Consider the following 55,690-nt stretch of genomic DNA (forward strand, 5'->3'; position numbering starts at 1 on the left):
CGACCGTGCTCCAGCCGCATCTGCGCAACGTCGCGTCGGCCCTGGCGCTCCTCACGATCCCCGGCATGGTGCGACTCTCCCGCGCCACCACCATGGCCTACGCCAACCGGGAGTTCGTCGTCGCGGCCCGGGCCATGGGCGCCACACGCTCCCGCATCCTTCTGCGCGAACTGCTGCCCAACGTCCTGCTGCCCGTCCTGTCCCTGGCCGTCGTGATGATCTCGGTCCTCATCGTCGCCGAGGCATCCCTCAGCTTCCTCGGACTCGGTATCCAGCCGCCGGAACCCACCTGGGGAAACATGATCGCCGAGGGGGAGGGCCGGGTCTTCGAGGAGCATCCGCACATCGTGCTCGTGCCCGGCGCCTTCCTCTTCCTCACCGTGTTCGCCTTCAACATCGTCGGCGAGAAGGCTCGCGGGCGCTGGGACACCCGGAGCGTGAAACTGTGACCACCGCACCGTCGCCCAAGGATCCGGCGCCCCCGGCCGTCACGCCACTGCTGATCGCCACCGATGTACGCACCGCCTTCCACACCGCCCGCGGCCCGGTGCAGGCCGTCGACGGCGTCTCCCTGACGCTGGGCGAGGGGGAGACCCTCGGCATCGTCGGCGAGTCCGGATCGGGGAAGTCCGTGCTCGGCCGCACCCTCATGGGCCTGATCACCGACGGCCCCGGCACCAGTGTGTCCGGTTCCGTCCTGCTCGGCGGCACGGACGTCCACGCGCTGACGCCCGCAGGCCGGCGGGCACTGTGGGGAACCGAGGTCGCCATGGTGTTCCAGGACCCGATGACCTCCCTGAACCCGGTGAAGAAGGTCGGCACGCATCTGTCCGAGAGCGTCCGGCTGCACCTCGGCCTGAGCCGCGCGGAGGCCCGGGAACGGGCCGTCGGCCTGCTCCGGCAGGTCGGTATCCCCGAACCCTCCCGACGTGCCGACCAGTACCCGCACGAACTCTCCGGCGGTATGCGGCAGCGCGTCGTCATCGCCATGGCCCTGGCCTGCGGCCCACGGCTCCTCATCGCCGACGAACCGACCACCGCGCTCGACGTGACGGTCCAGAAGCAGATACTGGACCTGCTGCGGTCGCTCTCCGAGGAACTGCGGATGGCAACCGTCCTCATCAGCCACGACCTCTCCACCGTCGCGGGCCGCACGGACCGGGTGGCGGTCATGTACGCGGGCCGGCTCGTCGAGTACGCGGACACCGCCGCCGTCTTCGACCGCCCCAGGCACCCCTACAGCAGTGCCCTGATCGCCTCCATCCCGCGTCTCGATCTGCCCCCGCACACCCTGCTGCCCGCCATCGAGGGCAGCCCGCCCGATCTGCTCCACCCGCCGCCCGGATGCCGGTTCGCCCCGCGCTGCGGCAGGGCGACGGACCGCTGCGTCACCCAAGCACCCCGACTCGCCGGACGCGCCGGTGACCGGGACACCGGTGTCGTCGCCTGCCACCACCCCCTGGGCGCCGACGAGGAGGCCACCGCATGACGACCACCGACGACGCCGTCGCCCGTCCGGACCGGCGGCCCGCACTGACCGCGGAGAACCTCGTCGTGGAGTTCCCGTCCGGGCGAGGCCGGAAGGTGCACGCCGTCTCCGGCGTCGGGCTGGAGGTCGCGGTGGGCGAGACCCTGGGCATCCTGGGCGAGTCGGGCTGCGGCAAGTCCACCGTCGGCCGTTCCCTGATCCAGCTGCCGCCCCCGGACTCGGGCACCGTCCGCCTCGGCGCGGTGACACTCACAGGCCTCGCCCCCGGAGAACTGCGCCGGGCACGGGCTCGGATGCAGATCATCATGCAGGATCCGGTCTCCGCCCTGAACCCGCGTCGCAGGGTCAAGGACCTGGTGTGGGAAGGTCCTTCGATCTGGGGGCCCGGCGGCGATGCCCGGGACAAGGACACCAGGATCGACGCGGCGCTGCGGGACGTCGGTCTCGACCCGGCGACCGTACGGGACCGCAGACCGCACGAACTCTCCGGCGGCCAGTGCCAGCGGGTGTGCATCGCCCGCGCGCTGCTGCTCGACCCCGAGGTGCTGATCTGCGACGAACCCGTGTCCAGCCTGGACGTGTCGGTGCAGGCCCAGATCCTCAACCTCCTGGAGGCGACGGCCCGGCGGCGCGCACTGAGCATGGTCTTCATCGCCCACGACGTGTCCGTGGTGAAGAACATCAGCGACCGCGTCATGGTGATGTACCTCGGCAAGGTCTGTGAGGAACTGCCCTCCGAGGGGATGCAGCACGAGGCCGCGCACCCCTACACCCGGCTGCTGCTCGCCTCCCTCCCCGAGGCCTCCGGCACCACGGACACCGCCGCCGGCGGCCCCGTCGCGGCCGCCGAACTCCCCTCACCACTGGACCCGCCGTCGGGCTGCCGCTTCCGCACCCGCTGCCCGCTGGCCACCGGACTGTGTTCCGGTGAGGAGCCCCCGCTGCGGGAGATCCGGCCCGGACACCGGGTCGCCTGCCACCATGTCGAACAGAGGAGCAACCACTCATGACCACCAGTCAGACGCCCGATGTCCTGGCCCCCGCCGTGCTGGGCCCCGTCAAGCTCCGCAACCGCGTCATCAAGGCCGCGACGTACGAAGGGCTCAGCCACAAGTCCCTGGTCACCAAGGACCTCGTCGACTTCCATGTCGCCTATGCGCGCGGCGGTGTCGGCATGACGACCGTCGCCTACTGCGCGGTCGCCAAGGAGGGCCGGACCGACCGGCACCAGATCCACTGGACCGACGAGGCGATGCCGGGTCTGCGCGTGCTCACCGACGCCGTGCACGCCGAGGGCGCCGCAGTCTCGGCGCAGCTCGGCCACGGCGGCCCCGTCGCCAACCCCAAGGGAAACGGCGCCCCCGCCCTCTCCTCGTCGAAGCACTTCCACGCCACCACCGTCAGCTGGGCCAAGGAGGCGACCCTCGCCGACATCCGGCGCATCACCGAGGCCCATGCCGAGGCCGCACGCCGCGCCGTCGAGGCGGGATTCGACGCCGTCGAGGTGCACCTGGGCCACAACTACCTGGCCAGTTCCTTTCTCAGCCCCCGGATCAACCACCGCACCGACGCCTACGGCGGCGGCCTCGACAACCGGGCCAGGTTCGCACGCGAGATCATGCGGGCCGTCCACGACGCGGTCGGCGGGCGGATCGCCGTCATCGCCAAGATGAACATGGACGACGGCGTCCCCGGCGGGTTCTGGCTCGACGAGGCCATCCCGGTCGTGCAGTGGCTCGAACAGGACGGCACCGTCGACGCGCTGGAGATGACCGCCGGCAGCTCCCTGCTGAACCCGATGTACCTCTTCAAGGGCGACGCCCCGCTCCGGGAGTTCTCCGCGATCATGCCGCAGCCGATCAAGCTGGGGGTGAAGGCGGTCGGCAAGCGGTTCCTGCGCAGCTACCCCTACCGGGACGCCTATCTCCTGGAGGACGCCCGGCAGATCCGCGCGGCGGTGAAGCTGCCGATGATCCTGCTCGGCGGTATCACCGACAAGCCCGTCATGGACCTCGCGATGCGCGAGGGCTTCGAGTTCGTGGCCATGGCACGGGCCCTGCTGCGCGAGCCCGACCTGGTCAACCGCCTGCGGGACGACGCCGGTACGCCGTCCCTGTGCATCCACTGCAACAAGTGCATGCCCACCAATTTCACCGGCACCCGCTGCGTCCTGGTGGACCGCGACACCACCCGCCGCGAATCCTGGGGCAAGCCCGCCGGATACGTGGCGTGAGGGGCCCCGACGCGGTCGCCGCGGCCGCGGCCGTCAGGGACGGTGAGACCGATGCCCGTACCCTCACCGAGCAGGCGATCGCCCGCATCGAAAGGCTCGACCCCACGCTCAACGCGGTGATCCACACCCGCTTCGAGGCCGCCCTCGCCGAGGTGGCCGCGGGCCTGCCGGACGGTCCGTTGCACGGCGTGCCCATGCTGGTCAAGGATCTCGGTACCGAGGTCGCGGGCCTGCCCGCGACGGGCGGCAGCCGTCTCTTCTCCACCCTGACGTCCCGGCGCGACAGCGAGCTGGTGGCCCGCTACCGGCGCGCGGGGGCGGTCGTCCTGGGCACCACCAACACCCCCGAACTGGGACTCAACGCCTCGACCGAACCGTTGCTGTTCGGCCCCACCCGCAATCCGTGGAGCACCGCGCACTCTCCGGGCGGTTCGAGCGGCGGCTCGGCGGCCGCGGTGGCGGCCGGGATGGTCCCGGTCGCGCACGCCAGCGACGGGGGCGGCTCCATTCGTATACCGGCGGCGGCCTGCGGACTGTTCGGCCTCAAGCCCAGCCGTGGCCGCGTCCCGCCGGCGCCCCGGCCCACCACTCTGTCGGGCCTCGTCTCCGGGCACCACGCCGTCACCGCGACCGTGCGGGACAGCGCCCTGCTCCTCGACGTCGCCGCGGGTCCGCTGCCCGGCGACGCGTATGCCGCTCCGGAGCCCGCGGCGCCCTTCGCCGAACTGGCCCGCCGTGACCCGGGGCCGTTGCGGATCGGCCTGCTCACCGGGCTGCCCGACGGTCCCGTCGTGCACCCGGAGTGCGCCGGGGCCGCACATGCCGCGGGCCTGCTGTGCGAACGCCTCGGCCACGCGGTCGTCGAGACCACCGCCCGCTACCGTCCCGAGGACGTCGGCCGGACCTCGGGAGTCCTCATGGGCGCCGACCTCGTCGCCCAGATCGAGGCGCGGCTCTCCCGGCTCGGCAGGCCCTTGGCCGACGACGACGTCGAGCCGTTCACCCGCGCCCTGTACGAGGCCTGCCGGGCCCTCCCCGCGGCCGACGTCAGCCGCGCACTGCGCAGAGCACAGGAGATCGGCTGGGAGGTCGGCGCCTCGTTCCACGAGTTCGACGTCCTGCTCAGTCCGACCCTCGCGCAGCCGACCCCGCCGCTCGGCACCCTCGACACGGCCGACCCGGAGTCGATCCACCGGCACGCTTCCGTCTACGCCGCCTTCACCAGCGTGTACAACGTGACCGGCATGCCGGCGATGTCCGTCCCCTTCGGGCACGATCGCCAAGGCCTGCCGCTCGGTGTCCAGTTCGCCGCTCCTCTCGGCGGCGAGGGCGTGCTGTTCGCCCTGGCGGCACAACTGGAACGGGCGGCTCCCTGGGGATGCCCGCCCGCCCCGTGACCGCGCGGTGCCCGGCGGACGGAATCGGGCGGGATCGGGCGGGATCGGGCGGGGCCGACCTCGCTGTGACGACTGCGACGCCCGCGCCGTCGGCACGCGCCGTTGCTGTCCAGGGTCTGCCGAGGCCGGTCGGGCGACGTCGTCGGCCAGGTGACCGGGTGCCGTCCGGGCGCCCCCCGGCCCGGCCGTTCACGAGGACTGCCGGACCCTGTTCGGCCTCCGTCCCGACTTCATCGAGGCCGACCGGATCAGGGACGGCAGTGGAATCAACCGAGACCTGAATCACCCGTCCAGAACCTCCCAGGACAGAACACCTGGCGGACCCGGGGCCCGCTCGGCGGGCGCCCTGCCGGGGAAGGACCGTTACGCGGGGGACTCGTACCGATGGGCCTCGGCGCCTGTCCACCGGACCACGGCGGGGTTGTCGAGGATCCGTTCCGGATCCGCCATTCCGGCATCGGCGAGAAAGACGACGAGGTCGTGGTCGCTGTGAGCGAGGCCGAGTCTCTCCTCACGGTTGTTGATGTGCACCGTCACGGGACGCCCGCCGGACGGGGTCGGCGCATGGACGGTGATGGGTGCTGTCGCCATTCCCCCATGGTGTCCCGCGCAGCCGACCGACGCATCCCGATGACGGGACGCGCGTGGACGGGACCGGCATGAGGTCCGGGTGGCCCAGTGGCCCGGTCCGGCCGCACCCGGCTCCTACGGGATCGCACTCCGTCCTCGGGCGCCCCGGCTCGCGTCCCGGCCGTGTGAGGTCCTCCCGGCCGCGACATCACGCACTGTTGCGACCTGCGGCGTCTCATCGGCGAAGGTTCCTCGGGCGTCGGAAGGGGCTCATGAAGGTCGCCACCTCTTCGGGGGAGACGCCCGATCACGAGCGTGACGGCGGCTCCCGTACCGAGCGTTCCGGGTCGCGAACGGCTCGCGCCCAAGGCCCCTCACCCGCCGGGTCCGTCCGGTCCGAAGGACGTCGGCTCTCCGGTGCGCAGCCGCCGCTCCTGGGCGTTCGTCCGGACGGTGAGTCCCAACCGGTCGAGGTACTCGAACAGCGGGACCGCGACTCGGCGGCTCGTACCGAGGCAGGCGCGCCCCTGGCTCACGGTGAAGGGCTGGGGCAGAGCCGCGAGGCGGCTCACCGCGGTCCGGGCAGCGTCGGGCAGCAGACACACGTCGTCGGTGATCCGCAGCAGGAGCCCGTGCCGCTCGGCCGCCGACAGGTGCTTCCGGGTGAGTCCGAGCGCCTTCAGTTCGGGAACGGACGGCGGGGCGAAGGGAGTGCTCTCCAGCCGCTCACGCACCTTTCCGACGGCGCCCAGCACGGCCTCGGGGAGAGCGCCGCCCGAATCCGGCCGCCGAACGCCCGTGGCGTCACTGACGAGGACCGTCGTGCCGATCAGCGGACCCAGCAGCCGCGAGTCGGGAAGACCTACCATGCGGGCGGCCGCCGCCCGTGGCATCCCGGGTGCGAGCGGATGACGCTCCGCCCATGCGTCGACGACCCGCGTCAGCTCCGTCCGCCACGATTCCCAGAGGCTGTTGTGGATCAACCAGTCCCCGACTTCCCTGGTCGTCGAGGGCGGCTCGGCACCGGGCCGCAGCAGACCGGCTTCCAGCAGGTCGGACCGTTTGGCGCAGCGGTGCAGCCGCATGTACCGCGCGCAGTCGGGGGCCTTTGGCAGTGACGAGAGTTCAACGGCACGTGTGGCTGCCGCGCCTCGGCGACGCAGGGGCGCGGGCCTCGTGTCGAGGATCGTCGCTCCGGCGACGATCCGGTGCATACCGGGGTCGCGCAGCAGGACACGCTCCCCGACATGCAGGGGAAGCGGCTGCGCCAGTGTGAGCCGGCCGGTGTCCCGGCCCAACGGGCGGAGCCGGGCGGGGACGGCCGCGGATCCCAGATGCAGCACCAGGTGGTGGGACCGGATCTCCCGCACGTGGTGGAGCAGCACGTCGATCCTGGACGCATGGGCCCACTCCCCGGGACCGACCAGGGCGTGCCCTCGGGCCACGTTCTCGAGCGCCGTGCCCCGGAGATTGACCGCCAGCCTGGAAACCGCCCCGGCGCCGGTCACGGTTTCCTTGAGACTTTGAAGGCCCCGTATCCGCACCTGTTCGCCGGAAGGTGCCAGCACGAGTTCGTCGCCGCGCTCGATCCGTCCGGTGGCGAGGGTTCCGGTCACGACCGTTCCTGCGCCGCGGACGGTGAAGGCACGGTCGATCCACAGCCGGGTCGGCCCTTCGGTGTCGGCTGCGGGAAGGGAGAGGACGAGGCGGTCCAGCGCGGCCCTGAGCCGGTCGACGCCACGGCCCGATGGAGCGTGGACGGCTACGGCCTCGATGTTCTCCAGCGGCGTACCTGCGAGCCGGTCGCGTGCTTCGGCGATGGCTGTTTCCGGGGCGGCGAGGTCGGTGCGGGTCACGGTGAGCAGACCGTGACGCACGTTCAGGGCCGACAGCGCCGCCACGTGCTCCTCGGTCTGCCTGCACCAGCCCTCGTCCGCCGCGATGACGAGGAGGACGGCGGGCACGGGGCCGATCCCGGCCAGCATGTTGGTGATGAAGCGGTGGTGACCGGGGACGTCGACGAAGGCCGCCGTCACTCCGGACGGAAGCTGTGTCCAGGCGAAACCGAGGTCGATGGTCATGCCGCGTCGCTGTTCCTCGGCCCATCGGTCCGGTTCCATGCCCGTCAATGCGCGTACCAGGGTGGATTTGCCGTGATCCACATGTCCTGCGGTGGCCATCACGTGCACGGTGAACCGTCCGGTCGGCGGGCCACCGCGAGAACGGCCGCCGCCACCGAGGGATCCGCGTCCGGCGGGACACAGCGCAGGTCGAGGAGGCAGAAGCCCCGGTCGAGGCGGCCCACGACACTGGGGTCACCGGTACGCAGCGCGGCGGTGAACGACGGGGCCAGCCGCACCGCCCATCCGGGCAGTTCGACCCCTGGTGCGCCTCCGCCGCCGACCGCGCCGGCACAGGGCACGGCTGTTGCGTCCACGTCGGCGTCGCGCAGCCGAGCGACCAGCGCCCGCACTCTCGCTTCCTGTGACTCCGGGGTGGCGTGCAGGGCCTGGTCGACGCGTGTCTGCGGAGTGCGGAGCGTGGCTTCGAGTGCGGCGAGAGTGAGCTTGCCGACACGCACGGCGCGGGCGAGCGGGTGTCGGCGGACGACCGTGACCAGGTCACGGCGTCCGAGGACGATGCCGGCCTGCGGGCCACCGAGGAGCTTGTCCCCGCTGGCCGTCACGAGGTCCGCACCCGCGCCGAGCCACTGCGTCGCGTCGGGCTCGTCGGGGAGAGCCGGGTCGGCGTGCAGGAGGCCGGAGCCGATGTCGGCCACGACCGGCACGCCGAGACCGCTGAGCTCCCTCACGGAGACGGACGCAGTGAACCCGACCGTGAGGAAGTTGGAGGGGTGGATCTTGAGGATGAACCCGGTGTCGGGGCTCACCGCGGCGGCGTAGTCGGCGAGGTGGGTCCGGTTGGTCGTGCCGACCTCTCTCAGTCGGGCACCGGTGCTCGTCAGCAGATCCGGCAGACGGAACCCGTCGCCGATCTCGACGAGTTCACCCCGGCTGACGATGATCTCGCGGCCCTGGGCGAGGGCGGTCGCGATGAGCACGAGCGCTGCCGCGCCGTTGGTGGTGACGTGTGCGTCCTCTGCGGCGGGTACCGCGTCCAGGAGGGCGTCGACGGTTCCCCGGCCCCGCCGGGCCCGTGTGCCGTCGGCGAGGTCGTACTCGACGTCTGTGTACCCGCTGGCCAGGGTCATTGCCTCGACCGCCGCGGGGGACAGCGGGGCCCTCCCCAGGTTGGTGTGGACGACCACACCGGTGGCATTGATGACGGGCCGCAGCGTGGTCGGGCCCGTGGGCAGCGCTGCCAGGACATGGGAGAGGACCTGCTCCGGCAGCAGATCACCGTCTCTGGCGTGCTGCTGGGCGTCCCGGACCAGGCCGCGCACCCGGGGACGGCCGATCCGGTCGGCGGCCCGGACGAGTCGCGGGTCGGCCAGGAGCGTGTCGGTACGGGGGATGGCGCTGCGCCGGTCGGCGTTCTTCCGAGGGTTCATGCCGGCTCAGCCGATGATCAGCGTGTGTTCGCGGGCGGGCACGAGTTCCCCGATGACCGGGGCGCCCGGGATCTCACCGGCGACGAGCAGGCCGCCGGAGGTCTGGGCGTCGGCGAGCAGAAGGCGTTCGGTCTCGGGTACGTCCCCCCAGGCGGTGTGCGGCTCCGTCCAGGCGAGATTGCGTCGGGTGCCGCCGCTCACGTACCCCGCCCGCGCCGCTTCCCGGGACCCGTCGAGGTAGGCGACGGCGGACGGGTCCAGGAGCGCGCTGACACCGCTGGCCCAGGCCATCTTGTAGAGGTGACCGAGCAGTCCGAACCCGGTGACGTCGGTGGCGCAGGTGATACCCGCGGCGAGCGCGGCCTGCGAGGCCTCGTGGTTGAGACGCGTCATGGTGTCGATGGCCTGGGGGAAGGACTCGCCGGTGGCCTTGTGACGAGTGTTCAGCACACCGATGCCGAGCGGCTTGGTCAGCGAGAGCGGGACGCCGGCCCGTCCGGTGTCGTTGCGCAGCAGACGGCGCGCGTCGGCGATGCCCGTCACGGCGAGGCCGTACTTGGGTTCGGCGTCATCGACGCTGTGGCCGCCAGCGAGATGACAGCCCGCCTCACGAGCCGTATCCATGCCACCGCGCAGCACCTCCGCGGAGAGCTCCAGCGGAAGAACGTCGCGGGGCCAGGCCAACAGGTTCACCGCGAGGAGCGGGGAGCCGCCCATGGCGTACACGTCGGACAGGGCGTTCGCCGCGGCGATACGCCCCCAGTCGTAGGCGCTGTCGACGACCGGGGTGAAGAAATCGGTGGTCAGGATCAGTGCCGAGTCCCCGGCCAGACGCACCACGGCCCCGTCGTCCCCGGTGTCGAGGCCGACCAGCAACTCGTGTGCGGAAGAGACGGGTTGGGAGCGGGACAGGGCGGACACCGCGTGCTCCAACTCACCGGGGGGAATCTTGCAGGCGCAACCACCGCCCCGTGCGTACTGCGTCAGCCGCACCTGCTCGGAGGTGAGGGCGTGCGCCGGTTGCTGTGTGAGTGTCATGTCATCCGGTTCGTTCGTGGTGAGCGGCTCGACGCGATGAGGGCGTCCTGCCCTGTGGCACGGCCCGGCCCGCGACTGAGGGGGCCCGAACGGGCCGCTGCGCTGCCGTTCTTGCTTTAAGGTGTGTGGCGGAGGCGTCAGGGTTCCTGGTGGGCCTCCCCGCCTTCAAAGCGGGAGGGACGGGGTACCCCCGTCCGGCGGGTTCGATTCCCGTCCGCCTCCGCCACACGTCCGGCCGGGCCGGGATCAGCTTCCGAGAAGCGTTCCCGGTCCGGAACGTGCCGCGCGGACCCTCACGACACTGTCGGGGCCCGCCCACACGTGCACGGCCGAGCTGGTGCGACGCACGGAGCCGGTGTCGACGGTCTCGACGGCCGAGTCCACGTCGACTTCCGGACGCCGCAGGTGCACGGCGAACACGTCCTCCGGGGTGCCTTCGGCCGCGATCCCCATGGCGACGTAGACGTTCTTGGTGCCATCGGGATTGCTCTTGATGAACGCGTACCCCCGGTCTGTCGGGGTGTGGTTCCTCATGACGGACTTCCTTTCACAGTCGTGGACACGGAACCGGTGGCGAACAGTGGTTCGCCGGCGGTTGCGGGCGCGCCGAACATGACGTGCTTCCAGTCGCCCGCGTACGGATACACACCGCATGCCGTACGGATCCCCGTGCGCGCGGGCATCCGGGAGGCCACGATGTGGTGGCCGACTCTTCCCATGGAATAGACGCTGTCCAGGTCCTGCCACAGCGAGATGCTCAGCACGGTCCGGCGGCGCCACTGGACGAGCGTCGTACCACCGAGGAACCCCTCGGCGGCCCGGCGTACCTCGCGCTTGACCTTGACGTGCAACGCGAGCACGAGCAACAGCCTGAACAGACTCTGGCATTCGAACCTGGTGACGAATATCTGGCCCTTCTTGTCACCGGACCGCTCACCGGAGATGCTCACACCCCCATTCCCGGTTCACCATGCTCCGGCCGCCGTCAGCACGCCGACGACCACCAGAAGGGCTCCCGCCGTCCGCCGCGTCGGTACGAACCACGGCTGCAGGCGATCGCCGAACTCCGACAGGGGCACGAAGTTCCACGTGATGCTCCGCAACGCGATCGTCAGCACGCCGACCACCGCCATGCCGACGAGATAGAGCCAGGAGAACGAGGGGTGCAGCAGCAGCGCAGCGGCCAGCGCCGCCCAGGTGAGCGACGTGGTCTTCTGGGTGGTGAACAGCAACGCGAGGTCGAAACCCCACGAAAGACCCAGCATTCCCGGTGGATGGGTGCGTACCAGCGACTGCGGGACCTGTCGCCAGATGTGCGGCGTGCGGTTCAGCAGGTCCGCCACACCGAGGACCACAGCCACCGCCGCCATGACGACCCGCAGCCCCGTATGCGGGACGAGCACGGTCAGGCCGGCGCCGATGACGTAGACCACCAGACTCATCAGTGTTGCGGCGATCACTTCTCCTGCGAACAGACCGGTCAGGAAACGCGTTCCCTCGGATCTGCTGCGGGTCAGCATGGGACCGGCGACCCCGGCCATGGACTGGCCTCAAGGGCTGAAGACCTGAAGGACCGCCGCCATGCCGGCGATCGCCAACCACGTCACCACGTGTGCTCCCCGTTCAGTTGTACTGGCAGCGGTAGGCGGACTGCGCGTTGCCCGCCGTCTCGCAGCAGTAGCAGTGCAGGTAGCCGCCACTGGAGGTGCAGCCCCAGATGTACGCGGCCCTGGACGAGCAGTCGGTGTAGTTGGACAGGTAGCCGGAAGTGCCCGGCGGGTGTGCGAGGTTGCAGCAGTCGGCGTTGCCCGCGTGCGCCGTGGACGAACTGGCGAACACCGCGGCCGAGGCCATCAGGCCGCTCGCCCCGATACCGCCCAGCACGCGCCTTCGTCCCACACGGGTCTTCTCCACGCCGCCGAGAGCATCACGTGATCTCTTCCTGAAAACGGTCATGCCATTTCCTCCGTGGCTGTTCCGATCTGGATGCGTTCCAGAAGTGGGCTGACCTTGCTGAACGCGAAGGCCTCGGTGAGCACGCCCTCGTTGAACACCAGGGCGGACGGACTCTTGCCGACACCGAAGTTCTCCGACACCCAGGCGCCACCCGCGTCGATCGCATAACTGCCCGGGGGCAGCGCGTGGTCCGCGGCGAACTTCTCGCCTTCCTCGGCATTCGCGCACGTGACCACGGTGCCGACAGGCCTCCGGGCCACGAGTTCAGGACGGTGACCGATCTCGTCGGCCACCGTGGCACATGTCGCGCACACGGTGCTCAGCACCAGGAGCGCGGAGCGTCGGGCGCCGACCAGCCCCGACAGCGGCTCGGGCCACTCGTCCGCCTCGGCGCCGGGCCGGTACTCCTCCAGGGCGACGATCCGGCCGTCCTCGGGATCGGGGACACGGGAACTGAGCTCGCCCATCATCGCGAAGAGCAGGACTACCGCGGCGGTCAGTATCAGCAGTGCGAACGCCATAACGACCATCATGATGCGGATTCCCATCGCCGGAAGAAATTCTTTACGACGACCCAGCCCGTTCGGCGCTGCGACAGGATCAGCCAGCCACCGGAGAGGATCGTCACCAACAGCACGGTGAAAGTCAGGGCGGATTCGCCGATGTGTGAGGGGCCGAATGCGTGAAAGGCCGCCGCCGCGACGAAGAAGGCCCCGACAACCGTGTTCATCGCACCCAGCGGACGCTCGGAGTCGGCTCCGAAACAGCCACAGGGCTGCTTGCTTCCGCGTACTGATCCGGCTGTTCCCAGAAGTGCGAAGCTCAGACCGAGCACCGCCACGAGAGCGCTCGCGGCCCAGCGCAGAGCCGGTGTCAGAAGTGCGACGGCGGCGATCGATTCGATTGCGGAAACGGCCCGGACGAATGCCGGCGAAATGACTGCGCGCCCGCCGAGCGCCTCACTGACGGCGGCGGACGCCACACCGGGTGACACGGCCTTGGCGGCAGCGGAACGCAGGAGCACGGTCGCGACGACCGCGTCGGTGAACGACCAGAGAGGCAGCAATGTGTGCACACCTTTCGAGGCGCAGACGAGTGGGACCCACCCCGCCGTCAGGCACGTTCCCGGTAACAGCACCGAGTCCGCGCCTGATCGACATCGGCATGCTGGCCCACCCGATCAACAGCTCTCCAACAGAACGCCAACCGCCCTCCGCCCGGGAAGGTCGGGGGCACGACCGGGAATGAGGGGGCACGACGAAACCCCACGTCAGTACGGAGACGCGGAGCTACGATGCAGCCCACGCGGACGGAGCGACGCGGTCCGGTAGCAGCCGGAAGAGCTCAACACAGGGGGAACAACGTGAGATTCGGACTCCTCGGCCCGCTGACGGTCCACGACGAGCACGGGACCGACCGGACACCGGGATCCCTCAAGGCCCGGACCCTCCTCGCAGTCCTTTTGCTCACACCGAACCGTGTCGTCTCCCACGACCGCCTCGAAACGGTCCTGTGGGGCGCGCGGCCACCGGCCACCGCCCGCGCTTCCCTGCACAACCATCTGAGCCGCCTGCGCCGTGCGTTGGGGGAGGAGGCTCGTGTCCAGGCCCCGCGCCACGGCATCCTCCTCCACGTCGGCGAGGGCGAGCTGGACATCGATGTCTTCACCCGGAGGGTCGAGGCAGCTCGTGCTTCACGGCAGGAGAGCGACTGGGACACTGTGGCGCGCGAGGCCGAAGCCGCCCTCGGCCTGTGGCGCGGCACTCCTCTGAGCGACCTGCCCGCAGCGGCGGAGACGGCCTACGCCCACGTCGACGAGTGGCAGGAGGCCCGGCTGCAGGCCCTGGAGTGGCGCAACCACGCGGAGCTGCAGCGCGGTCGGCACGACGTTCTTCTGCCCGAACTCCGCCGCCTGACAGCCGAATTCCCGCTCCGGGAGTCCTTCCACACCCAGCTGATGCTCGTTCTCCACCGCACCGGCCAGCAGGCCGGGGCCCTCGACGTGTACCACCGACTGCGTCGCACCCTGGTCGACGACCTCGGTGTCGAGCCGGGGCCCGAAGCCCGCGCGGCCTACCAGTACATACTCGACGACTCCGGCCGCACCACGCCCCAACCCCCGGCGGGTGGCACGCCCGTCACCCCGAGCGTGCCCACGGAACTGCCCCGGGACATCGCGTCCTTCACCGGCCGGGACGACGAACTCCGCCTGCTGACTGCCGCGGTACGCAGCCGCTCCGAAGACCCCTCGGGCCTGATCAACATCCATGCCGTCGACGGCATGCCCGGCGTGGGCAAGACAGCATTCGCCGTCCACGCGGCCCACCGTCTGCGCAAGGACTTCCCCGACGGCCAGATCTTCCTCCCGCTGCACGCGCACACACCGGGCACGCCCCCCGTCGATCCGGCCGACGCCCTCACCACCCTGCTGCTCGCCCTCGGTGAGGACCCCCAGCGCATCCCGGGCGGCCTGGAGGCCCGCGCCGGTCTGTGGCGCAGCGATCTGGCCGACCGCCGCATGCTCATCCTGCTCGACGACGCCTGCAGCAGTGAACAGATCGAGCCTCTTCTGCCCGGCACCGGTTCCTCGCTCGTGCTGATCACCAGTCGCCGGAGGCTGACCGCCCTCGAGGACGTCGTGCCGCTCACCCTGGAAGTCCTGCAGCCCGAACGCGCGGTCCAATTGCTCGTCGCGAAGGCCGGACGAGCCGATCTCGACACCGGCGACCTCCCGATCGCCGAACTCGGCCGACTGTGCGGGTACCTCCCTCTGGCTCTTCAGCTCACCGCCGCACGCCTGCGCCACCACCCCACCTGGACCGCAGCCGACGTCGTGGCCGACCTGAGCGACCCGAACGGACAACTGAGCGGCCTCTCCACCGAACACACCTCTGTCGCGGCCGCGTTCCAGCTCTCCTATCGAGACCTTCCGGCGGACCGCCAGAGGCTGTTCCGGCACCTCGGGATGCAGCCGGGCGTCGACATCGACGCCTACGGGGCCGCCGCACTGCAGGACACCGGAGTGTCGGACGCCCGCCGCATGCTTGAGGAGATCGAGGAGCATCACCTCATCGAGGAGACGGCCCGTGGCCGCTACCGCATGCACGACCTCGTCCGCGAGTACGCCCGTACGCTCGCGCGCGAGTCCGGCACCCATGCCGTACATGAGGCATTGGAGAGGCAGCTGGACTACTACCTCCACGCCGCGACCCGGGCCGACCACTTCTTCAACCGCTACAACAACCCCGAGCCGCGGTACGCGACCGGTCTGCAACCCGAGATCCCCGACATTCCCGATGCGGATCGCGCGACTGCCTGGATGCGTGCCGAGTACGCCAACCTCCAGGCGGCGGTCGAGTACGCGGCTCGCCACGGTCACCTCACACATGCCGTGCACCTTCCCGCCGCGATGAAGGAGTTCCTGCGTACCCACGGGCACTGGAGCGAAGCCCTTGCCCTGCACGGGACCGCCCTCGAATGCGCTCTCACGGCCGGGGATCTGCTGGGGCAGGCGACGGCATTGCGGAACATGGCGGTGATCCATCGTGTGATGGGCCGGTACGAACAGTCCGAGGCGAACCTCGTGCAGGCGCTGGAGCGCTTCGACGGTCTCCCCGACAGACACGGCCAGGCCATCGCGTTCGGTGATCTGGCGAGTGTCCTTCGCGTGACCGGGAGATATGAGGAGGCCGAGGCCATGTACCAGCGGGCGCTGCGGCTCTTCCGCGACGTGGGCGACACGCGCGGCATGGCTCATGCGCTCGTCGACATCGGCCATGTGCGGCAACTGACCGGGCGCTACGCCGAGGCTGCCGAGAGCCTCGAACGGGCGCTGGAGCTGCACGGCGCTTCTGGAAACCGCCTCGGTCGGGCGAACGCCCTCACGGCTCTCGGTGACCTGCACAAGTCCGCCGGACGCTACACGGGAGCCATCGACGCCCACCGTGAGGCCCTCGTGAGCTATCGCATACTCGGCAACCGTTACGGCGAGGGCAATGCCCTGGCCGACCTCGGTGACGTGCTGCGGCTGAGGGGAGAGTACGAGGAGGCCGCGGAGTGCATCGAGCAGGCGCTCGGAATGTTCCGCGCGTTCGGTGCCAGGCTCGGCCAGGCGAACGCTCTCATGTATCTGGCCCGGGTCAGGTTCGGCACGGGACGCATCGAAGCGGCCGAGAGAGACCTCGACGAAGCCCTCACCATCTGTCACGAACTCGGCAGCCGTATGGGACGGGCCCATGTCCTCATGCATCTGGCCGAGACGCAGTCGGCGAGCGGCGCCCACGGCATCGCGATGCAGAATGCTCGCGCGAGCGTGGAGCTGTGCCGCGAGCTCAAGGACCGCGGGGGCGAGGCAGAAGCACTCAACATCCTTGGCGCGGTCTGCCTGGCGGCCGACGGTGTCGCCTTCGCGTCCGAGGCCCGCGAGTGCCATGAGCAGGCACTCGGACTGGCACGTGCCATCGAGTCGCCCTACGACGAGATGCTCGCCCTTGAGGGACTCGACCGGAGTCTGCAAGGGCAGGGCGCGGCGGGCAACGGTTCCGACTGGCTGTCGCTCTCCCTGGTGATCGCCAGGCGACTGGACGTACCCGACGTCGACCGGATCCAGGCACGTCTCGGTACGCGGTCGGGGAAGGTCTCGACCCCCTGTTCCGCCGGGACGGCATGACCGATCCGCCCGGCGCGGTGACAACCTTGTCAACCAGCGCACCGGGCGTGCGATTTCACCGCCGACCCGGTCCATGGACCGGGTCGGACACGCAGATCTCATCGCCCGTGTGCCGGGCAGGGCGTCGTCGCCCCGGGCCGCGTGAGCGCCGGCCCGGGGGCGTCCCCAGGCCCTCCGGGCCCTTCCGATCCAGAACAACCGACTTGCTTCGCACGGAACTTGAGGCCGGACACACCGGGTGTGCGACATGCGCGTCGATCGAGACGGCCACGTCCGGCCGGCTGCCACAGGGACGTCGCGAGCCGGTGGGCTCCGTAGCCGGCGGGCTTCTTTGCCGGTGGTGGCTCGTGCTGCTCGGCCGGGGGACCGGTCGGGTCCCGGTGACCGGCCCGGTCGTGGGGTCGGCCGAGCGGAGGGTGACAGGGTTGGTGGATGCTGTGGCCGTCAAGCCGGTTGTGGCTCGACGGCCGGTGCTTGACGGTTCCTGACCGGTCTCGTCACTTGCTTTGCCACGCATGGCGGCATTCCTGCCGCGGTGCTCATCGCGTGGCGGCGGTAGGCGCTGGGTGACATGCCGGTCAGTTCGGTGAAGCGGGTGCTGAAGGTGCCCAGGGAAGAGCAGCCGACCGCGAAGCAGACATCGGTGACGTTCAGGTCGCCGCGACGCAGCAGCGCCTTCGCGCGCTCGATGCGACGTGTCATCAGGTACGCGTACGGTGACTCGCCATAGGCCAGCCGGAACTGGCGGCTGAGGTGCCCGGCGGACATGTTCACGCCGCGGGCGAGCGTCTCGACGTTCAGTGGCTGCGCGTATTCCCGGTCCATCCGGTCGCGGACGCGGCGCAGTCGCTTCAGGTCGTTCAGGCGTTGTGCCGCCGTACGGGCGCGTCCCCACGAGGGGTGACACATGAGAGAGGTCCTTTTCGTCGATGTCCGTGAGCACCCGGGCCTGTACGGCGGGGTGAGGGGCGAGGCGCTTGGTGGCAGTGCACGGTTTGCCGGGGCGGGCGAGCCGGTCGGGCGGGCCGAGCAACTGCTCGGCGACGAGGGAGGGGCCGGTGGGCGGCTCGGCGGACCGGCCGGGGGAAGCCGCCCCTGTGGGGCCGGTGTGCGTGCCTCAGGGCTGTCCCGTAATCCCTGGCGGGCGTGCGACGTCGGCTACGGCACCTCGCCGCGTTGTCGGAACGTCCACATACATCCAGTATGCGGACGCCCCTCCGCCTTGCGATGCACCGCATCCGACGCCGCGCGCTGATCCACCAGGGATTGCGGGACAGCCCTTCGGGCTCGGTGGCCGGCGACGTGAGCCCCTCGGTGCGGGGCCGGTCGCCGACGTCGGTGTTCCGGAGGCGTCGGCTGCCGTCTTCTCCGAAGGTGGTCGCGGCGTCGGCCGTTCTCGGCCGAATCGATGACCGGTCGGCTCAGCGGAGTTCCTGGATGCGGACCAGGTTGCCCGCGGGGTCGCGGAAGGCGCAGTCGCGGATGCCGTAGGGCTGTTCGGTCGGCTCCTGGACGACCTCGGCGTCGCCGGCCTGGACCCTTTCGAAGGTGCCGTCGAGGTCCCGGGTGGCCAGCAGGATCCAGCCGTAGGTGCCCTTGGCCATCATCTCGGTGATGGTGCGGCGCTCGTCCTCCGTGACCCCCGGGTCGACCGCCGGCGGTGCCAGGAGGATGGACGTGTCGGGCTGGCCGGCGGGGCCGACCGTGATCCAGCGCATCTTGCCCTGCCCGACATCGCTGCGGACCTCGAAGCCGAGGACGTCGCGGTAGAAGGCCACGGACGCGTCCGGGTCGTCGTGCGGAAGAACGCTCGTGTGAATGGTGATGTCCATGGAGATCATGCTAGGTGCGACTCCGTGACCCGCGCTTCTCGATTCCTGATCGATGCGGCCACCTGTATGGCCCATCCGGTCGACACTCCGTGCTCGGCCGCGGTGTCCGGTTCATCGGCACGTACCCGGACATGCCTCTCGCATTGTCACCGGCCCCGACGGTCGGCCCGGCGCCGGTACGGCCCTCGTACGCGAGGCCGCCGACACCGCTGCGGGCGTCGTCGCCGACTTTCTGCCATGCGCGGCCGGGGCGGTGCAGAGCATCGTCAGCAGCACGCCTGTCGCAGGGAACCAGGCGATGTCGCATCATCGGGGGCTTCACCGAGGGCCGCTCGCTTCCTGGACCCCACAGACGCGGGGTCCCGCGCCGGGCGTCAGGTCATTGATCACGGCGAGCGCGTCCCGGCGGCCGTTGCGCCATTCGACGGGCGCGCGGTCGGATGCGGGCCGCGCACCGCACAGCTGAGCGCACCCGCCCTTCTCCCCTGTTCCTGTACTCCAGGGGGGCCTGTACTCCAGGGGGCGCGTGTCCGCGCGAACCGTGGCGAGCACGGCTGCCGCTGTCCTCCGACAGCCGGGCAGCGGCGTGCCGTTGTCGTTGCCGGCGAAGGCGAGGACGGTCCTGCCACTGGTGCGGGCGGTGTTCGGCGAGTGCTCGGAGGCTTGCGGGGGACCTCCGGTGGTGGCTCCGACGGGCCGCGCGCTCGTGCAGGCGCTTGTGCGGCAGCGTGTCGCTCTGCCGCCGTCGGTCGAGCCTTCTGGCGAGCCGAGCACCGGGCCGTCCGACGACGTCTGCCGTGCAGGGGGCGGGCCGGCCCTGGAATCGGCTCGGTGAGGGCATCCGCCGGGCACCCGGCCGACAGGCATGTGAACCGTCGTACCGGCCACCACGATCTCCACCCGCAGGCCGTCCGACGGCGCGTCCGCAGGTCGCTGTTCCTGTCGGCCGTGTTTGCGACCCGACGATCCCCGCACCGCGGGGCGCGCGCAGAGCTCGCTGGAGGAGGCGTACGCGGCACGAACACGTGCACGCGTCGCCGTACCCGCGTCGACCACCACGAGTGCCGGATACGGAAAGAGCTGTTCCCCGTTTCGTAAAATCCTCGCCGCTCCACCGCGACCGGCAACACCGCTGTTCCATAAGGTTACTTGGCATATACATCTGCTACATCGGGATCAATCGTCAGCTTCGCCGCGTGCCCTTCATCACCTCGCACCCTGAACTCGCGTGAAACATGAGGTTGGTTGTTCTTTGCGGTGATGCAGGTCACTTGACGCCGTCGGGACTCCGGCATTCACTTCTGCGGCGGTCGAAGACCATTCGGCGGCCTGCAACTGGGGAACAGACCCTTCCCTGCCATGGAGGTACGGATGAAGTTCGTTCGTCTCGTGAAGCGGATGCGCAGCGACAAGAGCCTCAAGGCGTATGCGTGGTACGGCTGGATCTGATCGGCCCACGACTGTAGGAGAGGCCGGTGGCGGGCCGGGTGAGACGGCCCGCCACCGGTCGGCGTTCCCGGAGGATTCCGATGCCCCAGCCACCGATCGTCAACCGCCGCGGTCGACAGGTGCGCTTCGCGCCCAGGATCGACGCGCTGCTCAGCCGCCACACCGGCCAGGACCTGTTCCGGCTGGAACCCAACACGATCGGCGTCGCGGGCGCCGACCTCATGGACGCCCTGCTCCGCAGCCGGCCGGCCAACGCCGAGGAGCGCCCGACCTTCAAACCCGTCCTCGGCCGACACGTCGGCCGGGCCGACGCGTCCGCCTACATGCAGGCCGTGGCAGCGGATGTGCGGAAAGCGCTCCAGCGCCCGTTGGAGACGTCGGTCGACCTGACGGGCCCGTGGCCGCAGGTGCCGCACGCCTATCTCCGGGACCTGGTCTTCGGACGGGAACTCCTGCGCTTCCGGGTTCTGGTGGACCGCAGATTGGAACTCACCCCGAAACTGACCTGGTCCGCCGTCACCTCGGGCGCCGCCCTGCTGCGCCGCCCCGACCGCGCGGAGCCCCTCTCGAAGCTCGCCACCCTCGTCCTCGGCGCCGACGGCTTTCCGGACCGCCGATACGCCATGTACCTCTATCGACGGGTGGCGGCGCCGATCTGCTTCACGGTGGCCGCCCTGGTCACCAACGCGGTCTGGCTGGGCGCACCGTTCGACGAGGCCGTCCCGAACCGACACCTCATCGCCGAGGCGCTCCGGTTGCTGCCACCGTCCTGGAACATCCTCCGGGTGGCCTCGCCCGAATTCACCGAGGTGGACGCCCGGATCGGCCCGGCGGACGATGTCCTGCTGCTGCCGTTGCTGAGTCACCGCGACCCCGCGCAGTGGGAGGAGCCCGATGCCTTCCGTCCCGAGCGGTGGACCGACCTGGATCCGGACGACCACCCCGGGTACCTGCCGTTCGGCCATGCCGACGAGCGCTGCTGGGGCCGCCACATGGTTCTGCCGCTCGCCGAGCGCCTCCTCGATCTGGTGCGCCGGGACGGCCTCACGGTGCGTCCCACCCAGACCGTCGGCCGGGTCGAACTCGACGGACTGATGGAAGTCTCGGAGGTCCGGGTGACGCGGGGGTGACGTGGGGCCGGCCCGACCGGGTGGCCGTTCGGTCCCGGCGGCCGGGCCGCGGCGCGGCACCTCGGGACGGGGGCGGTGCGGCGCAAACGGAGTTGTTCGTCCCACATGATCTCGGCGCGAGCCGGCGCTGCTCAGATTCCATGGCCCCTACAGGAATGGAAAACCGGCCACCGTCGGCTCGTCGCGAGCGGCCGAGGTGGGCGGCGGGGTGAGCGGTTGTCACCCCGCCGCTCCGGGTGGTGTCAGGGGCTGAGGCGGCGGACGGTCTCAAGGAGAGCGTCGACGTCGTGCGCGGTGGTGGAGAAGGAGGTGACGAACCGGCAGACGCCCGGCTCCCAGCGGTCGTGGTAGAAGGCGAATCCCTCTGCCAGGAGTTGATCGATGACCTGCTGGGGGAGGCGGCAGAAGAGGATGTTGGCCTCGACGGCGTGCAGCAGGTCGGCGCCGGGGAGGGCCTTGAGCCCGTCGCCCAGGCGGGCGGCCATCGTGTTGGCGTGGGCGGCGTTGCGCAGCCACAGGCCGTCGGTGAGGTAGGCGTCGAGCTGGGCGGACTGGAAGCGCATCTTGGAGGTGAGCTGGCCGGCGCGCTTGACCCGGAAGGAGAGTTCCGGGGTGAGGGCGCGGTCGAAGACGACGATGGCGTCGGCGGTCATGGCGCCGTTCTTGGTGGCCCCGAAGGACAGGACGTCGACGCCGGCCCGCCAGGTCAGCTCGGCGGGTGTGCGGCCCAGGGCGGCGACTGCATTGGCGAAACGGGCTCCGTCCATGTGGACGCGCAGGCCCGCGCCCTTGGCGATGCGGGCCAGGGCGCGGATCTCGTCGGGGGTGTAGAGGGCGCCGGTCTCGGTGGCCTGGGTGATGCTGAGCACGGAGGGCTGCACGCTGTGCACGTCGCCGACCTTCCGCGTCGCGGCCGCGCGCAGGTGGTCGGGGTCGATCCTGGCGTCGTCGCCGGGCAGGGGAACGAGCTTGGCTCCGTCGGTGAAGAACTCCGGGGCGCCGCATTCGTCGGTGTTGATGTGGCTGTCGCGGTGGCACAGCACGCTGCCCCAGGGCGGGGTGAGAGCGGCCAGGCTCAGGGCGTTGGCCGCTGACCCCGTGGAGACGGGCAGGACGTCGACGTCGCGTTCGAAGATCTCGGCGAAGCGGGCTCGGGCGTCGGCGGTGAACCGGTCGGCGCCGTAGGGCAGGTCCTGGCCGACGGCTGCGGCGGTGACGGCTTGGACGATCTCCGGGCAGGCACCGGCAGTGTTGTCGCTGGTGAATATGCGTTGGGGTCCGGTGGGGGAGGTGACGCTCATGTTCGGGGTTGTCTTTCAGCTGATGATCGGTGAGGCGATGACGACGGTGACGTCGGCGGTCTCGGGGCCGGTGCGGTAGATGTGCGGGGCGTCTCCGGCGAAGGCGAGCAGATCGCCGGAGTGCAGGTCGGTGGGGGCATCGGAGGGCCCGGCGGTGAGGTGCCCGGAGGAGACGAGCAGGTGCTCGATGGTGCCGGTCGCGTGCGGAACGCCGTCCAGACGCGTGTCCGGGGGCATGCGCAGCCGCCAGATCTCCAAGCTGTTGCCGCTGCTGATGCGGCGCAGCAGTTCGCGCCCCACTTCGCCGTCGGCCAGGTCGGTGCCGGGCACGAACACCGGTCCCGGGTCGGTGTCGCGGGCCAGAAGGTCGGTCAGCGGGATGCGCAGGGCGATCGCGAGCGCGTCGAGGGTCTCGATGGTCGGATTGCCCCGCCCGGCCTCCAGCTGCGACAGCGTCGCCTTGCTCAAGCCCGCCCGACGGGACAGCTCCGCACTGCTCATGCCGCGCTGCTCACGGCGCCGGCGGATCTGCACCCCGACCGCGCCCGCGGTGCTGCTGGCGGGCCGACGGTCGCCTGATGAACGGGGAGTCATCACCGCTCCCGGTGGGCGGCGCCGTAGGAGACGCGGATCCGGCCCTTCCTGACCTTCAGCGTCGGCAGCGCGACGTCGGCGAGGTCGCCGAGGCTCCGTACGTGAGTTCCCCCGCACGGTGCGGAGTGCAGGCCGGCCAGGTGGACGACACGGCGACCCTCGGGGTCGTTCTCCCAGGTCACGGGCAGATCCTGCGCGATTGCCCCGGCGACCTCCGTCCGCAGCGCCTCGGTGGCCTCCTCCCGGCCCTCCGGGGTGTCCAGGCGGGCGTCCGGCTGCGGCGCGGTGAACTCGATCCGCGCCTGGCCGGGGAAGTGGTTGTTCGCGGCCGGCATCCACCCCTGCGCCCGGCCGGCCGCCTCGATCAGGTGACCGGCCGTGTGCAGCGCGGCATGCGTGACGCGCATCGGAAGGTCGATGCGGACCTCGACAGGCCACCCCGGCGAGAAGACCGGCAGGGCGGCCTCGCCTGAGGCCACGGCCACGACCAGCCCGGAGTCACGGTCCCGCAAGGGGACGATCTCGTGGCCGTCCACCCACCCGCGGTCGGCGGGCTGCCCCCCGCCCTGCGGATGGAACAGACAGTGCTCGACCGCCACCCACGGCACACCGTCGCGCTCGCCTGTGGCGGCCACCTGGGTACGGGCCCGCTCCTCGTACGTGTCCGCGTAGTAGGCGGAGACCTGCATGACACCCTCACTAGGGAAGTTGGACGAACTCTACGTTCACTATAACGAACGATTGATGCTGCGGCTGCGAACCGTGATGCTGGAGCGCGGCGCCGGCTCCGCGCTGAAGGACGGCAAGGACCGGCTCGACGCCGAACCGCCGAAGCCGTCGGCTTCGCGCCGTCGCGGGCTCTCGGAAGCGGACTGCGACCGCCGCCGAGCGGCTCACCGCCCTGGTCGACTCCACGGGGCTTCTGCCGCCGCGCGTTGCGCTGCTCCACCGACCGACGGGTCCTCGACGCCCTGCTGCGCGCCCAGGTGCTCCGCCGCGGGCCACGGCACCGCGAACGGGCCCTTCGGGAACCAGGCAGATGTACCGGACCGTGTACATCTGGAGTGCGGACCGGAGCCGGTGGTGCGTGGTCCGCCGCAGCGCGACCAGGTCCCAGTGCCTCTTGCTGTGAGCAACGCACGGCGCAGCGGGCGAACAGGCGCGTGAGCTGCGGAATTCAGTTGCCACGGCGAATGCGGAACCGGAGAATGCCGCATCGAGGTACATGCGGTCTAGCAAGGATGACGAGTGACTGAGAACGATGAGCAGCGCCAGACCCTGACCAATCGGCAGGGCGTGCCGGTTCTGACCTATCTGCGGGGTGTTCGCGAGGGGCACCCGTGGGCGGACCTCGCCGAAGTGGTCGGCCCCGACCCCGTGGACACCATCGTCTCCGGCATGTCCGGATGGGCGGTCTCGGGATCTGTGGAGCTCGGCGAGCACCTGTTGCACCGTGGCGCACGGGTGATGAGACATGCCCACGAGATGCGGAGAGACTTGGTCGACTGCCCGCCGCCGGCCGACTGGTCCTCGCGGGCCTTGGGCAAGGGACTGCGGGCAGTCCCTTGCGACCGTGATGCCGACGCCGTGTTCCCGGCGTGGCGTGCCGCCTTTCCTGCCGGTCATCCGGACCATCACCGTGGCAGCGACGAAGAAGCCCTGAACGAGCTCCTGAAGCCGATGCTGACGGGCTCCGTCCTCGGACCGGTCCTTCCGTGCAGCGCCTTGGTGGTGGACGAGACGGACCGCGTCGTCGCCGGGGCGATCCTCACCGACCGCGACGGTCAGCCATGGATCGCGGACGTATTCCGCCGCCCCGAATCCGAATATGCGGGCCTTGGCGCCGATCTGCTGCGTCGGGTGCTCGCTGCGGCCGCGGCCGACGGGCTGGCCGAGGTCTCGCTCGTCGTGAGCGATGCGAATCCGGCCCGCCGCGTCTACGAGAAGCTCGACTTCCGGTTGACTGACACATCGCTGACTGTCGTAGTGCCCTAGGGACTACGGGACGACCCAGGGCTGTCCCGTGATCCCTGGCGGGCGCGCGGCGTGAGATGAGGCACCTCGCCGCGTTGTCGGAACGTCCGCATGCATCCAGTGTGCGGACGCCTCTCCTCTGGCTCGGGGTGGACAGCTGATCGCCGCGTTCAGTCCGAGTTGGCCCACATCAGCACTCCCGGGCCGTCCGGCGTGATCACGGGCACCCGGGCCTCGTCGGCGTCGCGGACCCGGTTCCCGTCCAGCCTCAGGGTGTGCAGATCCTCCGTGTGTCCGTCGGATGCCCAGTAGGGGATGCTCTCGATGATTCCGCGCAGCCTCGCGCGCTCGTCATCCGGCCACGAGTAGTTCCACGTGCCGGCACCGGCGAACTCCTCCTCGAACAGTCGGCGCAGCGCGTCCAGCGCGTCAGGGCCGAACACCGGCACCAGGAAGCCCTCCGCCTGCCCCTGTCGGCACAGGTGGCCGCCGTACTGCTGCTGGTAGAAGACGCCGGTCGGGGCCTCGACGACCACGTGCAGCCATCCGTCGGCCGTGCCGTCCTGATCGAGTGTGACGAAGCGTCGAGAGCTCACGGCGGCAGTCTTGTCGATCGCTGACCTCGAGTTCAATGAAATTTCGCAGCCGCGAGATCGATTACGGGACACGACCGCCTCGACGACAAGGCACTCCCGCAGGGCACCACCTATGCGCTCTCTGCAGTTCACCGCCGAGTCGTAGTCGAACGGCATGATCGAACGCGCCTTCACCGCGGGCGGTGTCCCCGGAGTTCCCTGGTCGCCGGCGTCCGGCGCCGATCGCGCGCCCCCGGTCCTGATGGGCCACGGCCACGGCGGGGACAACCACAAGAAGCATCTCGCGACGGCGGGCCGGGCACAGCTCCTCGTGACCGGCTGCGGAATCCACGGCGCCGTCATCCACGTGCCCGGTCAAGGCGACCGGCAGCAGTCCCGGCCGAGCCCGGCGTCGCCCTGGCCGCGGAGCCGGGAGAGTCCGGCTGGGGAGAGGCTGGAATCCCGCGCGGCAGAGCACCTGGCGCTTGAGCACATCGATCCTGTTGACCTGGCCTTCGACCACTCCTGAGTTCCAGCACGAAGCGAGGCCGGCCTTGACGGCGTCGCGGTCGATGCCGACGGCGAAAGTGCGGAGGGGGGTGTGCGGTCATGGGCATCGTCCTGAAGCCCATCGGGTACAGGGAAGCCGCGGCCCTGGGTGTGAGCCAGGAACGCGTCCGGAGTCCACCTCATCAATTCTTCCGCACCTGGTCGAAGGAGAGGTCGACCGTGGTCTCCCGGTGGAACGCATGGACCAGAACCCTGGCCCTCTTCGTGTGGGGACTGACCTCGTTGACAGTCGCCTGGAGAGTGGCGAAGGGGCCGCCGCTGATCGTCACCGAGTCGCCGACCTCGAGATCGACCACTGCGGGCACCGTCGCCGCGAACATCGAAGTGAGCGCCGCGGACAATCGGCACAACCATTCCTCCGCGCTCCCCTGCACCCAGGGGTACTCGGCTTGGAACTGCCCCCATGCCACCGGCCATTGGAGTACCCGGTCCGGGTCGAGCCCATTCGCGTCGGTGTGGCCGTGACCGCCGCACAATACGTCCTCAAGAAGGCTCCTGGACAGCCTGGTACGGCGGTCCTCGGCCAGGAGGACGGCGTCGTAGAGGTCCTTGCCCCGGGCGCCGCCGTCCTCCTCGGACTCGAATCGCAGCCAGAGGATCTTCCAGGCGAGCGACAGCTCCCGGCTGGCCGTCTGGACCACGACGGGTGGTTCGCCACAGCCGACCGGCAGGGCCGCCAACTCCGGCGGCTCGGAGAGCATGTCGTCGGTGGCGAAGTCCACCCGTATCCGGCCGGGCGGCAACCCGAATGCCCGCCAGGGCACTTCCAGCCGCACCCCCGGCCCGTGGTACAGCCATCCTCCGTCGCTCGACTCCGCGTACGCCCGATCGGCGTCGAGCAGTACGCCGCCCGGTGCCTCGGATCGTTGCCTGATCCGCTCGAGCAGGTCCATGTACAGGGGTTCGGCTTCCTCGTCCGTCGAGGCGACTTCCACCAGCCGCTCCAGGTCCGACGACGGATGCCACGCATTCCAGGTCCCCTGAATGCCGTGCGCATCGTCTGCGGGCTCCAGGGCGTCCACCACGGCGGGCCAGCTGTGGGTCAGGTCGATGAGGTTTCCGTATTTCCAGCCCGTGTTGAGCATGTCGCGAACCACCACCCAGTCGAGATCAGCCGGCTCCCGGGCCCGCTCACCGACCCATGCCTGCAGCGGCAGACTGCCCCGCAGCACCAGACTGTCGCTCCACCAGGATCCGGCGATCACAGCGAGCACGTGATCGATCGCCGCCCGGCGGGCGGTCCGCCAGCGCACGGCCTGGGCCGGATCCGTGAACTCCGGCTCCCCGGAGCGCGATCGACGGTCGAGCTCCTCCGGCGGGGGTTCGAATCCTTCGATCGAATCCTTCGGTGCCGGGGGAGTCGGACGGCTCCGATCGCTCTTCGTCATGCGGCACCGCTCCCGTCCGCGACCATCCAGCCTTCGTCCATGAGGAGGTTGTCGTCGTGCACCACGAACTCCTCCTCTACCTCCGCGGCCGCGAGCCCGGCGTCGGCGAGTGATGCCAGCAGGGCGTCCAGTCGCGCGCGAGCAGCAGGACGGCCGACCGGTCGGCAGCGTTGCGTGACGAAGCGCTCGTGGCGGCCCCCGCTGAGTGGGCGGCGGGCATTGCGGGAGACATGCGCCGCGTGGGGCTCGCACAGTGCCCGCACCTCTGCCACCTGGTCGACATCGGTCAGCGCCAGCTTCACGTGGTGCTCGAAGTAGCACTGCGGCGGGAGCGCCGCAGCCTCCTGGGTTGTCTGCGGTACGTCCTTGTTCCATGGCGCCGCCTCGATCTTCACGCGCGTGACTTCGAATCCTTCACAACGCAGTTGTTCCACGCGCCTTCCGGCAGCGGCCCGTTGCAGGGGCAGAGTCCCACGGCCGGTGATGGTGAGCATCGGTTGATCCGGCGTCCTCCCCCGATCCAGGACGATGCGGGAGTACTTCACTTCGTTGCGTTCCGCCCAACGGAGCAACGACATTTCTTCCTCGCTGCACAGACGTACCGTCAGATGGGTTTCGAAGTCACCCGCGAAGTGCTTGTCCTCGGCCCCGGTGTCGAGTCCGTCGGCGGAACGGAGGGCGAACGAGGAGTGGGTTCCCAAGGGCACGGCTGCCACTCTCCGTGCCCCGGGCCCCGACGGCGCCATCGGGAACCCCGGATCCGGCAACCACCCATCCGTCGCCGTGGGTTCGGCCCGCAGGCCGTCGTTCCGCAGGTCATCAGACATGGCCTGCACAGTAGACGGCCCCACTGACAACGGCCCCGGCTTCCCTCGCTGCCGGGCAGGTTCACAAGGACCTCGCCTCGATCGCGGATCAGGGCGCGAACACAGCACCACGAACGCGGAGCGTCACGACTCAAGGCGCCACCCGGATCGCGCCCTTGAAGGTCTCGTCGACCGTCCCGATCACCTGCCGCAATGGCTCGAACAGCGAGGGGCCGGGCTGTGTCGTCGTTGAGCCGCCTCGTCCCACAACCCGAAGATCTCATGGAGTCGGGCCAGTAATATGCCCGGTCATGGCGATGTTTGTGCACTTGACGTCGGCGGCGAACGCGCAGCGCATCCGGCGGTCCGGGATCCGGGCAGCCGGCCAGGGACAAGGCGGTGTGCGCGGGGTGTACTGCTTTCCGGTGCTGCCGTCGTACACCCTCACCCACCAGTGGTTGCGCGAACTGGCCCGTTTCGGGCGCCGGGGCGGGCTTGTGGCCGTCCACGTACGGCTGGACGACGACCAGCACGTGCTGGTCGGGCGCTACACGGACCGGACGCGGGACGCCCAGTCCACCGTTCCCGCGGCCGACGCGGTGCGGCGGATCGCCGCACTCGACGATCCGCGAGGGTGGGAGGTGTTCGTACCTCGGGCGATCCGGCCCCGCGAAGTGCACCGGATCCGCACCGCGCCGCAGGTTGTGGGCTGGCGGTACTGGCCGGACGCGCACGGCGTCCGCCCCTGCACCTGCTTCGGATGCCGGGTGAGGGGGGAGTACGGGGCGCGGCGCCTGCGCGAGCGGCTGCCGCATCCGCTGGACGGGCCGCCGCCACCGGCCGAAGTGCTGCTCGCCAGGGTCGCAGCAGCCGGTGACCCCGGAGACCCGGCCAAGCTGCGGGAGACACTGCATTGGTTCGGTATGCGTCGACGGGGCCCGCTTGCCCAGCTGACCCGCCTTGCTGCCCACCCCGACCCCGGCGTGCGGGAGGACCTGGTGTGGGCGGTCGCCCGCTGGTCGACCCCTGGGGTCGCCGAGCTGCTGGACGGTCTCGCTGACGACCTGCATCCGGACGTCCGGGAGGCGGTAGCGGCCGTCCGTGAGTCGCAGTGATCACTGAGCCCCTGGAATCGATCACCGAAGGGCTGTCGCGCAATCCCTGGTGGTTTCCGGCGAGCAGGCCGCCGTCGCAACCCGGCGAGGAAGCGCCGGGCGGCCGCCCGCCGACGATGCAGCCAGCCACGGTCACCAGCAACGCGGTCACGACGACTTGGCCACGGACGCGTCGTCGCGCCTGACGGGGCGTCGCCGCGACGGTGCGCCGCAAGGGCCCGCTCGGGGGTGCTGCTGACAGAGTGCGAAGCCCAGCGCGTCGACCATGACGAACAACACCACCGGCACGGCGATCCTGCCGAAGCCGCTGTCGATCATCTGCGGTCCGGACCTGGCGGCCGCCTTCCGGCCGCGGGACAGCCACCGACCGTACGGACCCTCGCTGTGGTTGCTCTGCTGCTGTTCCGGTCCAGGCCAAGCAGCGTCCGGCCGCGTGTGTGGGGCGACATGCCTGCCGGACACAGCCGGGTCGGAGGTGGGGCGGATGTCCGTTTCAGCCCAGCCTTGCGTAATCCGGTCGGTGCCGTCCCCGAGAGCCACCGGCGGCTTTCGGCCATTTGGGGGTGGGAGGTGGCTGGAGCCGACGTGTGGTGTGCCTGACTGGGCGATTCATGTGGTGATCTTGGTGATGAACACGGCGAGGTTCGCGACGGTGCGTTGGATCTTCTCGTCCAGGGTGAGTGACTCGTGGAGCCGTGCGCCGGCGCCCGCGTTCTTCTTGCCCCGCACGTACAGCGAGCAGGCGAGGTCGCTGCATATATAGGCCCCCACGGAGTTGCCCTGCTGCCCGGCCCTGCCGGCCTTCGCGGCGACCATCAGCGAGACGCCTCCGGTGTGAGTGGTCAGGCATATCGAGCACATGCTGCGCCGCATCTGCCAGGAGCCGGGGCTGGGGGAGCGCAGTGCGAGCGCCACCGGACGGCCGTCCAGTTCGATGGCGAGGTAGGCCCGGTCGGGGGCCTGGGGGTCTCGCCAGCCGAGGAAGTCCAGGTCGGCCCAGGGCCGCTCGGCCAGGTCGCGGGGGACGGACAGGCGCTTCGCCTCGCCCTTGGTGCAGTTCACGAACGCGGCACGGATCTGTTGCTCGGTCAGAGGTTTCATGAACGAAACGCTAATTTGCCTAAAGGTGTTAGGCAACTGCATAATCGATATCGCCAAATAGGAGGAAGGTTATGGTGCGTGCGGGGGCTGACCGCAGAACGTCTGGTCAGCGCGGCCGCGGAACCGGCGGACGAAGTCGGCTTCGATCAGGTGACCGTCTCCGCGCTCGCCAGGGCGAGCACTCGCCGCTCCGCTACGGAACCGGGTCACACCCTGACCGCGCGAGGGCGGCACCGCCGGAGGCGGTCCGTCGCGCCGAGCGTCGGCGCAAACGAGCATGTGCACACTCTTGATCAACAGGCAGAGGCCATGAACACCGAGCACCACTGGATCACCACACCTGTCACCGCGGACGTCCTGCGCGGCTTCCTCGACCTGGAGGCGACCGCGCACGGTCTGCTGCCGCATCGGCTGCCCGCCCGGGCGCGCCGGCAGATCCCCGACGACCAACTGGCCGTTGCCGAGGCCCAGCCCTCCGGCGTGCGGTTGGCTTTCCGTACCCGCGCCACCGCGATCGAACTCGACACGCTGCCCACCAAGCGGGTCTACCAAGGTTTCCCCGCCCCGGCGGACGGCGTGTACGACCTGCTGATCGATGGCGCTCTCGCGGCCCAGGCCACGGTCGCCGGCGGTAACGTCCGCACGATCACAGACATGTTCACCCAGTCCGCCGAGCTGTCCGAAGGGCCTCCCGGAACCGCCCGCTTCGACGGTCTGCCGGCCGGTGACAAGAACATCGAGATCTGGCTCCCGCATACGGAGATCACCGAGTTGATCGCACTGCGCACCAACGCTCCCGTCGAGCAGGTGCCGGACAGCGGGCGCAGGGTGTGGCTGCACCACGGCAGTTCCATCAGCCACGGTTCGAACGCCGCTCATCCGAGTGCCACCTGGCCGGCCCTGGCAGCCGCTGCGGGCGGAGTGGAGCTGGTCAACATGGGGTTCGGCGGCAGCGCGCTGCTCGACGCGTTCACCGCCCGCGCGATGCGGGACACGCCCGCGGACCTGATCAGCCTCAAGATCGGCATCAATATCGTCAACTCCGACGTGATGCGCCTGCGCGCCTTCACGCCCGCAGTCCACGGCTTCCTCGACACCATCCGCGAGGGGCATCCGGCCACGCCGCTGCTGGTCGTGTCCCCCATCCTGTGCCCGGTCCAGGAGGACACCCCCGGCCCCCTCGCGCCCGACTTCGACGGCGGCACCCTGCGGTTCAAGGCCACGGGCGATCCGGCCGAACGTGCGGCCGGGCGCCTGACGCTCCACGTCATCCGCGACGAACTCGCCGGAATCGTCGACCAGAGGGCGGCCGACGACCCGAATCTGCACTACATGGACGGACGCGACCTGTACGGCGAGACGGACTACGCCGAGTTCCCGCTGCCGGACGAGGTCCATCCTGATCCCGCAGCACACCGCCGCATCGGCGCGAACTTCGCGCGGCTCGCTTTCGGTGACCGCGGCCCCTTCGCCGCCGAGACCGGCTGATCGGATCGCGGTCAGGCAGAACGCGATGGCTTCCCGGTGGTGTCGATGCCGACGGGGTGCGCGCTCGCGATGCGTCCTCGTGCCGGCTCGCGCGGATCCGCAGCAGTGTGTCCACGCCCGGTGCCGACCGCCACTGCGGACGGCGGGTCGGACGGACGGGGTGTTCCCCGGCGCGGTCCCGCCCGCCGGGGACCTCATCCAGGCGTCAGGCGACGAGGGAGTCGAAAGCGTTGAAGAACGCGTCCAACGGGGCCCGGCCCCGGGTCACCTTCGCCCGTGGTGCCGCGCCTTCCCACGCGTCCGGCTGAGATGGATCGAGGCCGTACCCCTTGAAGCCGAGGCCGCGGCCACGGCCCAGGGTTCCCACCGCTTCCGACGCCCGACGGCACCTGGCGCGGAGCAGAGGTCGGTCATGAGGTCCTGCGGGGCGAGGGCTCGGGAACTCGCGATGGGAACGGGCATCGGCTCACTCCATGACTCGAATGCGGCCGGGTGACCGGCAATCCGTCACGTGCGGGAAGTCCGGGGTACTCGTGGAGCTGCCCCCGGCTGGGGTGCTTCGTTCGGGTCAGGCCGGGCGGCGGGGCTCGCCGGTCCGGCCTGACCGAACGGAGGCCCGGGTTCTGAGGCAGGTGGAGAGTGTGCCGACGTCCGGTCAGTGGGCGGCGATGAGTTCGAGTGTGTCGATCACGCGGTTCGAGAAGCCCCATTCGTTGTCGTACCAGGCGACCACCTTGATGTGGCGGCCGTCCACGCGGGTGAGGGCCGCGTCGAAGATCGATGAGGCGGGATTGCCCGTGATGTCGGAGGACACGAGCGGGTCGTCCGAGTACTCCAGGATGCCGGCGAGCGGGCCCTGCGCTGCGGCGCGGTACGCCGCCAGCACGTCGTCGCGCGTCACGTCGCGGGCGACGGTCGTGTTGAGTTCGACGATCGAACCCACCGGAACCGGTACACGGATCGAATCGCCTGCCAGTTTGCCGTCGAGGTTCGGCAGTACGAGGCCGATCGCTTTGGCGGCGCCCGTCGTGGTCGGCACGATGTTGACGGCGGCGGCGCGGGCGCGGCGGGCGTCACGGTGCGGGCCGTCCTGCAGATTCTGTTCCTGGGTGTAGGCGTGCACCGTCGTCATGAAGCCGTGCTCGATGCCGGCGAGCTCGTCGAGGACCGCGGCCAGCGGTGCGAGCGCGTTGGTCGTGCACGAGGCGTTCGAGATGATCGTGTGCACGGCCGGGTCGTACGCGTCGGTGTTGACCCCCAACGCGAGCGTGACGTCGGCGCCGTCCGACGGCGCACTGACGAGCACCTTCTTCGCGCCTGCGTCGAGGTGGGCGCGGGCAGCAGTGGCCGACGTGAAGCGGCCGGTCGCCTCGAGCACGATCTCGACGCCGAGCTCGGCCCACGGCAGCTGCGCCGGTTCGCGTTCGGCGAGCACCGTGATGCGACGGCCGTCGACGACGAGGACGTTCCCGTCGACGGTCACCGGGCGGCCGAGCCGGCCGGACGTCGTGTCGAACGCGAGCAGCCGCGCGAGGGTGGCGGGCTCCGTGAGGTCGTTGACGGCGACGACCTCGAGGTCGCTGTCGCGTTCGAGCAGTGCGCGCAGCACATTGCGTCCGATGCGGCCGAATCCGTTGATGGCGATACGAGTCATGAGTGGTGTCCCTTCGGTTCGCCATCAGGTTCGCTTGCGGCATTCGCCCGTGACAGCGGCGTGAGTGCCACGGCTCGAAAGGATCGCGCCACGGCGGCGGGCTACTCGCCCCGGGTGAAGGTGCGCCGATACTCGCTCGGCGTGGTGCCGAGGATGCGCTGGAAGTGCAGCCGCAGGTTCGCACCGGTGCCGAGGCCGGTGTCGGCGGCGATCTGCTCGATGCTCCGTTCCGAACGTTCGAGCAGCTCGCGGGCCACGTCGATGCGGGCGCGCATGACCCACTGCATCGGCGTGTATCCCGTGTCTTCGGCGAAGCGCCGCGAGAACGTGCGTGGCGACACCGTCGCGTGCCGGGCGAGCACCTCAAGGGTGAGGGGCTCGCCCAGCCGGTGCAGCGCCCACTCGCGGGTGGCGGCGAACCGTTCGCCCAGGGGCTCGGGCACGCTGCGTGGCACGTACTGCGCCTGGCCGCCGCTGCGGTAAGGGGCCGCGACCAGGCGTCGGGCCGCGTGGTTCGATGCGGCCACCCCGAGGTCGCCGCGCAGAATGTGCAGGCACAGGTCGATGCCCGAGGCGGCGCCGGCCGACGTCAGCACGCTTCCCTCGTCGACGAACAGGACGTTCTCGTCGACCCGGAGGAGCGGATGCTTCGCCGCAAGCGCGCGTGTGTAATGCCAGTGAGTCGTGGCGCGCTTGCCGTCGAGCAGGCCCGTGGCGGCGAGCGCGAAGGCCCCGGTCGAGATGGCGGCGAGGCGTGCGCCCCGATCGTGGGCCGCGATCAGCGCATCGACGACGGGCTGGGGCGGGTCGTCGCGGTCCGGGAACCGGTAGCCGGGGATGAATACGATGTCGGCCCACGCGAGCGCGTCGAGGCCGTGGGCGACGCAGTACGACAGGCCGTCGCCACCGGTCACGAGACCGGGCGAGGCGCCGCACACCCGCACCTCGTACGGCATGCTCGCGCGGGTCGTGAACACCTGAGCAGGAATGCCGACATCGAGCGGCTTCGCGCCCTCGAGAACAAGGACGGCGACGCGATGCAGGCGGGAGACTGGCACGGGAAAAGAATACGAGGGGATGTGGGAGTGGGCCGTCCGGGCAGGAGTCCGAGGACGGGATCGTCGGGTCCCGACGGGAGCCGGAGGCCTGTCGGCGGACGGACCCACGCGTTCGGGTCAGGGAACTCGACCATGTCTGCGCCGAGATCCTTGAGGAACCGGCCGACATCGCCGCACTGCGTCCTGGTCGTCAGCCGATGCCACCTCTCCTGGTGGCCCGGGGCGGCGGACGTGCGCGGCAAGCCGGTACCCGACCCGGCCTCCGGCGCCGGCTTCCGCCTCGAGGAGCTCAAGCGGCGCGGCGCCGCGGAGGTGCTCGAAGTCGATATCTCGGGTGAAATGCCGCCCAGAGCAAGGGATTTGGAGGAGCGTGGTCCCGGCCGGCCCGCAGCGAAGACGTCGGCGGTTGCCCGTCGACACGCATGTGTGAGCGGCTCATGACGGATGGGGACGCGCCGTGTTGTCGGGACGGCGTGCGAAGTGATGTTCCGGTTGGCCGGTCGTCGGCGGTGGCGGCAGCTCGGCGTGCGTGACCGTGTACCCGCCCCTGGTCACCGGGGCGTACGGGGCGGGGGCCATGCAGGTACCGACCGGGGCCTCCTCGGGCTGGGTGCCGTTGTCCGTCAGCAGGTTCACGCCGTTCCAGGAGAAGCCGACGCGGTCGGCAGAGCGGCCCTCGTCCTTGCCTCCGTCGTAGACGCTCAGCCCTACCCGGTGCCCGACGGTGGGCGGTCCGCCGGGGCTCACTTCGGTGATGACCGCTGTCAGCGTCGCTGTTCGCGGTCCGGTGACCAAGCAGTCCACGCGCCCCTTGGACGTGTACGTGATGTGCCGCTCGGCCGAGTAGTGAGAGATCTCGATCGTCCCCCGCGCGTCGGTGGGCAGACCCGTGGGGATCGCGGGCAGGGGACGGCTGTACGGGACGCCATGGGCGTCGAAGGTGAACGAACGGATGTCGTCGTCCTTGTAGTAGGGCAGCACGATCTCGCCGCTTCCGACGACGCTCGCGCGGATCGGCTTCTCCTCCCCGTGTCCGGGGGAAGCGACGGCGGAACCGGACAGGGTGAGACCTGCGGCGAGTGCGGCCAGGACGGCCATGGTCCTGCCCCGTGAAAGAGACGCCATGACGATCTCCTGCCTTTCTTGAGGAGCCGGTGTTCGTCGTGATCCATCCTGCGAGTTCGTATGGTCCCGGTCATCCGTCGGCAGGCTGGACGTCCCGGCGTTCACTCACGACGTGCGGCGTAGATGTCGTCGACCTCAGGTCGCATGCCGCGAGTCGGCCGAAGCCCGTGTCGGGGCGGTCGGCTCCTGGCATGCGCTCCAACGGCAGCGGTCGGTCGGCCTCGTGGAGTCTGTGGCCCACGTGCGGACGCCGCCCCGGCCGGTGACCTGAGCCGCGCGCACAGACCGCGTACGGCATCGGCGCGCGCATCGTCCCGATCACCGCGGGCCTCGGCCACACTCTGGAGAACTGCAACCTTGTTGGTGGCGCCGGGTGTTACGGATTGCACAACACCCTCGGACACGGGGTTGCGTCCGTTGCCGCCGAGCCCTGCTGGGCGGCAACGCTGCGTCCGGTGTTCAGCCCTGAGTCGTAGCCGGGGCGGTGAACGAGATCCAGGTATCGGGTGGCAGGTCCGGGCGACCCGGTACCGCTCTGCGTTCCTCGGCCCATGCATCGCCTGCGATCTCGGCAGCGACGCGGCGCCAGAATCCGACTGCGGCGTCGTTGCTCTCCTGGAAGGCGACTTCCCAGGGCCCCGGGTGCTTCGTCACGACCTCCTGCACGGCGCGCAGCCCGATCCCTGTCCTGCGTACGCCACGCACCACGAAGAAGCTGCTCAGTACGCGCGTCGGGCCTGTCAGGCTGCGGACGAACGCGAGACCGACGGGGAACTCGCCGCTGGTCACGAGATAGGGCGCCCAGTCGGCCTGCGTGAAGGCGGCGTGGAGCCGATCGCTTCGGAAGGTTCCGTCCGGGCGGGGCAGTGCACCGCTGAACTCCGACATGTCATGTCGAAACATTGACCAGAGGCGCTCCAGTGTCGGTCGGTCGGCCTCATCGGCGAGGCGTACGGACAGCTCGGTCATGAATCTCCTCCATGTTCGGCGGTCGGGTGGTGTCCGGGGCAGCACCGGGTTGTTCGATTGCGGCAGGACGGTGGTGGTCTCCCGCTGTGCCCGGGTCGGAGCCGGGTATGAAAAAAGCCTCCCCGGCGGAGGCGGGGCCCGGCCGGGAAGGCGTAAATGCTGGGAGAAACTATCAGACTCCAGCAGAGTCTCCGCTCTTGCGGCGGGGACTCAGGCCGTCCTGCACCGGCATGGGGGCGTCCGTCGCTGCTTCGAGCCGATCACCGGGTTCGCAGGCTTTCCCGCACCCGGCGGCAGCGCGCGGTGGCGGTGCTCACCGTGTGCCGATGCCATGAGTGGTGCCGTCGGTGATGGCCTTGAGCTTGTCCGGGTTGGCCACGTTGTGGATGGCGGTGATGCGGCCGTCGGCGTCGAAGTCGAAGGTGACGGTGGCGATCACGCGGTCCGGCCCGCTGAACACGATGCCCGGCCCACCGTTGATCCGGACGAGTCGGGCCTTCATGTCAGCAGGCTCGACGCCCTGGTAGGTGACGGTGCCGATCGCCGCGAACCAGGCGGCCACCGTGGCCGCGCCCACGACCGGGCGCAGGGCCTGGCGGACCTTGCCGCCGCCGTCGGTCCACAGGGTGACGTCCGGGGAGAGCAGTTCCATCAGCGAGTTGACGTCCCCGCCGGTCGCGGCGGCGAAGAACCGCTCGGTGGCCTCGCGCTGCCTCGACCTGTCGGCGGCGAAGCGCGGCCGCCGTGCCCGCACGTGCTCGCGGGCCCGGTGCGCGGCCTGTCGCACCGCGGCTTCGGAACGTTCCACCGCCTGCGCGATCTCGGCGTGGCTGAAGTCGAAGACTTCCTTCAGCACGAACACCGCGCGCTCCAGCGGGCTGAGCGTCTCCAGCACCACCAGCATGGCCATCGACACCGATTCGGCGTCCGAGACGATCTCGGAGGCGTCCTCGCCGGTGAGGATGGGCTCCGGCAGCCACGGACCCACGTACGTTTCGCGCTTGTGCCGGGTGGAGCGCAGCCGTTCCAGCGCCAGGTTCGAGACGATCCGCGTCAGATACGCCTTGGGGTCGGCCACCTGCGAGCGGTCGGCGGCGGACCACTTGATCCAGGCGTCCTGGACCGCGTCCTCGGCATCGGCGGCGGAGCCGAGGAGGCGGTAGGCCACGGAGAACAGCAGTCGCCGGTGCTCGTGGAAGACCTGCTGGTCGGGGCGGGCGGCCAAGTCGGTCACCGGGCCTCACCGAGCCGGGTGAAGCGGCCTCCTCGGGGCCAGAACGCGCCCGAGGCGGGCATCTTCTTCATACGGCCGTAGGTCGGCCAGGGCGAGGCAGTCACCGTCTCCTTATACCGGGCCGCCAAGCGGCCGGTCAGGTGAATTCGCCGGGGGCTGTCGTCGGGGCGCGTGAACTGCACCACCGCGTCGTGCCGACCCAGGCTCACCGGCGTGTGGTAGTAGCCGAAGCGGAACGGCTTGGGCTGCTTGCCCTTCAGCACACGGTCGATCGACAGTGCGGCGTGCACCCCGGTCGGCATGCCGCCCTGGCAGGTGCCGTGCATGACGCCGTAGCCCTGGCGGATCGCGGCCGCGTCGCCGACCGCGTACACGTCGGCGTGCGACACCGACCGCAGCGTGGCGTCGGTGACGATGCGTCCGCGCCCGTCGACCGTCAGCCCGGCGGCGGCCGCCACCGGGGACACCCGCGTGCCACTGGTCCACAGAACGGTGTCGGCGGCGATGCTCTCCCCGCCCGCCAGTTCGACCGCGTCAGGCAGCACCTTCACCACCTCGACCCCGGCGCGCACCCGGACGCCCAGCCGGTCGAGCGCGGCCTGCACGTACGCCTTGGCCCCGGGGTTCATGGCCGCACCGGGCTCGGCCCGGCCCAGCAGCACGACGTTCAGCTCCGGGTGCTGTTCGGCGATCTCCGCAGCCGACTCGATGCCGGTCAGCCCGCTGCCGACGACCACCACGGTGCCGCTGCCGAGCCGCCCCAGCCGGGCGGCGAGCAACTCGGCGCCCTGGGCACTGCTCAGGGTGTATGCGTGGTCCTCGGCGCCAGGCACCGTCGAGGTGTCGGCGGCCCCGCCCAGCGCGTACACCAGCGTGTCGTAGTGCAGCACCCGGTCGTCGTCGATCCGCACGGTCTTGGCGCCCGCGTCCATCGCCGTCACCCAGCCGCGCACGAACCGCGCGCCCGTGCCCTCCAGCAGCTCCGGGATGCTCAGCTCGGCGGTCCGCTGCCCGGTCCCCGTCATGTGCAGCCGCATCCGCTCGGTGAAGCGCTCCTGTGCGTTCACCAAGGTCACCTCTACGCCCTCGTGCCCCTTGACCCGGGCCGCGAGCTGGATCACCGCGGACATGCCCGCGTACCCCGCCCCCAGGACCACCACGCGGTGCGCGGTCGCGGTGCCGGTCCTCTGCTGTGCGTTCATCGTTCCGTCCTCCTCGGCTCGCTTGCTGACGCCCACCAGATGGGAGCCGGCGGCCTGGACGTGACATGGTCCGGATGTGATGCGCGACACAGCCTGAGTCGGGGCCCGCCGAAAGACGGGCGCGTACGACGGTTGCTAGACATTTAGCCAAGATGCTAAATATGAGCTGTGACGGAAGCTCAGGATGAGACAGGGGTCTTCCGGGCCCTCGCCGATCCGACGAGACGTCAGATTCTTGAGGACCTCAGAGACGGCTAGCTCGCTGCCGGCGAGATCGCGAGCAGGTTCCCGATCAGCGCGCCCTCCGTCTCACGGCATCTCGGCGTGCTCAAGGGGGCCGGCCTGGTCATCGAGCGCCGCGAGGGCAAGCGGATCCTTTACACATTGGCCGAGGATCGCCTGGCGATCTGCATCGGCCGGTTCCTCAGCACCGTCTGCCCCGAGCAGATCGTGCTGCGCCACACCAAATGGCGCCCAACGGCGCAGAGCGAGGGGTCATGAGGCAGCCGCGATTGACCAGCGTCATCGAGCGACGACTTCTGGTGAATTACCGGGTCGCCCCGGACGCCGCGGCACGCCTGCTCCCCGAGCCGCTGCGCCCCCATGTGGTGCACGGCTACGCGGTCGCGGGTATCTGCCTCCTGCGCCTGGGGAATGTCCGACCGTCCTGGGCGCCCGCTATGGTTGGGCTGCGGAGCGAGAACGTGGCGCACCGGATCGCCGTCGAATGGGACGGACCGGACGGCGTGGAGACCGGCGTCTACATCCCACGTCGCGACACCGCCTCGCGGCTCAATGCCTGGGCCGGTGGCCGTGTCTTCCCCGGAGAACACGGCCTGGCAGATTTCCAGGTGCACGAGACACCCCGGCAGGTGCGTGTCGCGTCGGCGACCCGGGACGGCGACACTCGAGTGGATGTCACCGTCGAGCTGTCCGACGAGTTGCGAGAGAGCAAGCTCTTCGCCGATCTCGCCGAGGCTTCCCGGTTCTTCCGAGGTGGGACAAAGGGCTTCTCGGCGACCAGGTCCGGCCGTCACCTGGACGGCATGGAACTCCAGACCACTGCCTGGCGCGTGGAAGCCGGCCGGATCCGAACCGTCGCGTCCTCCTTCTTCGACGCCCCGGACCGCTTCCCGCTGGGGACCGCGACCCCGGACTGCGCTCTGGTCATGCGGAGTGTTCCCGCTGACTGGCGGCCACTCCCGGTCATGGCCATGAACCGAGACGCTCGACTCGCCGGCTGAAGCGCCCGGTAACACCCCTGTGATTCATGGCACTCCCGGTTCCCGGCAACCGTGCCGCCCGGATGTGGTGATCGGCCGGTCAGGGCTACGACTTCCGGGGCGATGCGGTCTGCTTTGCGCAAGTGCGGGATCGGGACAACGCATCCGATCCCACGGACCGAGTCCGCAACCGGAACGAGCCCGGGTTCCGGAGCGGTCGGCCCCCGGGGTTCGACAGGGCCCGGGACGGAATCCACCCTGCCGTGGTGATCTCGGCAGGCCCGGGACACCTCGCGCTGTCCGTCCCGTACCGCGAGGGTGCGTGTCACGCGTAGTTGCGCAGTTCGGGCCACATCGTGCCCCAGGGGCGGTGGGGGCCGGTGCAGACGTAGACGTGGCCGCCCCATTCGATGTTGTGCACGCCGGCCGGGTTGGAGAGGGTGGCGGCCACGCGGACGTGCCGGAAGTAGTGGCGCAGATGGGCAGCGTATCCGGGGGCGTACTCGGGGCCGGGGGCGACGGCCACCACGGTTGTGGCGTGCGGGTTGCCGGATCCCCACCACCAGTCGGTGTTCTGGGCGCCCGCGGCGGTGGGCAGTCCGGCGCTGCGGCCCAGTTCGTTGACGGCGCCGGCCTCGCTGTAGTCCGCCGCGAAGACGACCGCGTTCGCGCGTTGCCCCGGCGGGAGCCCGGCCCACACCTGCCGCACGGTGCCGACCAGTTGGGGCCAGCCCAGGGTCTCTCCCGATATCGGGCTCGTGCCGTACGTCCAGGCCACGGAGGAGGACGGCAGCACCGGCAGCACGATCACGGCGGACAGCGCGGCCGAGACGGCGGCCCCGACCACCAGACCGCGCAGCCGTTCCGGGCGGGAGTGCAGCCACCCGTCGAGTCCCACCGCGCCGGCCGCGAGCAGGCACACGTACAGCCCGCCCAAGTAGTACACCTGCGCTCCGGTCGTCACGGCGAACAGTACGAACAGCACGGCGTACGCGGTCACCAGGCACCGCCACAGCGGCCGGCCGGACCGTCGGAGGAACCGCAGGCCCGCCACCCACAGCACCGTCATCGCCAGACACGACATGCTGAGCTGCCCCACGATCCAGGTGAGGATGTTCCCCGCGCCTCCGTGCTCCCCGTTCAGTGCCCGCGTCATCGCGAACATGGCCCAGCCGTGCCGCGCCTGCCACCACAGGTCTGGCAGCACGAACAGCACAGCGATCACCGCACCCGCGAGCAGCCGCCGGTCGGCCACGGTCCGGCGGGCCGGGCCGAGCAGCACCGCTGCCAGCAGAACGGCCCCGAAGATCGCCGCCAGGTGGTTGAACTCCGCGCCGAGGCCGACCAGCGCCCCCGCGGCGAGCCACCACCGCGTGTCGCCGGTGCGGCCGATCCGCACGACCACGAGCGCGATCGCCGCCCACGCCAGCATCTCGTACGACGTCGTGTTGGCGACGTGGCCACTGCCCAGCAGCACGGGCATGGTGCCCGTCGCGATCGCCGCGAGCAACTGTGCCCGCCGCGCACCGCCGAACTCCCGCGCGGTCAGCCCGCCCACGACCACCGTGCCCGCGGCGGCGAGTGCGGGCCACAGCCGCAGACCCGCCTCCGAGACCCCGAACAGCGACAGCGAGACCCGGGCCAGCAGCGGCGCCAGCGCCGGCTGGTCCACGTAACTCGCCTGGAGGTGCCGGGCAGAGTCGAGGAAGTACAGCTCGTCGCGATGGAAGCCGTAGCGCGAGGACAACGCCATCAGTACGACGAAGACCACCCCCGCGACGACCAACACCCGCCGGTCCAGCGGGACGATCCGCCCGGCGCCCTCCCCGGCCCCGTCCGCCCGTCCCACGTCAGCCGCGTCCGCCATCCCCGCCACCCCCGGTCCTCGGCCCCTCGGACGCGTCTCCCACGGCCGGGGCGGCCCGGAGCTCACGGCTCTCGGGCCGCTCGTACCCTACGCACCCGGCCCGCGCGCGGTGAAGCGCCGTCACCCGCCACCGCCAGACGCAGTTGCGGTACCAAGTCCCCGCGATCGGCGGCCGCTGATCGCGCACGGGGCCGTTTCGCCCCAAAACCCCCTCGGCTCCGGGGCGCTTCGCGCCCCCACGGCCACCGCCGGCCCGTGAGGACGGTTCCTACAGCTGCCATGGGCGGAGCTTGTCCGGGTTGCGCACCGCCCAGATGTGCGTGATCCGGCCGTCGTCGGCCACATCGAACGCGAACACCGTCTCGATCCGGCCCTCGGACTCGACCACCAGGCCCGGCAGCCCGTTGACCGTGCGTTCGAGGATCGTGCGGGGCGGCGCGAACCGGGCGATCGTGCGGTACAGATGGGCGATCCGCTCGGCGCTCTCGATCGGCAACAGATGGGCGATGGCGCGGCCACCGCCGTCGGAGATCGCGGTGGCGCCCGGGTCGAGCAGGCTGAGCATGGCCTCGAAGTCCTGCGCCTCCCAGGCCGCCTTGAACCGTCGGACGACGCTCGCCTGCCGGGCCGCGTCCGGGCTCGCCTCGGCCCGCGCGGCGGCGATGCGACGGCGGGCCGAGGACGCCAGCTGACGGCACGCCGCCGGGCTGCGGCCGACGATCTCGGCCACCTCGGCGAACGGGTAGCGGAAGATGTCGTGCAGCACGAACGCGACGCGCTCGGCCGGGGTCATCGACTCGAACACGACCAGGAAGGCCATGGTCACCGACTCGTCGAGGGTGATCCGGTCGGCCGGGTCCATGCCGGCGCCGCCCGCCGCCCCGGCGATCCACTCGGCCGGGTCGGGCAGCGGCTCCGGGATCCATTCCCCGACGTAGGTCTCCCGCCGGGAGCGCGCCGAGCCGAGCAGGTTCAGGCAGATGCGGCTGGTGACCTTCGACAGCCAGGCGCCCGGGGACTCGATGGCCTCCTGCTGCGCCCGGGACATCGCGTACCAGCGGGTATAGGTCTCCTGGACGACATCCTCCGCGTCGGCCAGGGACCCGAGCAGCCGGTAGGCGAGATTGAGCAGCTGTCGACGCTCGCTCATGATCGTGCTCAGGCCCGGGTCCCGCTGCTCGTCCGCCTGCCGCTGTGCCTGTTCCGGCGGGGTGGTCATACGCTCTTCAGCTCCCTCGTTCACGTTCGTCCCTTTCTCCATGACGACGAATCAGAGCGGCGGAATGTGACGTGGGCGGCTCGCCTCACATTCGGCGGGGCTGTGTTGTCGGACTGGCGAAGAGGAGCACACCATCCACAGGACAGGACGCTGAGCATGAACGACTTCCAAGAGATCGCCGACCGTGTCGAGATCGATGCGCTGCGCGGCGAGTTCACCGACGCGGCGATGATGCGGGACCGTGCCCGCCTTGCCGCGCTGTTCACCCCCGACGGCGTCCTGCGCATGCCCAACGTCCCGGTCGAGCTCATCGGCCGGGAGGAGATCCGGACCGGAGGCGAACGCCTGCAGAGCCAGTGGGACTTCTTCGTGCAGAACAGCCACCCGGGCACGATCCGGATCGACGGCGACACCGCCACCGGTCGCACCTACATGCAGGAGATCGCGCGTCTGCTCGACGGCCGCTCGGGCCTGAACTTCGCCATCTACCACGACACCTACCGGCGTACGCCGGAGGGATGGAAGTTCGCCGAGCGGGTCTACGAGGTCAGGTATGTCGACACCACCCCTCTGGGGGGTTCGGCGCCCGGCCCCGACGCCCAGGAGACCGGCCCCGACGCCCAGGCGTCCGGCTCCGACAAGGCCGCGGAGGACGGCCGGGCACCGGAGGCCGTTGAGCCGGACGCGTCGGCCGCCGGGGCGGCCGACGACTTCGGCGCACCGGCGTCCGCCGAGCGACTGGACCGGGCACTCGCGGCGCTGCGGGCGAACGGCTTCACCGCCGAACTGCTCGACGACGCCGCGGCGGCCCGCGCCCGCATCAAGGACCTGATACCGGAGGGCGCGGGCGTGTTCACCGGGGCCAGCGAGACGCTTCGGCTCTCCGGCATCACGCAGGACATCGAGACGGGCGACCGCTACCAGGCCATCCGGCCGCGCGTGCTGAAGATGGACCGCGCCACCGAGTTCGACCGGATCCGCCGGCTGACGGCCACCCCCGACGTCTTCGTCGCCGGCGTCGCGGCCGTCACCGAGACCGGATCGCTCGTCATCGCCTCGGGCAGCGGCAGCCAGTTGCCCGCCTCCGCCGGCGGCGCCGCAAGGGCGATCTGGGTCGTCGGGGCGCAGAAGGTGGTACCCGACCTGAGCACCGCACTGCGCCGGGTCGAGGAGCACGCCCTTTCGCTGGAGACCGCGCGCACCCAGGCGGTCTACGGGCAGCCGAGCGCGGTCAACCGTCTGCTCGTCCTCAACGCCGAGCCGACGCCCGGGCGCGGCACCGTCCTGTTGCTGCGCGAGGCCATCGGCTTCTGACATACCGCGCGGTGAGGACGCCGGAACCGTGCAGGGCGGACGGCGAGCCGTATCGGGTTCGCCGTCCGCCCGGTGCCCTGCCCCATGCGGGAGCTGCCGCGTCAAACGGCCCTCACTCCAGTTCCACGCGAACCCGACGCCAACCGGGCCCAGAACCGACCTGGGCTCCTTCTCATACGCAGGTGATCTCGGCCGCGGCCTGCTCGGGGTCGGGCAGCCCGGCCCCGGTGCACACGCCGACCGGTCTGCGGGTCTGAAGTGCCTGTTCACCGTGGCGTTCACACCGGCACGGCCTGCGTGACATCGCCAGCGTCGGCACAGGATGAGCGACGGGCCACGCACCGCACTCGCAGCACGACTCCAGGCCGAGACCGGATTCCACACCCGTGGAGCCCCTGCTACCGGCGGGCGCGGACCGACTGCCGGCGTCTCCGTCGGCGCTCTCACCGGCGCTTTCACCAGCGCCGCTCGTCGCGCCGTCTGCTCCTGGTCCGCGTGATCATGCCGGTGTTAGGGTGACGATCTTTGGCGGAATGACAGCCACCGTAGAAATGGGGTCGGTGGGGTGGTGCCGTGCGGTGCCGCCGGGTTGGGGGGACATGCGCACGCTGCGCCCGTTGCAGGCTCTCGGGCTCTCCGCGACAGCGGAGGCCGCCTACCTCGCGCTCGTGGAATGGGGTCCGCAGACCCCGACCGAGCTCACCGACCGGCCGACGCTGGTCGATTCGCCGCTCGACGGTCTCAAGGACGCCGTCGCCGAACTCAGCGACATCGGTCTGGTGTCCCGTACGGAGGGCAGGCTGACCGCCCAGCCGCCTCGCGCGGTGCTGGAGGCGGTCGCCGAGCGGCGCGCGCGCCAGGCCCGGATCGCCTACGAGAGCGCCACGGCCCTGTCGCAGTACTGGCTCGACCACACCGCCGGAGCGAGCTACGTCGAGGTCGTCGACACCTCCGAGCGGCGCGGGGAGATCCAGTCGCGGGTGCACAACGGGGCCGTGTCCCAGGTGCGCGCGCTGTCGATCGGGCCGGTGGGCGGGGGAGACCGGATGCCGGAGGTGGGCCCCGGAACGTTGGACGCGCTGGACCGCGGGATCGCCTACCGGGTGGTGTACAGCGCCAACATCCTGCAGGACCCCAAGGCGCTGGAAGTGGCGCACGAGTGCGTCGCCCGGGGGGAACAGGCCAGGGTCTTCCCCGATGTCGCGCTGAACGTGCTGGTCTGCGACGACCGTTTCGCCGTGGTCTCCGTCGCCGCTCCGAACCGTACGGGACACCACAGTGCCGTCGTGCAGCCGTCGGGGCTCCTGGACGGGCTGATCGGCGTCTTCGAGTCGTACTGGCAGATCGCCGTTCCGCTTCCGCCGGCCGGTGAGGCCGTCAAGAGCGAGGCGACCGCCGAGGGGCGGCAGCTCCTGAGCTACCTCAGCACGGGGCTGACCGACGAGTCGATCGCCCGTGAGCTCGGGGTGAGCGAGCGCACCGTCGCCCGGCGCATCGCCCGCCTCCAGGAAATGCTCGGCGCCAAGACCCGGTTCCAACTCGGCGTTCAGGCCAGCCGTCGCGGCTGGCTGTGATCCCGGGCCGCGGCCGGGCTCGTGACGCGGGCGCGCGGGGCGGGCCGGTGCGTGATCCGGCCCGCCCCGCGCGGGTTCTCAGCCGCTGAGGCGTTCATCGCCCCGCGGTGGGGTGGTGACCGTTACTTGCCGTCCGGCTTGACCAGGTCGGGCAGCTTGGCCTCGAAGAGATTGTCGAACGCGAGGGCAGGCAGGATGTGGCCCTGGTTCGGCGCCTCGTTGGCCACGCCCGCCGCCCAGGTCGCCGAGTTGAGCCGCTGGTTGGGCGTGCCGTGGTGACCGGAGCTGGTGAAGCTGCAGTCGCCGACCTGGTAGAACGACTTCTCGGACTTGAGGACGCGAGCGGCGTTCAGCGACTCGCCGCGGGAGTGGGTCAGGAAGTACGTGCCGAACGCGTCCGCCATGAGTTCGGTGCGGCGGGTGGCCTCCGGACCGCTCAGGTCGCTCTCGAAGAGGTTCTTCTGGTACTGGACGTGGTGACCGAACTCGTGGCCCAGGATGCCGCGCGGCGCGACGTCGCCCAGGTTCACCGCGTTCATGCCCTGCAGGATGCCGTCACCCATGATGATCCGGTCCGTGATGCCGAGCGGCTCCGGGTCGTCCTTCTCGCTGTAGGCGAAGGCGTTGAAGGTGAAGATCGGGTTGGCGCCGCCCTGGAGGACGGGCTCCGAGTCGACCAGCTCGATGAACATGTCGGCCAGGTCGAGGTTCTCCTCGGGCGTGCCGCCGTACAGCACGGAGAGCGTGCGGGCGAGCCGGTCCGGGCTGGTGAAGACGTCCGCGCCGTGCATGGGGATCAGTTCGATGCGCGCGGAGTCGATGTCCCAGAAGCGCTTGAGGTTCTTCATCTCGGAGTTGAGCTGCTGGGTGTACTCACCCTTGACGCCGAACGTGTTCGACGACGACTCCTTGCCGTAGATCAGCGCGTCGTAGGTCGGCATGTCGAAGCCGCCGAAGAGCGAAAGAATGAAGATGGTCCACGGGTCCTGCGCGTCATCGAGGAGGGAGTTGGCGTACTTCGACAGATCGGTCGTCTGGCACTGGTAGTCGCCGGGGTTGATCGCGCTGTCGCGGATCTGCTGCCACTCCTCGCCCTTCAGACCGTACTTGGCCTTGGCCGCGTCGAGGCGGGCCTCCCAGTCGGCAGGCAGCTTGGCCAGGATCCGGTCGACGACGGCCTGGTGCTGCGGGTCCATGGAGGAGGTGTCGATGGAGGACTGCAGCGACCGGCTCGCCGCAGTCGTGACACCGGTCGCGTCAGCGGCGTGCGCGGGAAGCGCCATGCCAAAGCCGCAGGTCGCGGCGATCGCCAGGCTCGCTGCCACAGACAGGGTCTTCTTCACGAGGTCTCCTTTCGAGGGTGCCCCGGTAGGGCATCCAAGGGCGAGGCTCAGTCTGTAAGTCCAACTACCGGATCAAGAAGCGTCGTTCACTGTCTGAAACCGGCATGTCTGGAACCTGACAGCTTCGTGGATCCCGTCACGTGTCAGCTGTCGACGGTCCGGTCTCCGTGCTTCGGGCCGCGCTCTTGGAGGGGCAGGGCGGCCGGAGGCTTCACCTCTGTGTCATCGAGGTGCCGGTCGGCTGCCCGTCTCGGTGCCGCCGTCGATGGCGAGTGGGGCGTCGGAAGCCAGGGAACGGATGCGCGGTATGGGTGAGGGGAGCAGCCAGAGCAGCGACAGGGCTCCTCCGACGGCGGCCGTGATCAGGGTTGCCCTGAGTCCCATGGAGGTGGCCAGCGCGCCTCCGACGACGGCGCCGATGGGGCGGATGCCGTAGTTGACCGTGCTGTAGGCGCCGGCCACGCGACTGCGCATGCCGTCCGGTATCACCGCGGTTTGCAGGGAGTTGAGGTTGACGTCGAACAGCATGACGCCGATGCCCGAGAGGAACTGCGCAACGCCCAGGGCCCCGGCGCGGGCCCATGTCGGACCGTCCGCTGCGGCGGCGATGGCGATGGGGGCCGGGAACAGGACCGCGCCGACCGCGATACTTCGTCCCACGCCGATCCATCGCGAGACCCTCGGGGCTGTCACCGCGCCCAGGAGGGCTCCGGTCGATCCGATTCCGAGGGCCAGCCCGATGATCCCCGGGGACAGGGCGAGGACCCGGTCGGCGAACAGCACGATCAGGCCGGTGCCCGATACGAACGTGAAGAAATTGACGGTCGTCGCGCAGCCGAGGCTCGCCCGTAGTACTGGGTGACGAACCACGAAGGCCAGCCCTTCACGAGCACGGTGCAGCAGCGATGGTTCTGCTGTCCTGCCGGTGGAAGCGGCCGGTTCGTCGACCCGGATCGGCCTCAGCAGGGCCGCGGAGGCGAGGAAGGACAGGGCGTCGACGATCACGGCGACCGGCGCGGACAGGGCCTGGACGAGTGCACCGCCGACGGCGGGGCCCGCGACGTGGGAGACGGACCGGCTGGCGCTGAGCTTGCTGTTCGCGTCGACGTAGGACGAGCGCGGCACGAGGCGGGCGAAGAAGGGCGGATACGCAGTGTTGAACAGCACCGACGCGGCGCCCGTCAGCAGTGCCACCGCATACAACTGGCCGAGCGTCACGGCGTCCAACAGGTATGCGGCCGGCAGGGTGAGCAACACGCACGCACGCGTGAGATCGGCAAGGACCATCAGTCGACGCTTGTGGGTCCGGTGATCGACCCAGGCGCCCAGCACGATGGCGAGGAGGTTCGGGGCCCAGACGAGGGCGGTCAGCCACGCGACCTGGTTGGCCGAGGCGTGCAGCGCCGTCACGGCGATCAGGGGTAGTGCGAGTTCGGAGATGCGGTCCCCGAATTGCGAAACGGACTGCCCGGCCCAGAAGCGAACGAACCGCCGGTCCCGCCACAGTGATGTCCGCGGGGAGTTCATGCGATCTCGCCCGCCTGCTCGTCGTCGGTGCCCTCCGGGAGCAGGTAGCGCAGTAGCCGGACACCACGAGCACCGCTCGGCCGCTGGGCCGGATCGCGCCTCACGTAGGGGGCGAGGACGGTTTCGATGGCATCCTCGATCGCCGCGAGTTCCTCGGCGGACACCACGACGCGGGTGTTCGCCAACCCCGCCAACCTGCTCCACACCGGATCCAGTCCGGGTTCGGTCTCACTCGCCCACCGACGCGGCAGGTCGGCGGAGTTGGCGAACATCTCCTGCGACAGCACCCGTGCCGCCGACCGGCCCTCCTTGTCCTCCGGCATCTCGAACCGGAACCCTTGTGCCGCGGCCTCCCACCTCCGTTCCCTGCGATCGGTTCCAGGCTCGGCGTCGTGAACCAGTCCGAAGCCCGCCAGGTGGCGCAGATGCCAACTGGTCACGGACGGAGTCGCCCCGACATCCGGTGACAGTTGCGTCGCCGTCGCGGGCCCGTGCCGTTGCAGGCGTTCGAGGATCGCAAGCCGCACGGGATGCGCCAGCGCCCGCATGGCTTTCGGATCGGTGATCTCAATATCGCCCAGGCGATTACCGTGCTCCATGACCTGAGAGTGTCCTCTCACAATGTGTGAGAGTCAACTCTCACACATTGCTCCGGAGGCAGCGAACCCGCTCTGCTCGCCCGACGGCTCAGCCGCCAGGCCGCCCACGTGTCCGCGGTGGGATCCGAGACGGATTCCGGTGCTGGATCCTGCTCATTCAGGAACGGCCGAAGTCCCGGAGGAATGCGCAGGATTCACGGCTGGAGGGCAGCGCCCTCCCGATGCCCTCCGGGCGTGCGCCGAGGGCGATGAGCTGATCGGTGACGAGGCTGTCGGCCAAGGCTCCGGGTCCGAAGCCGTGGAGACCCGACGTGGTCCCGCTCGGTCAGGGCTGAGGCCCGCTCGTTCCCGTCGCCTCGCGGGCGCCGCCCTGAAGCGACAAGGGTGGCACGCCGCAAGGCCGGCTGCTGATCCGACGTGTGCTGACGGTGCGACGGGCGGTTCGTCACTCGTCGTCGATGCCCTCCACGTCGACGGGCCGAGTCCCGTCGAAGGTTACGAGGATTCCGTAGGGGTCGCCCATGCGGAGCCGGCTCTCGGCGAAGCGAACAGCCCAACTCCGATCGGTCCACACCGTTGCCTCGGGAACTCCCAGTGGCGGCTCCGGAAGGTCCAGCAGGCCCAACTCCTCCGCCGTGAGTCCGAAATGTTCCTCCCGGAGCCGGATGCGGCAGTACTCCACGGCCTGGGCGACGAAGGCGTCGAATCGGCTCACGACATCGTGAGCGAGTCGGAGGATGGCCGACTGTGGTGGGATGGGCGGTTCAGTCACCAGACTGACTTCGGTCGGGGTTGTGCCCGCCGGTGCCGGGAAACAACCGGTCCAGCAGGCCAGCGACGGAGGGCTCTGCACCCGGGTCAGTGTGAGCCCGGCGATGTGCAGGGTCGCGGGCAACTCCGCGTCGACGCCGGGTTCTCCACCGCTCGGGCCGCTCGGTGGTGCTCCGTTGGCGGACATTCGCCCAGCATAGGCCGGAGGCGCGTATGGCCGGCGACCGACGGCCGACGATGAACGGCGAAGACCGGCGGCAGGAGCACGAGGTGATCCACTTGGCTGGTTCTGAGCCGATCCGGGGCCCACTGCTCCCCCCCGGCATTCGCGCGGCTTGTTATTTGAACTCTTGAATATCTATGGGGCAGGGGTGAGGCTTGGCCCCGATCCACCGCGGATCACTCGGACTTGTGAGGAGAAGGCATGCACATCCTTGGTCTCAAGCGGGCCGCGGCCGGTGTCGCGGCCATGTCCGCGGCGCTGCTGATCGGAGTCCTGCCGGGTCCGGCTTCGGCATCGTCGGCTCCGGCCCCCGGCGGGGATTCGTCGCAGTGCAGTGTCGCGGGCAACGTCTGCGTCTGGGAAGGTGCCTTCACGGACCGGTGGGCCCTGTACGAGGACATCGGCACCGAGTGCGTGACCGCCCCGTTCGGCGTGCTCGCCACCCTCAACATGACCGACCGGCGGGTGGACTTCTACCGGAGCGACGACTGCGCGGGCGCCCCCGCCCACAGCGAGCCGCCCTTGGGTCTGCACTCGTGGAAGAGCCTCGGGGCGCTGTACAGCTTCCGCGTGGCCTGACGGCCGGGCGATGCCGGTCCGCTCTCGGCGCCACGGGCGGATACGGCTCGCCTCCGGTCCCCGTCCCGGCCGCTTCCGGGGCGGGGACGGGGGACGGGCTTGCGCCGTCGCCGGGACGGCCGCACCGGTGTGTGTGCATGGTCGCGCAGTGCGTCGTGCAGGCGCTTCCATGAACCGTCGTGGACCCGGCGGCGGTGGATCCCGTACACCGTCGTCGATGCTTCACCGGCCGACCGCTCTTCCTGAGCGTACGGCGTGGTGCGGGCAGCAACGGAGCGATCAACACGCACTGCTGGTCCGTCATGGAGGAGGACGGGGAGGCGCGGCGGCCCGAGTCCGCCTCGGACTCGTCACGAGAGTGGCATGACAGACACATGCAGGTGGGCGACAGCGACACACGAGCTCCTGGTGGGGCGGCAGTGTGGACAACTCCTGCCTACCAGGCGCTCTTCAGCCCTGTGTCCGGATCACGTGAGGCTGCTCCGACGGACCTCCGACGTTGCGCACGCCGGACATTCGACGGCGCATCCTGCGGGAACAGGTATGGCCGGTCGCATCCGCCACGGGGGCGGGACCTCCGCTGGGTGGTCCCGCCCCCACCTTCAACGGGGCATGCGGCAAAGGGTCATGCGACCGGGCTCAGAAACGGTCCGGGGCACGCTCCGGGAGCGGAGACCCGGGGAGCGCGTCCCGCTTCTGGTTCTTCCGCGCCTCCGCGTTCGTGTCGGCCGTCGCCCGGCAGGTCACGTCCCTCGCCGGGAGCTTGCCGGTGAGCAGGTAGTCGGTGACCGTCCCGTCCGTGCACGCGTTGCCGTTCGGGTAGACGCCATGGCCCTCGCCACCGAGGACGGTGACCATTCTCGAGCCCTTCAGGTCGGCGTGCAGGGCCTGACCGCTGGGTAGCGGAGTCTGCGAGTCCCATTCGTTCTGGACGACCAGGGAGCCGACTTCGTTGTTCACCTTGGTTGCCGGCTCCAAGGACGTGTCCCAGAATGCGCAGGGCTTGATGCTGGACGCGAAGTCACCGAAGAGCGGGTAACGACCCTTGTCCTCGATGGCGTCCTGCCGATAGCTCTCAGGATCGCGGGACCAGGCGGCTGAGTTGTCGCCGCACACCACGGCCCAGAAGCTCGCCATCATGTTGTCGGACGGCACCTCGGCGGCATCGGTGGCGCCTGCAGTTCCGGCCCGCTGGGATCCGGCGATCGCCGCGGCCTTCTCCGCGGAGGCGGGTTCGCCGGCCGCGGCCTTCTTCAACTCCACGACCGCCTCGGTGGCGTACTCCGGGCTGAAGACCGCCCCGCGCATACCGCTCCGGATGTCATCACCGGTGGTCGGCTGCCCCTCTACCTCGATAGGCGTCTCGTCGGCCTGCGCGACCAGGTCCCAGAAGGTCCGGTCGACCTGCTTCGGGGTGTCACCGAGGCCGTACTTCTTTGAACGCTCGGCGGCCCACTCGGTCCACCGGTCGAACGCGGGCTCGGCGCCCTCCGCCCACCACTGGATCATCCCCCGCCATGCGCGTGCCGGATCGACCGCGCTGTCCAGCACGAACCGGTCGGCCCGGCCGGGGAAGAGCTGGGTGTAGACGGCGCCAAGGTAGGTGCCGTACGAGTAGCCCACGTACGAGATCTTCTTCTCACCGAGGATCGCCCGGAGCAGATCCATGTCGCGCGCGGTGTTGCGTGTGGTGATGTGACGGAGCGTGTCGCCCGCCTTCTCCTTGCACTTGTTCGCGACGTCCCGTGCCCAGGCGACGTCCGTGTCGAACGTCTCCTCCTTGTACGGCCGCAGCCAGTTCTCGTCCTTCGGCTTCAGATTGCAGGACACCGGGCTGCTCCGTCCCACACCGCGCGGGTCGAAGCCGATGAGGTCGTACTTCTGCTGTACGGACTCGGGGAGCATCTCCTGTATCTCCAGCGGCATGTAGAGCCCCTGTCCTCCAGGGCCGCCCGGGTTGGAGAACAGGACACCGTGCCGCTTGCCGGGCGCGGTGCTCTTGATCCGGGATATGGCTAAGTCGATCCGTTTGCCCCGGGGAACCCGGTAGTCCAGTGGAACCTTGATCGTGGCGCACTCGAACTCCGCCGGAGACGTGGCTTCGCACCGCTTCCACCGCGGCTTCTGCTTCACATACCGGTTCAGCGCGTCCGTGGCCGCGGACGAGGAGGCGGTCGACGGGGTGGCAGCCGGGGCGGCGACGGCCGTCGAGGTGGCGAGCGCGGGAGCCAGCGTTGCCGTGATACTCACGGCCAACAGAGGCGCGAGACGTCGTCTGCGCATGATAGTGATCCTTCCGGTCGGATGTCTCGGACAGGAAAGATCTTTCAGGAACCGGCCGCGCACGCGGATCCTTCGCCGGGCTGCACCTCCCCTCCACCCTGAGATTGACACAACAGTCTTGCGTGGTCCTTGAGTTGTAGGGGAAGGGCCGTCATCGGCGCCGACCGACGTACCAGTGGCAGGCGAGCAGATCACCACTGGACGGTCGCGCCCTCCACGACCGCCGTCACGCGGGACTCCGACTTCGTCCAAGATCCGGCGGACAGAACCTGGAGGCGCTCGAAAACCGGTGGAGCAGCGCCGCTGTGCGCCGTTACCGTGCTGCCGAACCAGGTCGTCCAGTGAAGGACACGCCGTTGTACACCCTGTGAGACCTCTCGAGCGCTGAATCGTCGCGCGTCGCGCATGTGCCGCGCGCTCCTTTTTGCTGCGGACTTCTCACTGAAACCGGTGTACTTCTGTGCTCAAAACCTGGGTGGTCGTTCCCACCTGCCTGCCGCTCGTTCTCCGCCGTTGCCACGCGTGTGCGTCCGAGCGCTTCCGTACAAGCGGCAAATTCCGCGTCAACGCAAACCACAAGCTCATCGACGCCTGGCTCCTCGCGCTCTGTACCGCTTGCGGGGAAACGGCAAAGCTCACGGTCCTGGAACGGATGAATGTGCGCTCCGTACGACCTGAGCTGCTGGACCGACTGCATGACAACGACCCTGGCCTGGCAGCTGAGCTGCTGCAGGATCCGGTCGTGCGGCGTCGCAATCGCATCGCCCTCGACTGGGACGATGCCTGGCGCCTCGACACCGGCGGATCGGATCACCTGGACCACGAGGTGATCGACGTCTCGGTCCGCTTTGCGGCGCGGATCCCTGTCCGGCCGGTGCGGCTGATCGCTGAAGGCTGCGGTCTTTCGCGGGCCGAGGTCGAGAGACTGATCACGGAGGGGAAGCTCGTTTCGGCAGTCCGGCTGAACCGCAAGCTCTCCGGCGACTTCACCTTCACGCTGAAGCGCTGAGCCCTCCTCGGGACCGGGGCCTGTCCGGCAGGATCCGCCGGACAGGCCCTGAACTCTGTCCGCCTTCCCCCACAGGCATGGGGGCCGGAAAAGTGCCGGCTGCGACACTGAAAGCCTTGCCCGAGCGCCAGTCGGCACCTCAGCGGTCTGTCAGCGCCGACCCTGCGCAGCGTGGCACAGGGGGCCCATAGATGCCGGCGATCATTCCTGCGAGGCGTGGTTCTCAGTCGTCGGCGATGTGCAGGGTCAGCGTGAAGTGTTCACCGTTCGTCCCTGCGAGCAGGCTGTCGAACAGCGGTGTGAGCCCGTTCACGGCGCCGCAGTCGGCGTCGTGGTTGGTCCACCAGCCGGCCTCCGGTCCGAGCAGGGACACCACCTGGTCCGCCGCGCGTGCGGCGACCTCGGCGGGCAGGTGCAGGTGGCTCGGCCAGACCAGGTCGACGGTCGCGACCCGGGTCAGGAACGAGGCGGCGTCGTGCGCTTCCACCGGTTCCAGAGCGGCACAGATTTCCGGAACGGAGGGCGGGGTGTATCCGGACAGGAAGCGTCGCCAGGGCTCGTCCGCCGCGACTGCCGCCAGCAGTCCGCGGATCCGGGTCGCCAGCTCCGGCAGGTCGGGTTCCGGTTCGGTGAACCGCCCGGCCTCCACGTACACCCGCATAGGCGTGGACAGTTCGGCCATGCTCGCTTCCAGTTCGGCCAAGGGTTCCATGGACGTCACAGTGGGATTC

General features: G+C 70.1%; 50 protein-coding genes, 1 tRNA gene and 4 pseudogenes (1 of these 55 running past the window's edge). 19 read left to right on the plus strand and 36 right to left on the minus strand.

Features of this window, described 5'->3' with window-relative positions:
* The 5 genes in view from ACIRP2_RS27805 to ACIRP2_RS27825 are tightly spaced (each overlapping or abutting the next) and all read left to right on the plus strand, a layout consistent with a single transcriptional unit that may run on beyond the window.
* Positions 1-449 carry the 3' end of an ABC transporter permease gene (locus ACIRP2_RS27805; RefSeq protein ID WP_404254876.1) on the plus strand. 586 nt of this gene lie to the left of the window's left edge, so only the last 449 of its 1,035 coding nucleotides appear in the window; its start codon lies beyond the left edge, outside the window; it ends in the stop codon at positions 447-449.
* Positions 446-1,489, plus strand: coding sequence for an ABC transporter ATP-binding protein (locus ACIRP2_RS27810; protein WP_404254878.1), 1,044 nt, complete (start codon positions 446-448; stop codon positions 1,487-1,489). The genes ACIRP2_RS27805 and ACIRP2_RS27810 overlap by 4 nt, the downstream gene beginning before the upstream one ends.
* Positions 1,486-2,499, plus strand: a complete 1,014-nt coding sequence (locus ACIRP2_RS27815; RefSeq protein ID WP_404254880.1) for an oligopeptide/dipeptide ABC transporter ATP-binding protein — start codon at positions 1,486-1,488, stop codon at positions 2,497-2,499. The genes ACIRP2_RS27810 and ACIRP2_RS27815 overlap by 4 nt, the downstream gene beginning before the upstream one ends.
* Complete coding sequence (locus ACIRP2_RS27820; RefSeq protein ID WP_404254882.1) at positions 2,496-3,722, plus strand: NADH:flavin oxidoreductase; 1,227 nt, start codon at positions 2,496-2,498, stop codon at positions 3,720-3,722. The genes ACIRP2_RS27815 and ACIRP2_RS27820 overlap by 4 nt, the downstream gene beginning before the upstream one ends.
* Positions 3,719-5,119 (plus strand): amidase, encoded by a 1,401-nt coding sequence (locus tag ACIRP2_RS27825; RefSeq protein ID WP_404254884.1) that lies wholly within the window; start codon positions 3,719-3,721, stop codon positions 5,117-5,119. The genes ACIRP2_RS27820 and ACIRP2_RS27825 overlap by 4 nt, the downstream gene beginning before the upstream one ends.
* A 363-nt stretch (positions 5,120-5,482) precedes the next feature.
* Here ACIRP2_RS27825 and ACIRP2_RS27830 read toward each other — a convergent pair whose 3' ends face one another.
* The 4 genes from ACIRP2_RS27830 to selD form a co-directional block, all read right to left on the minus strand.
* Complete coding sequence (locus ACIRP2_RS27830) at positions 5,483-5,710, minus strand: hypothetical protein (protein WP_351081290.1); 228 nt, start codon at positions 5,708-5,710, stop codon at positions 5,483-5,485.
* Positions 5,711-6,063: 353 nt separating this feature from the next.
* On the minus strand, positions 6,064-7,869 hold the full coding sequence (selB, locus tag ACIRP2_RS27835) for a selenocysteine-specific translation elongation factor (RefSeq protein ID WP_404254886.1): 1,806 nt from the start codon (positions 7,867-7,869) through the stop codon (positions 6,064-6,066).
* Complete coding sequence (gene selA, locus ACIRP2_RS27840) at positions 7,869-9,200, minus strand: L-seryl-tRNA(Sec) selenium transferase (RefSeq protein ID WP_404254888.1); 1,332 nt, start codon at positions 9,198-9,200, stop codon at positions 7,869-7,871. Before selA ends, selB begins: the two co-directional genes overlap by 1 nt.
* 6 nt (positions 9,201-9,206) lie before the next feature.
* Positions 9,207-10,238, minus strand: a complete 1,032-nt coding sequence (gene selD / locus ACIRP2_RS27845; RefSeq protein ID WP_404254890.1) for a selenide, water dikinase SelD — start codon at positions 10,236-10,238, stop codon at positions 9,207-9,209.
* 130 nt (positions 10,239-10,368) lie between these two features.
* On the opposite strand from selD, the gene ACIRP2_RS27850 reads away from it, so the two are divergent.
* Positions 10,369-10,464 (plus strand) — tRNA-Sec (locus tag ACIRP2_RS27850).
* A 20-nt stretch (positions 10,465-10,484) separates the two neighbouring features.
* Here ACIRP2_RS27850 and ACIRP2_RS27855 read toward each other — a convergent pair.
* The 6 genes from ACIRP2_RS27855 to ACIRP2_RS27880 all read right to left on the minus strand — a co-directional run bounded on the left by ACIRP2_RS27855 (position 10,485) and on the right by ACIRP2_RS27880 (position 13,260).
* Positions 10,485-10,772: a hypothetical protein gene (locus tag ACIRP2_RS27855; RefSeq protein ID WP_376278123.1), complete on the minus strand. Its 288-nt coding sequence runs from the start codon at positions 10,770-10,772 to the stop codon at positions 10,485-10,487.
* Positions 10,769-11,188 carry a hypothetical protein gene (locus ACIRP2_RS27860; protein WP_404254892.1) on the minus strand — a complete coding sequence of 140 codons (420 nt, stop codon included), beginning with the start codon at positions 11,186-11,188 and terminating at the stop codon, positions 10,769-10,771. Before ACIRP2_RS27860 ends, ACIRP2_RS27855 begins: the two co-directional genes overlap by 4 nt.
* A 15-nt stretch (positions 11,189-11,203) precedes the next feature.
* A complete protein-coding gene (locus ACIRP2_RS27865; RefSeq protein WP_404254894.1) occupies positions 11,204-11,698 on the minus strand; it encodes a hypothetical protein in 495 nt (164 codons plus the stop codon).
* A 163-nt stretch (positions 11,699-11,861) separates the two neighbouring features.
* Entirely contained in the window at positions 11,862-12,194 is a 333-nt protein-coding gene (locus ACIRP2_RS27870; RefSeq protein ID WP_404254896.1) for a hypothetical protein, read from the minus strand.
* Entirely contained in the window at positions 12,191-12,715 is a 525-nt protein-coding gene (locus ACIRP2_RS27875) for a hypothetical protein (RefSeq protein ID WP_404254898.1), read from the minus strand. Before ACIRP2_RS27875 ends, ACIRP2_RS27870 begins: the two co-directional genes overlap by 4 nt.
* Positions 12,716-12,723: 8 nt before the next feature.
* The gene (locus tag ACIRP2_RS27880) at positions 12,724-13,260 is read right to left on the minus strand and encodes a MauE/DoxX family redox-associated membrane protein (RefSeq protein ID WP_404254900.1); all 537 of its coding nucleotides are present in this window, start codon (positions 13,258-13,260) and stop codon (positions 12,724-12,726) included.
* Between the two features lie 297 nt (positions 13,261-13,557).
* On the opposite strand from ACIRP2_RS27880, the gene ACIRP2_RS27885 reads away from it, so the two are divergent.
* A complete protein-coding gene (locus tag ACIRP2_RS27885; protein WP_404254902.1) occupies positions 13,558-16,863 on the plus strand; it encodes a BTAD domain-containing putative transcriptional regulator in 3,306 nt (1,101 codons plus the stop codon).
* Between the two features lie 444 nt (positions 16,864-17,307).
* Here ACIRP2_RS27885 and ACIRP2_RS27890 read toward each other — a convergent pair whose 3' ends face one another.
* A complete protein-coding gene (locus ACIRP2_RS27890; RefSeq protein ID WP_404254904.1) occupies positions 17,308-17,772 on the minus strand; it encodes a helix-turn-helix transcriptional regulator in 465 nt (154 codons plus the stop codon).
* A gap of 512 nt (positions 17,773-18,284) precedes the next feature.
* Positions 18,285-18,695 carry a VOC family protein gene (locus ACIRP2_RS27895; protein ID WP_404254906.1) on the minus strand — a complete coding sequence of 137 codons (411 nt, stop codon included), beginning with the start codon at positions 18,693-18,695 and terminating at the stop codon, positions 18,285-18,287.
* Positions 18,696-20,054: 1,359 nt separating this feature from the next.
* On the opposite strand from ACIRP2_RS27895, the gene ACIRP2_RS27900 reads away from it, so the two are divergent.
* Both ACIRP2_RS27900 and ACIRP2_RS27905 read left to right on the plus strand, forming a co-directional pair.
* Positions 20,055-20,144, plus strand: coding sequence for a tryptorubin family RiPP precursor (locus tag ACIRP2_RS27900; protein ID WP_020930389.1), 90 nt, complete (start codon positions 20,055-20,057; stop codon positions 20,142-20,144).
* A gap of 80 nt (positions 20,145-20,224) precedes the next feature.
* A complete protein-coding gene (locus ACIRP2_RS27905) occupies positions 20,225-21,274 on the plus strand; it encodes a cytochrome P450 (protein WP_404254908.1) in 1,050 nt (349 codons plus the stop codon).
* Between the two features lie 242 nt (positions 21,275-21,516).
* On the opposite strand, the gene ACIRP2_RS27910 is transcribed toward ACIRP2_RS27905, so the two are convergent.
* The 3 genes from ACIRP2_RS27910 to ACIRP2_RS27920 are packed head-to-tail and all read right to left on the minus strand — an operon-like array spanning position 21,517 to position 23,858.
* On the minus strand, positions 21,517-22,575 hold the full coding sequence (locus ACIRP2_RS27910; RefSeq protein WP_404254910.1) for a threonine aldolase family protein: 1,059 nt from the start codon (positions 22,573-22,575) through the stop codon (positions 21,517-21,519).
* A 15-nt stretch (positions 22,576-22,590) separates the two neighbouring features.
* Positions 22,591-23,169 carry a helix-turn-helix domain-containing protein gene (locus ACIRP2_RS27915; protein ID WP_404254912.1) on the minus strand — a complete coding sequence of 193 codons (579 nt, stop codon included), beginning with the start codon at positions 23,167-23,169 and terminating at the stop codon, positions 22,591-22,593.
* A complete protein-coding gene (locus ACIRP2_RS27920) occupies positions 23,169-23,858 on the minus strand; it encodes a metal-dependent hydrolase (protein ID WP_404254914.1) in 690 nt (229 codons plus the stop codon). The genes ACIRP2_RS27915 and ACIRP2_RS27920 overlap by 1 nt, the downstream gene beginning before the upstream one ends.
* Before the next feature lie 559 nt (positions 23,859-24,417).
* Here ACIRP2_RS27920 and ACIRP2_RS27925 point away from each other — a divergent pair.
* Positions 24,418-25,164: a GNAT family N-acetyltransferase gene (locus ACIRP2_RS27925; RefSeq protein ID WP_404254916.1), complete on the plus strand. Its 747-nt coding sequence runs from the start codon at positions 24,418-24,420 to the stop codon at positions 25,162-25,164.
* Positions 25,165-25,313: 149 nt separating this feature from the next.
* Here ACIRP2_RS27925 and ACIRP2_RS27930 read toward each other — a convergent pair whose 3' ends face one another.
* Positions 25,314-25,739 carry a DUF6210 family protein gene (locus ACIRP2_RS27930; protein ID WP_404254918.1) on the minus strand — a complete coding sequence of 142 codons (426 nt, stop codon included), beginning with the start codon at positions 25,737-25,739 and terminating at the stop codon, positions 25,314-25,316.
* A gap of 154 nt (positions 25,740-25,893) precedes the next feature.
* Between ACIRP2_RS27930 and ACIRP2_RS27935 the strand changes: the two genes are divergently transcribed.
* The gene (locus tag ACIRP2_RS27935; protein ID WP_404254920.1) at positions 25,894-26,247 is read left to right on the plus strand and encodes a hypothetical protein; all 354 of its coding nucleotides are present in this window, start codon (positions 25,894-25,896) and stop codon (positions 26,245-26,247) included.
* 163 nt (positions 26,248-26,410) lie between these two features.
* Here the strand turns inward: ACIRP2_RS27935 and ACIRP2_RS27940 are convergent.
* The 3 genes and pseudogenes from ACIRP2_RS27940 to ACIRP2_RS27950 all read right to left on the minus strand — a co-directional run.
* A pseudogene (locus tag ACIRP2_RS27940) lies at positions 26,411-26,584 on the minus strand (transcription termination/antitermination protein NusG); the annotation flags it as partial.
* Positions 26,585-26,686: 102 nt separating this feature from the next.
* Positions 26,687-27,676, minus strand: a pseudogene (locus tag ACIRP2_RS27945) (nucleotidyl transferase AbiEii/AbiGii toxin family protein); the annotation flags it as partial.
* Complete coding sequence (locus ACIRP2_RS27950; RefSeq protein ID WP_404254922.1) at positions 27,673-28,383, minus strand: hypothetical protein; 711 nt, start codon at positions 28,381-28,383, stop codon at positions 27,673-27,675. The pseudogene ACIRP2_RS27945 and the gene ACIRP2_RS27950, both read right to left, overlap by 4 nt.
* Before the next feature lie 410 nt (positions 28,384-28,793).
* On the opposite strand from ACIRP2_RS27950, the gene ACIRP2_RS27955 reads away from it, so the two are divergent.
* Positions 28,794-29,597, plus strand: coding sequence for a HEAT repeat domain-containing protein (locus ACIRP2_RS27955; RefSeq protein WP_404254924.1), 804 nt, complete (start codon positions 28,794-28,796; stop codon positions 29,595-29,597).
* Positions 29,598-29,744: 147 nt separating this feature from the next.
* Here the strand turns inward: ACIRP2_RS27955 and ACIRP2_RS27960 are convergent, their stop codons facing one another.
* Together ACIRP2_RS27960 and ACIRP2_RS27965 are read right to left on the minus strand one after the other, a co-directional pair.
* Positions 29,745-29,915, minus strand: a complete 171-nt coding sequence (locus ACIRP2_RS27960) for a hypothetical protein (RefSeq protein WP_404254926.1) — start codon at positions 29,913-29,915, stop codon at positions 29,745-29,747.
* 291 nt (positions 29,916-30,206) lie between these two features.
* Positions 30,207-30,698, minus strand: coding sequence for an FBP domain-containing protein (locus tag ACIRP2_RS27965; protein WP_404254928.1), 492 nt, complete (start codon positions 30,696-30,698; stop codon positions 30,207-30,209).
* Between the two features lie 309 nt (positions 30,699-31,007).
* Between ACIRP2_RS27965 and ACIRP2_RS27970 the strand changes: the two genes are divergently transcribed.
* Entirely contained in the window at positions 31,008-32,186 is a 1,179-nt protein-coding gene (locus ACIRP2_RS27970; protein WP_404254930.1) for a GDSL-type esterase/lipase family protein, read from the plus strand.
* A 655-nt stretch (positions 32,187-32,841) separates the two neighbouring features.
* Here the strand turns inward: ACIRP2_RS27970 and gap are convergent.
* The 6 genes from gap to ACIRP2_RS28000 all read right to left on the minus strand — a co-directional run bounded on the left by gap (position 32,842) and on the right by ACIRP2_RS28000 (position 39,428).
* Positions 32,842-33,840 (minus strand): type I glyceraldehyde-3-phosphate dehydrogenase, encoded by a 999-nt coding sequence (gene gap / locus ACIRP2_RS27975; protein ID WP_404254932.1) that lies wholly within the window; start codon positions 33,838-33,840, stop codon positions 32,842-32,844.
* Positions 33,841-33,941: 101 nt separating this feature from the next.
* Positions 33,942-34,898 carry a GlxA family transcriptional regulator gene (locus tag ACIRP2_RS27980; protein ID WP_404254934.1) on the minus strand — a complete coding sequence of 319 codons (957 nt, stop codon included), beginning with the start codon at positions 34,896-34,898 and terminating at the stop codon, positions 33,942-33,944.
* A 435-nt stretch (positions 34,899-35,333) separates the two neighbouring features.
* On the minus strand, positions 35,334-36,023 hold the full coding sequence (locus tag ACIRP2_RS27985) for a hypothetical protein (RefSeq protein WP_404254936.1): 690 nt from the start codon (positions 36,021-36,023) through the stop codon (positions 35,334-35,336).
* A gap of 459 nt (positions 36,024-36,482) precedes the next feature.
* On the minus strand, positions 36,483-36,992 hold the full coding sequence (locus tag ACIRP2_RS27990; RefSeq protein WP_404254938.1) for a GNAT family N-acetyltransferase: 510 nt from the start codon (positions 36,990-36,992) through the stop codon (positions 36,483-36,485).
* A gap of 313 nt (positions 36,993-37,305) precedes the next feature.
* On the minus strand, positions 37,306-38,226 hold the full coding sequence (locus tag ACIRP2_RS27995) for an RNA polymerase sigma-70 factor (RefSeq protein WP_404254940.1): 921 nt from the start codon (positions 38,224-38,226) through the stop codon (positions 37,306-37,308).
* A complete protein-coding gene (locus tag ACIRP2_RS28000; protein ID WP_404254942.1) occupies positions 38,223-39,428 on the minus strand; it encodes an NAD(P)/FAD-dependent oxidoreductase in 1,206 nt (401 codons plus the stop codon). Before ACIRP2_RS28000 ends, ACIRP2_RS27995 begins: the two co-directional genes overlap by 4 nt.
* Positions 39,429-39,596: 168 nt before the next feature.
* On the opposite strand from ACIRP2_RS28000, the pseudogene ACIRP2_RS28005 reads away from it, so the two are divergent.
* Positions 39,597-39,929 (plus strand): annotated as a pseudogene (locus ACIRP2_RS28005) (metalloregulator ArsR/SmtB family transcription factor).
* Positions 39,926-40,672, plus strand: a complete 747-nt coding sequence (locus ACIRP2_RS28010; RefSeq protein ID WP_404254944.1) for a DUF2071 domain-containing protein — start codon at positions 39,926-39,928, stop codon at positions 40,670-40,672. Before ACIRP2_RS28005 ends, ACIRP2_RS28010 begins: the two are co-directional and overlap by 4 nt.
* Positions 40,673-40,976: 304 nt before the next feature.
* Here the strand turns inward: ACIRP2_RS28010 and ACIRP2_RS28015 are convergent, their stop codons facing one another.
* Complete coding sequence (locus tag ACIRP2_RS28015; protein ID WP_404254946.1) at positions 40,977-42,518, minus strand: ArnT family glycosyltransferase; 1,542 nt, start codon at positions 42,516-42,518, stop codon at positions 40,977-40,979.
* A 268-nt stretch (positions 42,519-42,786) separates the two neighbouring features.
* The gene (gene sigJ, locus ACIRP2_RS28020; protein WP_404254947.1) at positions 42,787-43,737 is read right to left on the minus strand and encodes an RNA polymerase sigma factor SigJ; all 951 of its coding nucleotides are present in this window, start codon (positions 43,735-43,737) and stop codon (positions 42,787-42,789) included.
* 156 nt (positions 43,738-43,893) lie between these two features.
* Between sigJ and ACIRP2_RS28025 the strand changes: the two genes are divergently transcribed.
* Positions 43,894-45,051: an LUD domain-containing protein gene (locus ACIRP2_RS28025; protein ID WP_404254949.1), complete on the plus strand. Its 1,158-nt coding sequence runs from the start codon at positions 43,894-43,896 to the stop codon at positions 45,049-45,051.
* Positions 45,052-45,226: 175 nt separating this feature from the next.
* Here ACIRP2_RS28025 and ACIRP2_RS28030 read toward each other — a convergent pair.
* A pseudogene (locus ACIRP2_RS28030) lies at positions 45,227-45,313 on the minus strand (TetR family transcriptional regulator); the annotation flags it as partial.
* Between the two features lie 337 nt (positions 45,314-45,650).
* On the opposite strand from ACIRP2_RS28030, the gene ACIRP2_RS28035 reads away from it, so the two are divergent.
* Positions 45,651-46,625, plus strand: a complete 975-nt coding sequence (locus ACIRP2_RS28035; protein WP_404254951.1) for a LuxR C-terminal-related transcriptional regulator — start codon at positions 45,651-45,653, stop codon at positions 46,623-46,625.
* Positions 46,626-46,747: 122 nt separating this feature from the next.
* Here ACIRP2_RS28035 and ACIRP2_RS28040 read toward each other — a convergent pair whose 3' ends face one another.
* The 4 genes from ACIRP2_RS28040 to ACIRP2_RS28055 form a co-directional block, all read right to left on the minus strand.
* Positions 46,748-47,968, minus strand: coding sequence for a hypothetical protein (locus ACIRP2_RS28040; protein WP_404254953.1), 1,221 nt, complete (start codon positions 47,966-47,968; stop codon positions 46,748-46,750).
* Between the two features lie 222 nt (positions 47,969-48,190).
* Positions 48,191-49,495, minus strand: a complete 1,305-nt coding sequence (locus tag ACIRP2_RS28045; protein ID WP_404254955.1) for an MFS transporter — start codon at positions 49,493-49,495, stop codon at positions 48,191-48,193.
* Positions 49,492-50,094, minus strand: a complete 603-nt coding sequence (locus tag ACIRP2_RS28050; protein WP_404254957.1) for an ArsR/SmtB family transcription factor — start codon at positions 50,092-50,094, stop codon at positions 49,492-49,494. The genes ACIRP2_RS28045 and ACIRP2_RS28050 overlap by 4 nt, the downstream gene beginning before the upstream one ends.
* Before the next feature lie 445 nt (positions 50,095-50,539).
* A complete protein-coding gene (locus ACIRP2_RS28055) occupies positions 50,540-51,052 on the minus strand; it encodes a hypothetical protein (protein WP_404254959.1) in 513 nt (170 codons plus the stop codon).
* Positions 51,053-51,289: 237 nt separating this feature from the next.
* On the opposite strand from ACIRP2_RS28055, the gene ACIRP2_RS28060 reads away from it, so the two are divergent.
* A complete protein-coding gene (locus tag ACIRP2_RS28060; protein ID WP_404254961.1) occupies positions 51,290-51,667 on the plus strand; it encodes a hypothetical protein in 378 nt (125 codons plus the stop codon).
* Between the two features lie 639 nt (positions 51,668-52,306).
* Here ACIRP2_RS28060 and ACIRP2_RS28065 read toward each other — a convergent pair.
* Positions 52,307-53,950: an alpha/beta hydrolase gene (locus tag ACIRP2_RS28065; RefSeq protein WP_404254963.1), complete on the minus strand. Its 1,644-nt coding sequence runs from the start codon at positions 53,948-53,950 to the stop codon at positions 52,307-52,309.
* Positions 53,951-54,410: 460 nt separating this feature from the next.
* Here ACIRP2_RS28065 and ACIRP2_RS28070 point away from each other — a divergent pair, with 460 nt between their 5' ends.
* A complete protein-coding gene (locus ACIRP2_RS28070; RefSeq protein WP_404254965.1) occupies positions 54,411-54,959 on the plus strand; it encodes a DUF1062 domain-containing protein in 549 nt (182 codons plus the stop codon).
* Between the two features lie 223 nt (positions 54,960-55,182).
* On the opposite strand, the gene ACIRP2_RS28075 is transcribed toward ACIRP2_RS28070, so the two are convergent.
* Entirely contained in the window at positions 55,183-55,671 is a 489-nt protein-coding gene (locus ACIRP2_RS28075; RefSeq protein WP_404254966.1) for a hypothetical protein, read from the minus strand.
* Between the last annotated feature and the right edge of the window lie 19 nt (positions 55,672-55,690).

It is taken from the genome of Streptomyces sp. NPDC101194, assembly GCF_044767885.1.
Lineage (GTDB): Bacteria > Actinomycetota > Actinomycetes > Streptomycetales > Streptomycetaceae > Streptomyces.

Bases quoted from the DNA above. Each gene is read 5' to 3' on its own strand.
- ACIRP2_RS27855 (WP_376278123.1), bottom strand. From the start codon at position 10,772: ATGAGGAACCACACCCCGACAGACCGGGGGTACGCGTTCATCAAGAGC.
- ACIRP2_RS27985 (WP_404254936.1), bottom strand. From the start codon at position 36,023: ATGGCGTCTCTTTCACGGGGCAGGACCATGGCCGTCCTGGCCGCACTC.
- ACIRP2_RS27820 (WP_404254882.1), top strand. From the start codon at position 2,496: ATGACCACCAGTCAGACGCCCGATGTCCTGGCCCCCGCCGTGCTGGGC.
- selD (WP_404254890.1), bottom strand. From the start codon at position 10,238: ATGACACTCACACAGCAACCGGCGCACGCCCTCACCTCCGAGCAGGTG.
- ACIRP2_RS27910 (WP_404254910.1), bottom strand. From the start codon at position 22,575: ATGAGCGTCACCTCCCCCACCGGACCCCAACGCATATTCACCAGCGAC.
- ACIRP2_RS27965 (WP_404254928.1), bottom strand. From the start codon at position 30,698: ATGAAACCTCTGACCGAGCAACAGATCCGTGCCGCGTTCGTGAACTGC.
- ACIRP2_RS28055 (WP_404254959.1), bottom strand. From the start codon at position 51,052: ATGTCCGCCAACGGAGCACCACCGAGCGGCCCGAGCGGTGGAGAACCC.
- ACIRP2_RS28075 (WP_404254966.1), bottom strand. From the start codon at position 55,671: ATGGAACCCTTGGCCGAACTGGAAGCGAGCATGGCCGAACTGTCCACG.
- ACIRP2_RS27960 (WP_404254926.1), bottom strand. From the start codon at position 29,915: ATGATCGACAGCGGCTTCGGCAGGATCGCCGTGCCGGTGGTGTTGTTC.
- ACIRP2_RS27920 (WP_404254914.1), bottom strand. From the start codon at position 23,858: ATGCAGGTCTCCGCCTACTACGCGGACACGTACGAGGAGCGGGCCCGT.
- ACIRP2_RS28010 (WP_404254944.1), top strand. From the start codon at position 39,926: ATGAGGCAGCCGCGATTGACCAGCGTCATCGAGCGACGACTTCTGGTG.
- ACIRP2_RS27830 (WP_351081290.1), bottom strand. From the start codon at position 5,710: ATGGCGACAGCACCCATCACCGTCCATGCGCCGACCCCGTCCGGCGGG.
- ACIRP2_RS27815 (WP_404254880.1), top strand. From the start codon at position 1,486: ATGACGACCACCGACGACGCCGTCGCCCGTCCGGACCGGCGGCCCGCA.
- ACIRP2_RS27900 (WP_020930389.1), top strand. From the start codon at position 20,055: ATGGAGGTACGGATGAAGTTCGTTCGTCTCGTGAAGCGGATGCGCAGC.
- ACIRP2_RS27895 (WP_404254906.1), bottom strand. From the start codon at position 18,695: ATGGACATCACCATTCACACGAGCGTTCTTCCGCACGACGACCCGGAC.
- ACIRP2_RS27915 (WP_404254912.1), bottom strand. From the start codon at position 23,169: ATGACTCCCCGTTCATCAGGCGACCGTCGGCCCGCCAGCAGCACCGCG.
- ACIRP2_RS27890 (WP_404254904.1), bottom strand. From the start codon at position 17,772: ATGTGTCACCCCTCGTGGGGACGCGCCCGTACGGCGGCACAACGCCTG.
- ACIRP2_RS28000 (WP_404254942.1), bottom strand. From the start codon at position 39,428: ATGAACGCACAGCAGAGGACCGGCACCGCGACCGCGCACCGCGTGGTG.
- ACIRP2_RS27875 (WP_404254898.1), bottom strand. From the start codon at position 12,715: ATGGCGTTCGCACTGCTGATACTGACCGCCGCGGTAGTCCTGCTCTTC.
- ACIRP2_RS28050 (WP_404254957.1), bottom strand. From the start codon at position 50,094: ATGGAGCACGGTAATCGCCTGGGCGATATTGAGATCACCGATCCGAAA.
- ACIRP2_RS28045 (WP_404254955.1), bottom strand. From the start codon at position 49,495: ATGAACTCCCCGCGGACATCACTGTGGCGGGACCGGCGGTTCGTTCGC.
- sigJ (WP_404254947.1), bottom strand. From the start codon at position 43,737: ATGACCACCCCGCCGGAACAGGCACAGCGGCAGGCGGACGAGCAGCGG.
- ACIRP2_RS27935 (WP_404254920.1), top strand. From the start codon at position 25,894: ATGATCGAACGCGCCTTCACCGCGGGCGGTGTCCCCGGAGTTCCCTGG.
- gap (WP_404254932.1), bottom strand. From the start codon at position 33,840: ATGACTCGTATCGCCATCAACGGATTCGGCCGCATCGGACGCAATGTG.
- ACIRP2_RS27990 (WP_404254938.1), bottom strand. From the start codon at position 36,992: ATGACCGAGCTGTCCGTACGCCTCGCCGATGAGGCCGACCGACCGACA.
- ACIRP2_RS28060 (WP_404254961.1), top strand. From the start codon at position 51,290: ATGCACATCCTTGGTCTCAAGCGGGCCGCGGCCGGTGTCGCGGCCATG.
- ACIRP2_RS28035 (WP_404254951.1), top strand. From the start codon at position 45,651: ATGCGCACGCTGCGCCCGTTGCAGGCTCTCGGGCTCTCCGCGACAGCG.
- ACIRP2_RS27905 (WP_404254908.1), top strand. From the start codon at position 20,225: ATGCCCCAGCCACCGATCGTCAACCGCCGCGGTCGACAGGTGCGCTTC.
- ACIRP2_RS28065 (WP_404254963.1), bottom strand. From the start codon at position 53,950: ATGCGCAGACGACGTCTCGCGCCTCTGTTGGCCGTGAGTATCACGGCA.
- selA (WP_404254888.1), bottom strand. From the start codon at position 9,200: ATGAACCCTCGGAAGAACGCCGACCGGCGCAGCGCCATCCCCCGTACC.
- ACIRP2_RS27970 (WP_404254930.1), top strand. From the start codon at position 31,008: ATGAACACCGAGCACCACTGGATCACCACACCTGTCACCGCGGACGTC.
- ACIRP2_RS27955 (WP_404254924.1), top strand. From the start codon at position 28,794: ATGGCGATGTTTGTGCACTTGACGTCGGCGGCGAACGCGCAGCGCATC.
- ACIRP2_RS28015 (WP_404254946.1), bottom strand. From the start codon at position 42,518: ATGGCGGACGCGGCTGACGTGGGACGGGCGGACGGGGCCGGGGAGGGC.
- selB (WP_404254886.1), bottom strand. From the start codon at position 7,869: ATGGCCACCGCAGGACATGTGGATCACGGCAAATCCACCCTGGTACGC.
- ACIRP2_RS28025 (WP_404254949.1), top strand. From the start codon at position 43,894: ATGAACGACTTCCAAGAGATCGCCGACCGTGTCGAGATCGATGCGCTG.
- ACIRP2_RS27870 (WP_404254896.1), bottom strand. From the start codon at position 12,194: ATGACCGTTTTCAGGAAGAGATCACGTGATGCTCTCGGCGGCGTGGAG.